The sequence below is a fragment of the Legionella taurinensis genome (genome assembly GCF_900452865.1).
GTDB lineage: Bacteria > Pseudomonadota > Gammaproteobacteria > Legionellales > Legionellaceae > Legionella_C > Legionella_C taurinensis.
This window is the reverse complement of sequence record NZ_UGOZ01000001.1, coordinates 1782027-1838108: the sequence shown is the minus strand read 5'-3', so window position 1 is coordinate 1838108 and position 56082 is coordinate 1782027. Positions and strand designations below refer to the sequence as shown.

Here is a 56082-nt window from a genome sequence, read left to right as displayed (position 1 = left end):
GCCCCGCACGGCTTGAGTTTAGTAATGAAATCGGCATGGGTTTAAGCCTGTTGTTGCTTGGTTTACGTGTGGTTATTGTCGCTTCGTCCCTGCGTGCAGGGGCAAAGGGCGGTTTGTTAACGCCCTGCCTGGCCAATGGTGCTTTATTGGGCGTGGTCTTCGGCGGGGCATTTAATTTAATGGGGCTGGAAAACAGCTTCAATGCTTATGCCATTGTCGGAGCGGCTGCTTTTTTGGCGGCGGGTCAGAACATGCCGATCACTGCCATTGTCCTGCTGTTTGAATTGACCCAGGCCCGGTTTGATCTTTTAATGCCGATGTTGACTGCGGTAGCTGGCGCTGTGGCCATGGTGCAATTGATTGCCCCGCGAAGTGAAAAATAACCGGAAGCGGCACGTTGATCCGGTCAGGAGGGTTTGTAAGGCTGTTTGACTTCGTCCCCGTCCGCATTTTTCACATCATTAAGCCGGGCTTTAAAGTCTGTGCTTAAGATAGGCGTTGAATCGTTCGCCGGAGCGGTTCGCTTTTGCTGTTCTGCCGTGAGTCCCGTTAAGGTTTGTACTGGTCTGGCATGGAAAAAATGGCTGCCGTTTTCCGTTTGGTAATGCCCGACCCATTGCATTTGCGTTGGGGGAACCAGGTATTCAAACTCGTCGGGTTTGGAGGCAATCCCAGCAATGTATTTACCGCGCAAATCAGACAGGACAATACCGGTTCCGCCGCCTGCATTAAACAGCTCCGTGTTCATCGCATTAAACATCTCGTCATCCGAGGGGGCGAAGGCGGTACTGAAAAAACCCATTTCCACCGTGACATCCCCGCCGCGTTCAACTGATGTGGTTCAATTGATTTGGACATACCAGTTAAGAGATAATTTGCTTAATTGGAGGTCACAATGTCTACAAGAAGAAAATATACAAAGGAATTTAAACTGGATGCGGTTAGCTTAGTAACTGAACAAGGATACGCATGTTTAGACGCTGCCAGGAGCTTGGGAATTAATTCGAATATTTTGAGTCGCTGGATTCGAGAGGCAGCAGAGAATAATGAAAATGCTTTTCGTGGAAATGGTAAATTGACGGAAGAGCAACTTGAGATTCGCCAGTTACGAGAAGAAGTCAGAAGGCTGACAATGGAGAAAGAAATACTAAAAAAAGCCACGGTCTTCTTTGCGAAAGAAGCGAAATAAAATATTCGTTTATCGCCCAACACAAGAAGACCTGGCCGGTTGGCATGATGTGCCACCTCATGGGCGTTACTCCTTCTGGATACTATAGTTATCAAAAGCGGAAACAAACAAACCCGAACAATGAACCAGAACATCAAGAGCTATTGGAGTGGGTTAAAAAAATCTCGGAATCCAGCAAGTTCTCGTATGGAAATCGCAGGATAAGGAAAGCACTGAATGCTCTTGGTTATCCGGTTGGTCGAAGAAAAACCCGTAGTTTGATGCGTGAGGCTGGTATTTTTGTTCGATATAAAAAGAAATACAAAGTGACAACAAACAGCAATCACAAGCAACCTGTTTTTGATAATGTGTTAAACAGGAGGTTTCAGGTCAATGAGCCCAATCGTGCCTATGTGTCCGATATTACTTATATATCAACCCATGAGGGCTGGTTATACCTGACCGTGGTGATTGATTTGTTTTCTCGGAAAGTAGTGGGTTGGAACATGAGTTCGAGAATGAAGACTGATACGGTTTGTGATGCATTAACAATGGCCATTTGGCAGAGAAATCCAAGTTCAGGCCTTATTGTGCATTCCGACAGAGGCTCACAATATGCCAGTAAACAATATCGTGACCTTCTCAATCAATATGGTCTAGTGGGCAGCATGAGCAAAAAAGGTGACTGCTGGGACAATAGCGTTGCTGAAAGTTTTTTCGGTCGCTTGAAAGACGAGCGAGTACATTGGCGTAATTATCAAACCCGGAAGGAGGCAAAGCAGGATATCCTCGATTACATTACTATCTTTTATAACAATCAAAGATTACATTCGTCTTTGGATTATCAAAGCCCAAATCAATTTGAAAACCACTATTGGGGGCTATTGAAAAAAGTGGCTTAACTGGAGTGTACAAATTTGGTTGACCACGTCAAGGAATTAAGTTATCCAGGTTGAGCATTATTCACTCGAACATCATTATTATTATCATCTTTTATAACCTTGGCTGCCGCGCTAATTGAACCCGCTGAATAAAAAAATGTACCTGGTGCAACAGAAGAGGTTTGGCTAATTGGTTCAATGTCTATAGAAAACTCTTCCTTCTTCTGAAGTACCGCACTCTGGGATAAGTACCCTGTTAACCCTCCCAGTTCTGCTAAATTCTCACGTAAATAGGCGCGATTAGTTGGATCTTTATCTTCAGCATATAAGGAGTAGTAAAAGGCCAGTACATCATTCGCTGATGATTTTTCCAGTAATTTGGAGGCTGCAGTTGGATCAAAATGCGATAAACACCATCGTTCATAAGCTGCCTTACCAAATTTCTCATGAGTTAAGAAATCTTCAATCAAATAATCCCAATGAAATTCCGCCCTAGGGTGCAATCGAAATCCGCAATGATAGTGAAAAAGCAGGGATTCGTAACCTATATCGACCTTAATATTCCCATTGGTTTTAAAGTAGCTTGAAAAACTATGTCTAAATGCCAGTTCATGCAAGGCGGTTCCAACATTTCTGTATTCTCGGTTGGGAGAGGTATTATGCAACTGACTAATAATGAAATATTTTTTAAAGGTCGGTGCACCCAAGCTCTCTTCCTCAAGGTGCAGATAACCCAGTTGCATTCCTTCACTATCGATAAGTTTAAAATTATGTCCATATCCATATTTATTTACAACGGAAAACTCTACAGGATTGCCCTCTTTATCGAGTATTTTTGTAGTTAATTTCATTTCATCAGCTCCGTATTAATACTGGGTTGTAAGACTTAGAACCTATCCAAAACAGAGGGGAATTTGAGTTATTAATTTGCCACTTTATTTAATAATCACTCAAAAATACAGAAAAATTTAGGCATACGCCATTTCCAAAATGGAATAGGCTTGCGAATATCAAAGAACGACGAATCGTAAAAGGCTCTGTTGCAATTAAATATAAAAGGTACAAAAACCCTAAATCGAGGCATAGCTTAGGCATACAAATGGTACTCAAATTCGTGTGTGGTTCTAAGTACAGAGTGAATAAAATGCGAAAAAAACAAGAAAACTTTCTGTTCTCAGCTGTTTCTTTAGCATGGAGGCATATGCACAATATGGTTATGGCGGAGAAATTTTTATTTCAGAATCAATCAATTAAAACCATCAATATAGACCAGGCTGCACTTTTCCTCGGCGCCCACAAAGAAACCATCCGCCCTTGGCCGTCTCAGGAAAAATTCCCGCTGTAAAAATTGGCCGAGGATGGCGATTTATCGAACAGGATCTTGTTGTGTATATGCGATCTGAGTATTCTAACCGTGTTACATCGCAAGGCGCTATAAATAGGAGTAAACAATGGCGCTTTACAGAAGGAACGAGGTTTGGTGGATCAGCATTACCCACGATGGACAAAGAATACAGAGAAGCACTGGGACTGCCAATAAGTTAGCGGCTCAGGAGTATCACGATAAATTCAAGGCCGAGTTATGGAGTTTGGCAAAACTTCAGAGCAAGGCTGTCTACTCGTGGCGAGATGCAGTTCTTAGATGGCTTAAGGAAAACGGTCATAAACGCAGTATTAATGACGATAAAACCCATTTGCGTTGGTTGGATGGTTATTTAAAAAATTACCAATTGCATGAAATTAACCGTGACCTGCTCGAATCAATAGCTGATAAAAAGCAAGAAACCGGTGTTACAGCAACAACCGTTAATCGTATGCTGGAAGTCATTAGAGCAATACTGAGAAAGGCACAAATGGAGTGGGAATGGCTTGATAAGATTCCTGCGATTCGCATGCGGCACGTAGAAAATAAACGAATTCGTTGGATAACTGTTTCACAAGCAGCACGATTGCTTAAAGAGCTACCTTCGCATCTCCGAGATATGGCTGCATTCAGTCTGGCAACAGGCTTAAGGGCTGCGAATGTTAAGGGGCTGCAATGGCAGGAGGTGGACATGCAAAAGAGACACGCATGGGTTCACCCTGATGAAGCAAAAACAAAAAAAGCAATTCCTGTCCCTTTAAATGATAACGCCATCGCAGTATTGAAAAGTAGAATAGGGAGTCATCCAAAATATGTCTTTACCTATAATGATCAACCTATTCAACAATGCAATACTAAAGCATGGCGAAATGCGCTTAAACGAGCCGGGATTGAAAATTTTCGTTGGCATGATTTAAGGCACACATGGGCGAGCTGGCATGTCCAAAATGGAACAAGCTTGCAAGAGCTTCAGTTGTTAGGTGGATGGTCCAGTTTTGAGATGGTGTTGCGTTATGCGCATTTATCAAGTGACCACCTGAAAGCTGCGGCAAGTACGATTAACACATTGGGATTAGTAAATGGGTGACTGGAAACGTGAAAGGGTAAAAAAAGTGTTACAAATTTGCTACATCACCTTTTTTACGCCACTCGAAATTTCACGTAAGTCCTTGATTTATATGGCGCGCCCGGAAGGATTCGAACCTCCGACCCCCTGGTTCGTAGCCAGATACTCTATCCAACTGAGCTACGGGCGCGTCGTTCTGTCTGGCGGAGAGAGAGGGATTCGAACCCTCGATGGGATTTCTCCCATACTCCCTTAGCAGGGGAGCGCCTTCGACCACTCGGCCATCTCTCCGTCCAATGAAGCGGCAGTATAGCAGGTATTTGTTTATCGTCAACACTGATTTTAAATAAAAATAATTTTTAACAAAATTTCCAAATGGTTAGGATTACTGCTATCTTTTACAATTAAAAAAATGGCTGACTTAATCAGCATGACATGCATCAGGAGGCGTGATGGAGCAACGATCAAATTTGCAGGGCAGGGCGGTCTATGTTGTTGATGGCAATCGAACTCCTTTCTTAAAAGCAAAGGATGTCGGGCCTTTTACCGGTTCGGATTTAGCGGTGGCGGCAGGGATTCCTCTGCTGAATCGTCAGCCATTTACTCCAGCTGAATTGGATGAGGTTATTATTGGTTCGGCCATGCCTGGGCCTGATGAAGCCAATATTGCTCGCGTTGTAGCCCTGCGTTTAGGCTGTGGCGATAAAGTCCCTGCGTTTACCGTCATGCGTAATTGTGCCTCCGGCATGCAGGCACTGGACAATGCGGCCATTCAAATTGCTTCCGGTCGCAGTGATCTGGTTTTGGCCGGTGGTACCGATGCCATGAGTCATGCGCCATTATTATTTAATGAGAAAATGGCGTCCTGGTTAGGTCGCTGGTTTTCTGCTAAAAGCACCGGGCAGCGTCTGGGTCTGATGACGCAGTTTCGTCCCTCCTTTCTGGCGCCGGTTATCGCCTTGTTGCGTGGCCTCACCGACCCCATCGTGGGGTTGAACATGGGACAGACAGCAGAAAAAGTGGCTTACCGTTTTGGTATTACCCGTGAGCAGATGGATGAATTTGCTGTACAAAGTCACCTGCGTCTGGCTAAAGCCTATGAAGACGGTCGTATGACTGAAGTCATGCCCATCATTGATAAGAAAGGGAAAATGTATCCTCAGGATGATGGCATACGTACGGATTCAACGGTTGAAAAGCTTGCCAAACTCAAACCCTTCTTTGACAAAAAATTTGGCATGGTTACCGCCGGCAACAGTTCCCAGATTACTGATGGGGCTTGTTTATTGTTACTGGCCAGTGCGGATGCTGTGAAAAAATACAAACTGCCCGTGATTGGCCGCATCGTCGATTCTCAATGGGCGGCTCTTGATCCTTCACAAATGGGGTTAGGGCCTGTTCATGCTGCCACGCCGATTCTGCAACGGCAAAAACTCAAACCGGCAGAGCTCGATTGCTGGGAAATTAACGAAGCCTTTGCTGCACAGGTCCTGGGCTGTCTGGCTGCCTGGAATGATGACGACTATTGCAAAACCCAACTCGGCCTGCAGCATGCTCTGGGTGCTCCTTCGCTGGATCAATTAAACAAGGATGGCGGCGCTATTGCGGCTGGGCATCCCATTGGTGCCAGCGGGGCTCGTATTGTATTGCATGTTTTAAAGTCTCTTGAACAGACAAAAGGAACCCGCGGCATGGCAGCGATTTGTATCGGCGGCGGCCAGGGTGGGGCAATGTATCTCGAACGTGTGACTGAGGTGAGCGAATAATGAATAACTACAAACATTGGGACATGGAGAAAGACGCCGACAACATTATCTGGCTGGCTATCAACCGCAGCGATACCTCGGCTAATACCATAAACGATGAAGTATTAAATGAATTAAACAGCCTGTTGCAGGAAATTGCCAAAGACAGCAGTGCGGCCGGTGTCGTGATTTATTCCAGCAAACCCAAAGGCTTCATTGCCGGCGCCGATGTCAATGCGTTTTCCAAATTCAATACCGCTGAAGAGGCCGTGGATTTCTTAAGAAAAGGGCAGTCTGTTTTTGCACGCCTTGAAGCCTTGACGATTCCAACCGTGGCCATGATTGATGGATTCTGCATGGGTGGCGGCATGGAACTGGCTTTAGCCTGTGATTACCGTATCGCCACGGATGACAAAGACACCCGCCTGGGGCTGCCGGAAGTGATGTTGGGTATTCATCCCGGTTGGGGCGGCACTGTGCGGTTGCCGCGCCTCATCGGTGGGTTTGATGCCATTTCCAAAGTGATTCTGACCGGCGCGCCGCTGGCGGCACAGAAGGCAAAAAAACTGGGCATGGTGGATGAGGTGGTTCCTGGGCGGCAATTAAAGCGTGCCGCGGTTTACTACATTAAAAATAAACCGGCCAAACACAAGCCCCGATTTTTCCAGACGCTGTCCAATTGGGCGTGGGTGCGCATGCTGTTGTCCCCTTTAATGCGTTATCAATTAGCCAAAAAAGTAAAAAAGCAGCATTACCCCGCACCCTATGCGATCATTGATTTATGGGAAAAAGAGGGCGGTCACGGTGAGCGCGCCTACTTAAAAGAAGTGGATTCAGTAGAGCAATTGGTAAGCAAAAGCGACACGGCGAAAAATCTTATTCGTGTGTTTTCCTTACGCGAGCGCATGAAGGCGTTTGCCAAGGATTCCAATTTTAAAGCGCAGCACGTCCATGTCATTGGCGCAGGCGTTATGGGCGGCGACATTGCCGCCTGGTGTGCCCTGCGTGGTTTAAAAGTGACGTTGCAGGATAAATCCTATCAACAGATTGCCCCTGCCATTGGTCGGGCACACACCCTGTATAAGAAAAAGCTCAAGCAACCACGCCTGATTCAGGCGGCTCTCGATCGTTTGATTCCCGATCCGGATGGTCATGGCATTGCCAGGGCAGATGTGATTATCGAAGCGGTATTTGAAAACCTGGAAGTGAAGCAGTCCATTTTCAAACAGTTGGAAGAAAAAGCGAAAAAGACGGCCATCATCGCGACCAATACCTCCAGTATTCCTCTGGATGAAATCAGCCAGGTGATGAAGCACCCCGAGCGCTTGATTGGCATTCACTTCTTCAACCCCGTGGCTAAAATGGAACTGGTGGAAGTGGTCAGCAGTGCTAAAAGCTCCAAAACCGTGGTGCAGGACGCCTGTGCCTTTGTGGGACAAATCGGCCGTTTGCCTTTACCGGTTAAATCAAGTCCCGGCTTCCTGATTAACCGCGTATTGATGCCCTACCTGATGGAATGCGTGCAATTGATTGAAGAAGGGTACAGCGGCGCGGTGATTGATAACGCGGCCGAGGAATTTGGCATGTTCATGGGACCGGTTGAATTGGCAGACACTGTGGGAATGGATGTGTGTCTGGCCGTGGCTGAAAACCTGACCGGCCATTTTGGCGGGACGGTACCGCAGCGTCTTCGTGACATGGTGAAAGAGGGCAAGCTCGGGCGTAAGACCGGTGAAGGCTTCTACCGTTATAAAAACGGTAAGCCGATTAAGCCAAAAGTGAAATCCGACAAATCCGGTAAGGACATTGCGAATCGTCTGATTCTGCGCATGGTCAATGAATCCGCATCCTGTCTGCGTGAAGGGGTGGTGGCTGACAGCGACCTGCTGGATGGCGGAATGATTTTCGCCACCGGTTTTGCGCCTTTCCGTGGCGGTCCCATGAATTATGCGAAGCAATTTGGCCATGACAAACTCAATGAATTGTTTGCCAAACTCGAGTCCAAATACGGTTCGCGTTTCAAGGCAAACAGCGATTTGTAATTCATTCGCGTCACGTGTTTTAATAATGGCAGAGAGTATCTGCCATTATTCTTTATTAGGGTTATTACCATGGTGCGACTATTCCTAATTATTGGTTTTTCGTTATTCCTAAGCCCCGCTTTTTCAACAACCTTTGTGATTCCCGCCTCAGGCGACTTAGTAGGCGACATTCAATACACCACCCCGGAACCGGGTGAAACCTTAAGCGATGTCGGCATTCGTTATGATGTTGGCTATTTCGAAATGGTCAGAGCCAATCCTCAGGTTGACCCCCTTAGGCCCTTGCCTTTGCGTACCCGCCTTGTCATTCCTTCGCAGTATTTGCTGCCGCCAGGACCCCGCGAGGGCATTGTGATTAACCTGGCGGAATACCGCCTTTACTATTATCCGCCCGGAGACAATGTAGTAGTCACCATGCCGGTAGGTATTGGCCGCGAGGGTTGGCATACGCCAGTGGGAAGAACTAGGGTCACTGTCAAGGAGCGTGATCCGGTGTGGCATCCAACAGCCAACGTCAGGGCAGAGGCGGCAAAAAATGGAACCCCCATTCCCAATGAATTTCCTGGCGGCGATGGCAACCCACTGGGCCGCCATGTACTAAGATTGGGCTGGGCTACCTACCTGATTCACGGAACCAATCGCCGCGACGGCGTTGGTTCTCGCGTCAGCGCAGGATGTATTCGCATGATGCCGGAAGACATTGAGCAATTATTCGACATGGTTGCTGTGGGCACACCGGTCACGGTCATGAATGAACCATTAAAGCTCGGTTTAATGAATGGGCAATTGTATTTGCAGGTGCATCCTGCCTTAACGGACGAAAAGAAAGTCAATCTTCATGCGTTTTTAGAGGATAAACTGAGCGGCTACGCACTTAAAAAATCACTGAACCAGCAGGTTGTCGGCACTGAACTGCGCTCGCCAAGCGGCGTCCCCGTCAAAATTACCGCTTAAGCAGGCGGCGTTGGCAAAAATGGTAAGCGGTGTGGCAAAGCACCGCTAAAATGACGCTGCCTAAAAGGTCAACGGGATAGTGCCAGCCGAGCAGCACACAGGATGCAATAAGCAGCAGATTGAGGGGCAGTAGTAGAAGGCATACCACCCACAGCCGCCGGCACAGGTAGACACTGAACCAGGCCCACACGGCATGAAACGACGGAAAGGCAACCATTCCGCCATACAGGGTCGACGGGATTTGGTGGTTTTGAATTTCCATGAATTTAATGCCGGTGGCATGCTGCTCTGCAAAGAAATAAGGGCTTGATACCATGCTTGCCGGCGCCACAGTAGGAAAAAAATAATAAAAGCTGAATCCTAAAATAAAACTGCACAGCAGCAGGAAAAAATGCTCATTGACCACATCAAACTGACGGGAAAAAATAATAATCAGCGGCAGGCAGCTCAGTTGGTAATCGATGCTGGCATAAGCGTAGACCAGCAGTTGTTTAAAGGATGGGTATTGGGCTGTCCAGGCGACAATGTCAGCCATATCAATGTTAAACAGGGCTTCAAAGGCAATCAGGTAGTGATCGATGGGAGGAAAGGGCGTGTATTGGGCCGCATTGGTCATTGTTGCCAATGCCGCCATGACAATAAAAAATAACACCGTTTTGCGGGCGATGAGGTAACTGATGTGTTCGTTAGAAAACAATAAGCGGCAACCCAGCATCATCAATAACAAGGTCACTCCCATGCCAAAACTGCCATTGGGGAAATAGTTATTACCATGAAAATGCAGAAAAAAATGATTCACCAACAGCGAGGAAAACGACAGCAACAACGCGAGTGCAAGCAAGGGAAAAAGGCAGCTCTCATCATCAATCAGGGGACTATTCGCTTTCAAGCAATTGCTCTTTTTGTTTGATGGCGTGATAAATTTCTTCACGATGCACGTTGACCGAACGTGGTGCTTTGATGCCGAATTTAATATTGCCATCTTCGAGTGTTTTAAAAACAACCACTTCAATCGCTTCGCCCTTGACTATAACGGTAAAGGGTTTTTCAAACGAGACGTTAATGATTTCCATAAGTAATTTTTTGCTTTTTTGTTGTTATATCCTATGAATGGGCTAAATGCAATTTGGCTCTTCAAGATTCTATGACCAATCAAACAAAGAGCATGCCTCTTAAATGGCATGCCAGGATGTTTGGGTCAAGCTTAAGGGGTGATCTCTGATTTAGGATTAAGGGAATCAGGCTCTTTCTTGCTTGCTTCTGAATCAAAAATAGAAAATTGGGTAACGGAGGTTGACACGGGCTTATTGAGAGCGCTTTGGTGTTGCAATTGTTTCAAACGCGCTTCACAGGCGGGTATAAATTGATTTTGATAAAATGCAATTATTTTAGGATTGCAATGATCACCGTTCCCTGTCCAAAGGAGTTGCACTGCATTAGAAAGAAATTGGGCTGGCTCATCAACGCCCTCCGATTGACATTCCTCAAGGCCTTTTAGCGAAGAAAAATCATTATCAAATACAACATCAGCAATGAACAGGACAATGCCATGGAGGAAAAAGCCTTGCGTAATAACTCGGTTTTTTTCTATATCGTCACTGTGGTTTCCTGCAATATACAAAGTGCCCTTTTGATAAAGCGTCATGTCCTTGCTCGTTCCAAGGCTTAAGCGTTCAACGGTATCACTTGTGGGATCGATTGCAATTGTTAACTGATCGGTTTTGGTGAAATGATGCGCAATTTTAATTAAGATTGCTGATTCCACACGATCCAGCATCTTCAAGAACGTTTGTTCCATTGATTTAGAATCAATGGCCGCTTTTACACAACCCGTTGAAATGTTTTTCGCGAGCTCTATTGCAATGTTTTTACTCATACCTATTCCTTGGTTCTGCATTGTTTAATTCTAAAAAACGCTGTTAAATCAAGACCGTTGACAGCGATAACATAGCCGTATCACTTGACGAATGCAAGTAAATTTTAAATGCAGAGAGTTAATGAATTTTGCATGAACAATCGTTTTAAGTCATTTTATTTTAATGTTCAATGGATGCCAGGCAACTCATTGAGCGACCTGGCTCCTGACTGTTTATTGCAAGGTCATCATGGTGGCCGATTGACTGGGTTCGATGACTGGTGTTGTGTTCCTGAGTTTTTGGAGGGACTCCAGGGTGATATTGGCACGCTCGAACGTGGCCGCGATCAGCTTCACATTAAACGGGCATAAATCACTGGAAGTATGTTGCTTACCATGTTGTTTGAAAAATCCGCCTGTGGCAATCGATGAGGAGGATTGTTTGCCGTCATCCTGTTTAATTAATTCAAAATAGTATTTCCCAAGGCGAATACGTTTATGCGAGCTGCCATGACCAATTTCTTCTATTTGGCCGCCTAAGTGTTCAATTAATTTATATGCCTTTTTAGCATTAATGGGTGATTCCTTGTTTAGAATACGCTCTAACAACGTTAAGCGCTTAGCGTTTAGATTTTTTAATCGCTGCTCCATGTGGGAATCCACTTGAAATTCCGGGCTAAAAAATGACAGGTTTTCTTTGTGGTTTACTATCTTCCTTGGTGGCTTTTCCTCCCGTTTGCGTTCAATCTCAGCTCGTCGCTGCTTGTTACGTTCAGATTTTTCCTGTAAATAAGCCTGGGATTTTTTATCGACTTCTTCCGATTCTTCTTTGTTCTTCTTAATCATCGACTCTAATCGTTGATTATAATTTGTCCATATCTGTTTTTCGGTTTCAGCGATCCTTTGTTTAAGCGCGATTAATTGCTTCTCCATTGTTTTTTGCTTGCGATAGGAGTCTGATTCGAGATCATCGATGTCATCAATCTTCCTGATTTTCTGCGGACACGCTTCAGGCCATTCTGTCTTTAGTGAGTCAATCTGGCTTTGAATGGTTTCTAATTCATGCGTGAGTTCAGTCAACAGGTGGTGTTCTTCAATGGTCATCTCAAAATCAATTTTGTCGATTTGAGAAACTAACGCTTCGGTCTGCTTGTTCAGTTGAGTGAGTGATGAAGTAATCTGAATCCAGATTTTAGGATAATAAACTTCCGCCTTCTTTCTAGCATCGACCTCCGCTTTTGATTTCAAAGCCGCTTTTTCCGAGCTTTCCCATGAATCAATTAACTGTTGTAAAAAATTAAGCGAGGGTTGAACAGCGAAGAATAATTTAACGTTCTCTTCGATGACGGTGCACGGATCCTGATTGGGCCTGGCGTTTTCTTTTACACGCTCGACGATGCTTGATAAATCGCGCAACGCTTTTGGCAATTCCACCATCGTCGTGTCGTCGAATCCGTCAATTCCGTTCATCTCAGACACTTGTTCGTCAATCATGGAGTCCAGTTTCTGTTTTGATGGGAGAGGGCCTTTCGCTTTACCAGGCATTAAGTCGCCGCTTACGCGCTGGATAAATGCCTTTAAACTTTTAATGGCGGGTTCCCAGTTTATTGTCACAACGCTTTTAAATTCTCTGCGCTCCCATTTTTGCATGGAGTAGGTGTTTTGGCTTGTGGATACTTTGATGAGACGCTGCAGTGTGGCATAAGAGGATGGAAGATGCGGTTTAATGAGGCCTTGAAATTCTTTGAGAAGATCATGGTCATTAAACGCAGCCTGGACTTTGTCGCGAGTAGGAATTTTTTTTGATGTAAGAATCGCTTTGAACTGGGCGCAATACGGTAAATTCTGCTCAATTAAAAGATTGACTAAAGAAAAGGCCTGATCTTCGTTATCATTTGCCGAGGCTTCCCATAGTCTATGGTAAAAAGCCAGCCTTTCGTTAACAACAAGCATTAATTGGTTAATCGTGTGTTTGATCTCTTTATCGACCGGGATTTCAAAGATTTCTTCCAGGTAGGACTTAACGTCCTCTTCACTAACCTTATTATTTTCAATGTCCTTAAGATAAAACAAATGATTGCGAAGGTAGTCATGTCGTGCATAAATTTGCTGACGAAGCTGTTCTAATTGAGGCGATGGAGTTGGCATAATTAAGTTCAATTGTTTATTTAAAGGCCATAATCTACCATTTGAATATTAACTAAACCTTAAGTAAATTCCGTTTAGAGGGAGGCTACTTTGTGCCGGACAATTTTTTAAAAAACAGTCTCATCTAAGGCAAACAGAATCCAATTTGATAATTTAGCAAACAATTTTATATTGATTCTGTGATTGGTGAGCAAATCTCTGAGATGATCTAAGCCCAATCGAAAAAAGCTATTTTTTGGTCTTTTTTGGTTGCGTAATTTTTTAAGAGGAATAGGCTTGATAGATGCTTTCCACTCGCCAATTCGATGTGCCCAAACAAAGCCCAAGGCGAGTAAAACCAAGAGCTTTTCGATGCGCTTAGGCTCAATGACTCGTGTATCTTCAAATCGCCATCCCTTTGTTTTTAAAGAGGCAAAAAGCGTTTCTATTTCCCAACGGCGCAAATAGCAAGCAATTGCATTTTTGGGTGGTTGATTTGTGATAACAATCATCAAGTCTTCCCGAGAATTTTTGCTTCCGGTCAAATAAAGTGAGTGCCCAAAAACATGGACTTTCATACCAAATACTTGGTGCTGATAAGGGGCTAAGTGGCTGAATAACTGTGCCGAAGCTTTAAATTTCTTTTTGCCAATACACACGTCTACGTTCCCCTTAATCCGTAAATAAAAGGGAATATTCTCTGCTACAAGCCAAGCTATGAGTGCTTTGTTAGGAAATTCTCGATCACCGAGTATGCCTTGTATTGATTCTTTACCAAACGTATTAATAAATCGAGATAATAATTCTATCTGCTCTTTACCCGTCGTGCCTCCTGCTTTTTTTAGCAGTCGCCAAAATATGGGTATGGCTATTCCTTCATAACAAATAGACAACATAAACACATTGATTTTGGCTTTACCCCAATACCAATTTGTCCTGTCTATGGCTAAATAAACCTTGTGAGCTTTATTAAAAAACAGAGAGTATATCCAGCGAGCAATCCAGGTAAAATCTACCTCAAACTTTGAAAAAAAACGGTATACTCTTTTGTAGCGGGAATCAATGCTCGCTCTATCACCATCCATTGCAACCGCAATTTCACTTAAATTAACACTTCTCACCATAAACAAGGCTAATAACATTTGGGCAAAACAGTCAATGCGTGACTTGTGCCAATTCAATCTCTGGCTTAAAATTCCACTCAACTCGCTGATATATTTCATATTTACATCCTTTTTTAGACGAAATGATTATATGAAATACATTTAAAATCAGCGAGTTATTTATAATATCTCATCTCTTTAAGCGTTTTTGTCCGGCACAGAGGGGAGGCTAGCCTGATTGTCTGCCCTCTGAACAGGAGAGATAGCGGGTTAGGCCTAACGTCCATAGATTATTTTTAAACTGCATGAGCAAACAAGGCTTGATCGGTTACCACACCTTCGATTGCTATAAGGTTCTAAATCAGTTACAATCGAGCGTTTTTTTAACCTTGCCTTACTTTATTTTAAGTTAAAGAAGGCTATTATCCATAAGGAAAATTCATGAGACATTATGAAATTGTATTCCTTGTTCACCCCGATCAAAGTGAACAGGTTCCTGCGATGGTCGAGCGCTATGAAGGTATCATTACCAAGCATGGCGGGGCTATTCATCGTAAAGAAGACTGGGGCCGCAGACAGCTGGCTTACCCTATCAAAGAAGTTCATAAAGCCCATTATATTCTGATGAACATCGAATGTAATCAAACTGCCCTTGATGAATTAAAAAACGCATTCAAATTCAACGATGCGATTTTGCGTGAATTAATTATCAGTCAGAAACATGCGATTACCACGGAATCCATGTTAATGAAAAAAGAAAAAGACAACCGAGCAGCTTAAGGGGATTTATTTATGACAGCTTATTCACGTCGCAAAAAAATGTGTCGTTTCAGCGGTGAAGATTCGTTTGAAATCGACTACAAAGATCTGAACATGTTAAAGAACTACATTACCGAAACTGGTAAAATTGTTCCAAGCCGTATAACTGGCACTCAAACCCGTTTTCAGCGTCAATTGGCCATTGCCATTAAACGCGCTCGTTTCCTGGGTTTACTGCCATACTGCGATAGCCATCGGTAAAAATGAAACACACGGGCGGACTTTTACAAAAACAGGGCCATTTCTTATTGCAAAATGAGAAATATGCCTGGTTTTTGACGGCCGTATTGGCGGTAATTCCGTTTACCGCCTGGGTGTCCTTGTCTGTTATGGCCCTGGTCACCCTGCGTAAAGGCTGGGCTTCTGGTTGCCAATGCTTGATCATCGGGCTGACAGTCTCTCTCTGCATGGCAGAGATGACTACTTCAAGCCCTTATCTGCTGTCAACCATTGCCCTGACCTACCTGACCTGCTACATGGGGGCCTGCTTGCTGCGCGCAACCGCCAGTTGGCAGAAGGTGGCTGTTTTTATCATCAGTCTGGCGACAGTGGTTATCCTTCTGGTTCATAGCCTGGCTTCCGAGTTTATCCTTGCCCAATATAAAATGGTTCAGGAAATGCTCAAAGCCCTTGATCAGGGAAATGTCATTGCCAGCCTGCTTGAGCATCAACCGCCTGAAAACCAGGTCAGTCTCGCAAATTATCTGTTAGGCATTAAGGCCATCAGTGTCTTGTTATCAGCGGTTTTTTCGCTGTTAGTGGCACGCGCCGTACAATCCATGCTCTTTTACCCTGGCGGTTTCAAAAGGGAAGTCATGGCGTTTCGTGCCAACAGTGCCGCGGTTGTTTTGCTATTGGTATGCCTTTATGGGGTCTATCAGCATAACCCCGTGTTATTAAGTTGTTTACCGTTATTTTTTGTCTATCTGATGGCGGCTGGGATTAGTCTAATTCTCAGTCTACTGGCTCAAAAACGTCGTCTCGCGTTCTGGGTGTTATTACTGATGCCCATCGTTGTGGTGCCGTACATTATGCTGCCGGTGTATGTGTTGTTTGGATCAATCGATAGTTTATTTAATTTGAGAGCGCGCCGCTTGTTTTTAGCGGGCGAAAATCAGAACAAGGGGTAAGAGATGCAAGTTATTTTGTTAGAAAACGTTAGAAATTTAGGCAAACTTGGCGACAAAGTGAATGTTGCTAATGGTTTTGGCAGAAATTTTCTGATTCCACAAAGCAAGGCCGTATTCGCTACTGCAGAAAACATTAAATTGTTTGAAGAACGTCGTGCCGAGCTTGAGAAGAAAGCACAACAGGCTCAGGCTGTTGCCGAACAACGTGCAGCCAAGTTGAACGACATCACCCTGGTTATCTCAGCCATGGCCAGTGACGAAGGCAAGCTGTACGGTTCGGTTGGCGTGAATGAAATCCGGGATGCTCTGGTGGAGCGATCCATTGAAGTCAGCCGACGCGAAATCGTCATGCCAGAGGGTCCTATCCATTCTGTGGGTGATTTCACTGTTGAAGTTCATGTTCACAGCGATGTGATTGCGATGCTTCAAATTCAGGTGGTTGCTTCCAAATAAGGATGCCTCGTGTAAAAAAGCCTGCTTCAGCAGGCTTTTTTATTTCACTTGCTCAAGCCTGACAATATCATAGGCAGGTTCTTCATAGGGATGCGCTTGTTTCAATGCCCTAATCGCGTCCGGCAAACGACCCTCTTCACACAGCATTTCCACTTTGACTTCGGTGACATAGGTCAGCTCCAATCGCTCACCCAGCGTAGGGTTTGCGCCTTGCAGCGGACGAAATTGCCCCTGTCCCAGGGTTTGCCAACAGGTCTGATCATAATTTCCGAGCTTGCCGGCCCCTGCGTCAAACAACGCCTGCTTGACCTCTTGCAGATGACTTTCCGGCACATAGAACGACAATTTAAATTCGGGCATTACGCTTTCCATTTAATGTTACACCCCAGGCTTGGTTTTTGTGTGTCACTCACTTTTTGATTCGCCAGCACGCAATCAAGGGCTAAACGAATGGATTCACCTGTCACCGGGATGGGATTCCCTGGCCTGGAGTCATCAAATTGGCCACGATAAATCAGCGACAGCTGATTGTCATAGACAAAAAAATCGGGCGTGCAGGCTGCTTGATACGCCCTGGCTACTTCCTGGGTTTCATCAAAAAGATAGGGGAAGGGGTATTGTTCTGTTATTGCCGTACGCTTCATGTTGTCGGGCGAATCATCAGGATAATTGACAACATCATTGGAGTTAATGGCATAAAAGCGTATGTCTTTGGGCAGGTAATCATTGGCGAGTCGTGTTAATTCCCGGTTGATGTGTTTCACATAAGGGCAATGATTGCAGATAAACATAATCACCGTGGCTTTGGCTTTGTTGTCCTGCTTGAGATTGATCGTTTTACCGGATACCACGTCAGTCAACGAAAAAACAGGGGCCTGGGTTCCCAGTGGGGACATGGTAGAAGGTGTTTTAGCCATAAAATCTCCAGAATTAAAAAACAAGTATTTTCAGGATTGCAATCAGAGCAAATAATGAATTCAGTATCGCCCAGATTAACGCCGCTTTTTTACTGGATGCATTGTAGAACGCATAACAGGCCACTGCACTACCGCCGCTGAAAAAAACCCATTGATTTTCATAAGCAAGCCCTATCGACAGCAGCGCGATGCCGGTTATCCCGATGAGAATAAATAAATTGGTTAACTGGCCGCTTAAGGAGTAAAAAAACAATAATTGCACACAAAGCAGGATGGGAATGGCTAATTGCAGAGCAGGGCCAATGCCGAGAAGGACCGCGCCATGTCCGGCAATTAATATCAATTCCAGGGCGATAAAATAAACCAGTTTGAAATGCAGGGCAGTGAATAACAAGAGCGTCGAGCCAGCGACAAAATACAATTGCGCCGGCATTTTAATCAATCCAAGAAGCGAAACAATGCTGCCTAGAACGCCAAGCAGCGCGAATAATTTATTGTGGGTACTGAGAGGTACCTTACCATCGTAAGTAAATTCCTTTTGCGGCGGCATCATTAATGACCTGTCGTTGTGATTTATTAGTAGATACCCAGTAATTTCCCATATTACTCAAAGCAAATTTAACTCGGGGATATTGGCAAACATCCAGGACATCGCGGCAATTCACTTTGGCTGTGTTGTCATTTTCAGTGTAGAAGCATTGAAAATGCATTTCGCGAATGTCCGAGGCAAAGGCGGCCCAATTCGCTGGTTCAAGTTTGGCAGTCAGCGGAGGACTCATAAACACTTCACGCGTTTCAATGCGCTGGAGTTCGATGGTTCTGTCGCTGCGATTCTGGATGAGGTAAAAGGCTTGATCACCGGTTTCATTCACAATCAGGTGGTAATTACTGTAACCAAAGCCGCTGACTTCGCAACCATGGGGAAATGCTTCGGCATGCGACACGGTGTTCATTAATAAACAGGTTGCCAACACAGTAAACGTACAACGGTAAACAGACATACTCACCTCAATCCTCACATTGAAAACGCATTATATTAATCAGTCTTTAGGCAAATGTGAATGATTCTATGATTCTTTATGCGCAGACATGCGGGAAATGATCATGGGAGAGTAGGTCCTGTACACGCTTAAAGACAGGTACATGATGACATAACCCAGTGAAACTGCCAGATAAACGGGATTAATCTGAGGGTAGTTCCACAAGATCAGTGCCGAACTGATGCCGTAAATCAACGAAAAACTGTGCATCATGATTTTAAGGGTTCTGGATTCCGTCAGGTAATCAAGTCGTGACGGGTAAACGTATTTAATCGGAACGAAAACCAGAATGCACAGGAGGGTGAGAATCAGGGCATTGGTGGACATGGACGTGTTGAAAATAAACATGTAAAACACGGCAATGTTCCAATAACAGGGAAACCCTTTGAAGAAATGATCAGGCGTTTTCGCATCGGACTGACAAAATTGATAGGATGAGGCGATTGTAATGGCCACAATAATGAACAATTTGACATCCGCAGACAGCATGTCCGGTTTAACGAACAGGAAAAAACAGGGCGTGATGACGTAATTGAGGTAATCAACAATATTGTCCAGCAGCGCCCCATCAATATTCGGCAATACGGTTTTTACTCTGACCAGCCGTGCCAGCGTGCCATCGAGGGCGTCAATAACAACCGTTATAGCCATGAACCACAGAGCCTGTACATAATCATGCTGGTAAATTTTGGCCAGCGTTAAAAGTCCAAAGCAGGCTGCGCTGGCGGTAAACGCATGGACGGCCCAGGCAACCAGGTAATGAGCGGGGTGGTAGCCTAGAGTTCTATTTGTCATTAAAATTATCCCAATGTGGAGTAAAGTAAATTCATGCAGACGCACAGTGTACGTATCCGCCTATCGTTCTGAAAATAGTAACAACAATCAAATCCTCTAGGCAACCACTGAAAGTAATACACGAATTGATTATTTTGCTAGAATGGACACATTATGAATAAAAATATAAAAACTGAATTAAATATTATCCATTGCGGGTGTCAACTTCTGGCGGTGCCGCTTTAAACTGTTGCACTCGCGCAGAGATAGTCTAAACTCTTTTAAATTAATAAGAATCCCACACCGCCATGAGCATTCAGACAATCAATCCGGCTACCGAAGAAAAACTTGCTGCATACCCTCTGCTTTCCAGTAAAGACGTGGATCTTCTCCTTGAACGGGCAGACAAAGCCTTCCTCGGCTGGCGCGAAACCGCCTTTGAATTCAGACGCCAGCACATGCTTGCCTTAAGCGATTTACTTCGCCGAAAAAAAAAGGAACTCGCCCTGTTAATCGCCCGTGAGATGGGTAAACCTATTGCTCAGGGTGAGGCGGAAATAGAAAAATGCGCCTGGCTTGGTGAACATTATGCCGAAAAGGCAGACGAGTATTTAAAGCCGCAAACCATACAGACCGAATTGCAGAAATCCACGGTGTATTACCAACCGCTGGGCATTGTTTTTGCGATCATGCCCTGGAATTTCCCTTTCTGGCAGGTTTATCGTTGCGCGATACCGGCCATCATGGCAGGGAATGCCGTGATTTTAAAACACGCGCCGGTGACCACGGGGTGCGGTTTCGCGATTGAAAAATTGTTCATTGAGGCGGGTTTCCCTCCCCACCTGTTTCAACAGGCGGTTGTTGATAATGAGGGAGCGGCTGCGATCATTGCTCATAAGAAAATAGCCTCCCTGAGCTTTACCGGAAGCGAGAAAGCGGGCCGTGTAGTCGCGGCCAATGCGGCGTCGCATTTGAAAAAATCTGTACTCGAATTGGGTGGAAGCGATCCCTACCTTGTGCTTGATGATGCGGACCTCGATTTGGCGGCGGATTGCATCATTAAATCTCGTTTAAGTAATTGCGGTCAGGTTTGCATTGCAGCCAAACGCATTATCGCCGTGGCTTCCGTTCATGATGAACTGGTGGCCAAAATTCAACAACGCCTGCAACACTACGCCATGGGTGAGCCTGGCAACCCTGAAACCACGTTGGGTCCGATGGCGCGTGAGGATCTGCGTGATACGCTGCATCAACAGGTTCTTGAGAGTGTGAAGCAGGGCGCACGTCTGGTGGAAGGCGGCGTATTGCCTGCCGGCCCAGGATTTTATTATCCGCCCACCTTGCTGGTGAATGTCAAACCCGGCATGACGGCCTTTGAGGAGGAGTTATTTGGTCCGGTTATCGCAGTCATTCAGGTGGACAGTGAAGAAGAAGGCATTCGTCTGGCCAACCAAAGCCCGTATGGGTTGGCAGGCGCTGTGTTTACCCGTGACATTGTGCGCGGCGAAGACATTGCCAAAAACCGCATCGAAGCCGGCAGTTGTTTTGTCAATGCCCTGGTAGCTTCCGATCCGAGATTACCGTTTGGCGGCATAAAACACTCAGGCTATGGGCGGGAGCTTTCACGTGAGGGTATTTTGGAATTTGTTAATATTAAAACCGTAGCAATCAAGTGATGTCCCGATGAAGCAATACATTTACATTTCAGCCGCAAGGCAAAGCATGGCCTGTTATGAGCAGGATGCGCTTTGGAAAACCTACCCGGTGTCCACCGGAAAAAATGGCCTGGGTGAGGGCATGGGCAGTGAGTGCACGCCCCGCGGCTGGCACCGTATTCATTCCCGCATTGGATTGGATGCTGCCGAAAACAGTGTGTTTGTAGGTCGAGAATGGACGGGTGAAATTTACGATGCCTCCCTCGCCGCGCGCTACCCGGGGCGAGACTGGATATTAACCCGGATTCTGCAGCTGGATGGTATGGAGCCAGGGCGCAATCAGGGCGGTGACGTCGACAGCCTAAAACGCTACATTTATATCCACGGCACACCCGACTCAACGCCTCTGGGTACCCCCGGCTCCCGGGGATGTATTCGCATGCGCAATAAGGATATGATCGAAGTAGCGGACTGGGTTGCCGTGGGTACCCCGGTCTTTATTGAATAATAGTTTAATAAATTTGCACTATTGCCGTGTAAGTTGCGAAACACCAGTATATAATGCGCGGCAGCTAATTTTTTGTGCCTAATTGAGGTGATTGAATGTCTTACAAATTCGAAGAAGGTAAAGATTTAATCATTTATGCCATCGTTGATAAACTGAAACGTAAAATGGAACCCGAGCAAGCCCAATTGTGCTCCGAGTTCGTGCGGCAGTTTTACAGCACAGTTGCCATGGAAGACCTGTGCGAATGGGATATTGAAGATCTTTATGGGGCAGCGATTAATTTCTGGTCTCTCATCCAGACCCGCGCACCCAATGAAACCAAAATACGTATTTATAACCCCGATTTTGAAAGACACGGCTGGCAAACAACCCACACGGTGGTCGAGGTACTGACCACCGACATGCCTTTTCTGGTTGATTCCTTGCGAATGGTCGTCAACCGCATGGGCTTTGAAGCACATCTGGTCATCCACATGGGTGGCCTTACCGTTAAACGGAATGACAAGAATCAGGTGGTGCAGGTATTGCCCCGCAGCACCAATCCTGCAATGGATAAGAAGAAAGGCATTTTTGTCGAAGCACCGATTTTCATGGAAATTGACCGGCAAACGGATCCGGCAATACTTGAGGAACTGCATCGCAATTTTGACCGCGTTCTTGAAGACAATCGCGCCGTGGTTGAAGATTGGCCGGCGATGCGTGAGCGGGTACGACGAGCCATTGCTGAACTTGACGATGCCCCAGAAGTTCTTGATCCCGCGGAAGCGGAAGAAACCAAGGCATTCCTGGAATGGATTGAAGACCATCATTTCACCTTCCTCGGCATTCGCGATTACGAACTGATTGAAAAAGGGCATGAAACAATTCTACAGCCTCTGCCGGAAACCGGACTGGGGGTGTTGCGGCCAAGCCTTAGCAAATCCACCGCCCGAAGCATTTCGGCCATGACCCCTGAAGCGCGTGAACTCACCCTGTCTTCCCGAGCCCTGGTCATGTTCAAAACCAATACCGAAGCCACAGTTCATCGCCAGGCCTACACGGACTATATCGGCGTTAAACGCTTTAATAAAAAGGGCCAGGTGATAGGGGAGATGCGAATTATCGGCCTGTACACCTCGGCCGCTTACAACACCAATCCCAAACACATCCCGTTCCTGCGCCATAAAGTCGCTAAAGTAATGAACAATTCGACACTGGTGCCGCGAAGCCATGCCGGTAAAGTGTTGTTGAATATTCTTGAAACCCTGCCCCGCGACGATTTAATCCAGGCCTCTGAAGACGAGTTGCTGGAAATTGCCATGGGCATCTATTACATGCAGGAGCGCCGCCGTATTCGTATGTTTGCGCGCGTGGATGTGTATCGACGCTTTATTTCCTGTCTGGTTTATGTTCCCAAAGAGCGTTTCAACACTGAATTGCGGCAGGCCATGCAGCATATCCTTGAGAAAAGCTTTAATGCGGAAGAAATCACCTTTTCCACCTGGTTCTCAGAATCGGTGCTGGCGCGTATTCATTTCATCATCCGAACCAATCCTCAGGATGAAACGCAATGGGATTTCAAAGAAATTGAGCAGAAACTGATTGAGGTTGGCCGCTCATGGAATGACGAATTGCAGCATTTCCTGGTGGAAACCTTCGGCGAAGAACAGGCCAATCACCTGTTTGCCCGATACCGTGGTGCATTTCCGGTTTCTTATTGTGACACTTTCTCGCCGCGAACCGCAGTCTATGACATCAAGCATGTGGAAGCCTTGTCGGAAGAAAACCCGCTGGTGATGAATTTTTATCGTCCCATGGATGAAGTGGCTGACAGTTTCCGCCTTAAGATTTATCAGCACAGCACCACCATTCCACTGTCGGATGTCCTGCCCATCGTTGAACGACTCGGCATGCGGGCAATCAGTGAACGGCCGTATGTGTTGAAATTTGAAGACGGCAGCATCACCTGGATTAATGATTTTGCTCTGCAATACATCCGCGGCGCCTGTTTCGATATCGATGGCATCAAGGACTTGTTCCAGAATGCCTTTGCCAGCGTCTGGTTTGGTCATGCTGAGAACGATGGCTTTAACCAGCTGGTACTGGCGGCCGGTCTCAATTGGCGTCAGGTGGCGGTTTTGCGTACTTACGCAAAGTACTTTAAACAAATCGGCTTGACGTTCAGTCAGGAATACATTGAGTTGGCTTTGCATAATAATGCGGCAATTGCTAAAAAACTGGTTGAGTTGTTTGAAACCCGCTTTAATCCCGAGCCCAACACTCATCGCGAAGACCAGTTTACTAGTCAGATCGATCAGATTTTTACCGCTTTAGATAATGTTAGCAACCTGGATGAGGATAAAATCATCCGTCAGTACGTGCATGCGATTTCTGCCACGTTGAGGACCAATTATTATCAGGTGGATGCCAAAGGAAATCCCAAGAAAAACATTTCCATCAAACTCAACAGCAAGGCGATTCCGGGTGTGCCAAAACCCTATCCCATGTTTGAAATTTTCATTTACTCGCCCCGCTTTGAGGGTGTGCATCTGCGCGGCGGTAAAGTCGCCCGCGGGGGCTTGCGCTGGTCTGACCGAAAAGAAGATTTCAGAACCGAAATCTTAGGCCTCATGAAAGCCCAGCAGGTTAAAAACGCGGTCATCGTGCCAAGCGGTGCAAAAGGCGGTTTTGTGCCCAAACACCTGCCTTTAAACGGCAGCCGTGAAGACATTCAGGCGGAAGGGATTGCCTGCTATCAGGAATTTATCCGCGGCCTGCTTGATATCACCGATAACTACAAGGGCTCCGTGGTTGAAAAACCGGCCAATGTCCTGTGTTATGACGAAGACGATCCTTACCTCGTGGTGGCCGCCGATAAGGGAACCGCGTCGTTCTCTGATATTGCTAACGCCATTTCTTTAGAGTACGGCTTCTGGCTCGGAGACGCCTTTGCATCGGGCGGTTCCGTGGGCTATGACCATAAAAAAATGGGTATTACTGCCCGCGGTGCCTGGGAATCCGTCAAACGTCATTTTTACGAGTCCGGCATGGACATCAATAATGACTTTACCGTGGTGGGTATTGGCGACATGGCCGGGGATGTGTTCGGTAACGGCATGTTGCTGTCTCGGCATATCAAATTGCTGGGTGCGTTTAACCACCTCCATATTTTCATTGATCCGGATCCCGATCCTGAACTCAGCTTCAAAGAACGTGAGCGCCTGTTTAATCTGCCGCGTTCAAACTGGAGCGATTACGACAAGAAGTTAATTTCCAAAGGCGGCGGCGTGTTTAACCGCAGCGCCAAATCCATTCCGGTCAGCAAGGAGATGAAGCAGGTTTTCGGCATCAAACAGACTCAGATTGAACCGAATGAACTGATTCGCATTATCCTTCGCGCCAAGGTGGATCTGTTGTGGAGTGCGGGGATTGGAACCTTCGTCAAAGCGCAAAGCGAAACCCACGCAGACGTTGGCGATCGGACCAATGACGCGACCCGCATCAATGCCAAGCAGTTGCGATGTAAAATGGTGGGCGAGGGAGGTAACCTCGGATTAACCCAGTTGGCCCGCGTGGAATACGCGATGGAAGGGGGGTTAATTTACACTGACTTCATTGACAATTCAGGTGGTGTAAACTGTTCTGACAAAGAAGTTAACATCAAAATTCTGTTAAACAGCATTGTCGCTGCCGGTGATTTAACTCCCAAACAACGCAATGAGCTGCTGGCTGAAATGACGGATGAAGTCGCCGCGCTGGTATTGAGGGATAATTTTGCCCAACCACGGGCCATCAGCTATACCGCCGCTCAGGCGTTAAAATCGGTTGAATTGCACATGCGCTACATCAATGAATTGGAGCGCACTGGAAAAATCGACAGGTCTCTCGAATTCCTGCCAGACGACAAGATGTTTGCTGAACGTAAACTGATCGGTAAAGGGCTTGTGCCGCCATCCATCGCTGTTTTATTGTGCTACAGTAAAACCATTCTTAAAGAACAGATACTGGCGACCAATGTCCCTGAAGACGCGTATTTGAAAACATTCCTGGTCAGCTATTTTCCAAAGCCGCTTCAGGAGCGCTTCAGCACCCAGATGCAGGAGCATCCTCTGCGCCGCGAAATTATCGCGACCCGATTAAGCAACATCATCGTCAATGAGATGGGCTTCACGTTCATTTACCGCATGCAGGATGAAACCGGCGCGCCGGTTTCAGCGATTGTCCGTGCCTATATGATTGCGAGAACGGTGCTTAACATTGACGGTGTGTTGAAAAAAATCAGCGCCCTGGAATCCTTTGTCAATGCGTCCCGTCAGATTGATATTGTCATGCTGTATGTACGGTTAATGCGTCGGGTAACCCGTTGGTTCTTGCGCAGTCAGCGTATGCGCCTGAACATTGGCAAAGCCGTGAAACTCTACGGTCCGGGAGTGGAGGAATTGAAAAAGGCCATCCCCACGATTTACAGTGAAGGAAACCTTGCCCAATACAAAGAGCAATATCAACATTACATTGATTTGGGTATTGATGAGGAATTTGCTCATGAGCTGACCATCACTCGCGCCTTATTCTCCGCCATGGACATCATTGAAGTGGCGCAGAAAATGGAGTTGAGTGTCACGCAGGTGGCGCAGGCTTACTTTGCTATCGGTGAATTCCTTGATTTAGGCTGGATCCGTTCACAGGTTATTGTTCATCCCACTGAAAATAACTGGGAGTCTTTATCCCGTGAAGCCTTGCGGGATGATTTGGATTGGCAGCAACGGCAATTGACAGTGGGTATTATCAGCCTGGATGAAAAGAAAAAAGATTCAATGAAATCATTCGCTCATTGGGCTGAAAACCATACCACCCTGATTGAACGCTGGCGGCATATTCTGGCTGATCTGCGTTCAAGCCAGTCTCTGAACTACACCATGTTTTTTGTGGCCATCAGAGAATTGCTTGATTTAACCCAGACGACCTTGCAGATGTCCGAGAAGGAAGTCACAGCCTAAAACAAAGCGGCTACTTCGGTAGCCGTGAATCATGACAAGGAGTTGAAAATTGAACAATGGTAAATCCGTAATGGCCTATTCGTCCGGTTCCAAATTTTTTCACTGGGCTGTGGCGTTGATTTTAATTCTCATGCTGGCGGGAAGTTTTTTTCTGGATGATGTACCGGAGCAATGGCAAGGCATGGCCTACATGATGCACAAGTCATTCGGGATTACCATTCTGGCCTTGATGATTTTACGAATCATCTGGATAATTCGCACCGGCAAACCGGCTTTGCCCGCGTCAGTGCCGGCTTGGCAGGTCTTTGCTGCTCGCTTTGTGCAATATGCCCTGTATGTGTTTGTTATTCTCATGCCCATTGTGGGCTGGGTGATGTCAGTGGCTGCCGGCAGGCCGCCGCGTTTGTTTGGCTTGGTTACGTTAACGTTGCCCGGTATTCCTAAAGATGAATCGCTGGCTCATTTTCTGGCGGAAGTGCATGAGGTTATCGCCTGGATTATTATTGCGCTGCTGGTTCTGCACGTGGCCGGTGCATTGAAACATTACTTTGTTGACAAAGATGGCGTTGTGCAACGCATGTTGCCTGGGCGCCGGAATGTGGATACGCCTCACCTGTGATCGAAAGGCATAAGCCGGGTTTCGACCTTCAAAGGCGGAATCCGGCTTAATGCCTCTTTGGGTTTTCCAAGGCATCAAGCAAAGTCAGGGGTTCACTCTGGTTTTCGACAGTCACCACCTGAGCATGCTCAAACTGAATGCTCACCGCGATTAAGTAGCAATCGCTGCCTTTGGGACAACAATCGACCAGCTCACCTATTTCTTGCTGGGTTCCCTCATTAAAAAGACGACTGCCAGGTACCAGAGGCTTGTCGCTGAAGACGGTGAACACCTTAAGCCCATGCTTCAATTTGGCTTTATAGTGTGTGCGGGCGATGATTTCCTGCCCTTTGTAGCACCCCTTGTCAAAACTGATGTAACCCTGTTTGTGCAAATCAAGGCGATGCGCGAGAAACAGACCGCGGGTTTCAGGATAGATGGTCACATGACGGTTTAAAAGCTGCAAATAATGCCAGCCGAGCGTACCGCGGTGCTGTGACGCAGGGAAGCCCTCAAGGTAATGGCTTATTCTGTCCTGACGGATAAGTGCCAGAAACAGATTATTGCCGAGGGAATAACAACAGTAATCATCAGCGGCGGCGGCATGACCTGATTCGTCGGGCAAGGTGAGCCGCGGCAGTGTCTGGCTGCTGTTGTTGATTAAAAAACCAACTGCATGCCAATCCGTCTTAACCTGCAGGCTTACGCGCGACAGCATGGCCGTCTTGGCCAGACTGTTTTTAGTGTCATCAATCAAATCCTTTTGTAACACGAGGTGATAACCCTGCCAATCAATCACGTCAAGCAAGGCCATGATGCGCCCTTTCAGGTTGCATAAGGCACCCCGCTGCACGGTGGAAGGAGTGACCAGGCGCACATCACAGGTCACCTGACCCTGCAGAAAATCAGCCGCTTTGGCGCCTTCCACGGCAAGGACTGCTAAATCGGGCAGATGAAAAACATAATTTTCAGCGGCATCAAAATGAACTTCATCCGCAAGAGGATGTCGGGTTTCGTAAGTACGGTTTGCGATAGTGTAAGCGCTATGATTCATAGGATGACCTGAAATTGCCTTATGATTGCGATAGTTTGCAAGTTTAGTGTAACATTCACCGCTTTTACAACTGAATAACCATGATGGACGCAGCCAGAAAAGCAAAACTGACATGGCAATGCCGACGCGGGATGTTGGAACTGGATCTTCTCCTGAACCAATTTCTTAACCGCCAGCTGGACCAGCTGAATGAGGAGCAACTTGCTCAATTTGAAATCTTGCTGCAGCAGCCCGATCCAGTCCTTTACAGCTGGTTAATGGGCAGCGCACCAGCCAATAGGGACGTGGAAGACATTGTCAGACGAATTCAATTACAGGATTACCTTAAATAAATCCACCCATTATCTGTACTTGCTGGTGTTGCTCAATGCAGCCGCCTCCTGGCTGCTGATTCATTCGGGGTTGCCATGGGCTGTGTGCTTGCCATTGATAATCATTCTCCTGATAGTACTCGCTCTGGGAATCAGGACACCTTATCCGGCCGGTCATTACCGGGAATTCATTCATCAGGGCGGTACCTGGCACTTGCTCAGTCCTCATGCCACGGAAACAGTGGCCCGGCATCGCCTGCTGCTGCATGCAGGCCTGTTCATGCTGATTAAATTTTTTTCTGAGGACAGCCAAAAGGTACTGGTCATTTTTTGTGATCAGCTTCGTCCAGAGGATTTCAGGCATTTGAAAATCATTGAAAAAGTGAAATAGCATTAAAGAATGCGCCAAATTTGTCGATATATTATCCAATATGGTTGGATATTGATATCATGGGCCTATCATCAGGGGAAACGGATTATCAATTAATTCATAGTGCACTTAATGGCAATGAAAAGGCCATTAACCAACTGATATCCCGCTATTACCAAAAAATTACCCTGCAAATCAGGCTGCAGGTGCACGACGCTGCAGCGGTCAATGATCTGGTACAGGATGTCTGCATTAAATTATTTCGCCATATCCGGCAATTTGACTGCCGATCAAGTTTCACCACCTGGCTCTATCGCATCATTCAAAACACCGTTAAAAACTATTACCGAAGCCGGCAATTAATGGCTGAGCGTGAGGCGGCCGTTGAGTGCCTGCCGTCCGATACGGTGGCCAACCCAGAGGCCCTGTTAATTGAATTTCAATTAGGGAAACGCCTGGATGTCCTGTTTGGCCGGTTGCCTTTGGGCATGCAGCAGTGCTTTCTCCTGCACGTGTTTGGCGGTTTAAGTTATGATGAAGTGGCCGCTTACCTCAAATGTCCGCTGGGTACGGTTCGCTCCCGCATTTGCCGCACCCGCGAGATGCTTTGGACAGGTATTAATAAACCAAATGACAAGAGAAAGCATTAAAAAGCTGTGTTAGAATGGCTGCATCCATGATTAATCCATGACTCCTCCATGCTCGAAAGTGATCGACTCATCAGCGCCACGCCCGCTGATTCCGAAGAAGCGATTGACCGCGCCATCCGCCCTTTAAGCCTTAAGGAATACATTGGCCAGGACGTCGTGCGCTCGCAGATGCAGATTTTTATTGACGCGGCTAAAAACCGTCGCGATGCCCTGGATCATGTCCTGATTTTTGGGCCTCCCGGGCTTGGTAAAACCACACTGGCCAATATTATTTCCCATGAACTGGGGGTGAATCTGCGCCAGACCTCAGGTCCCGTATTGGATAAAGCAGGCGATTTGGCCGCTATCCTCACCAACCTTGAAGAAAATGATGTGCTGTTTATTGATGAGATTCATCGCTTAAGCCCTCTGATTGAGGAAATCCTTTACCCTGCCATGGAAGACTACAAGCTGGATATCATGATTGGCGAGGGACCGGCCGCGCGCTCCATTAAGCTGGAATTGCCGCCATTTACGTTAGTCGGGGCCACGACCCGCGCCGGCCTTTTAACCTCACCCCTGCGTGATCGATTTGGTATTGTGCAACGCTTGGAATTTTATCCTGTCGATGCCTTAACCCACATTGTTTCCCGTTCCGCGCGGCTGCTCAAGGTTCAAACAGACGAAGAGGGCGCGCGTGAAATCGCCATGCGCTCACGGGGTACCCCACGGATTGCCAACCGGCTGTTGCGTCGTGTGCGCGATTATGCCGAAGTCAAAGGCAATGGCAGGATTAACCGCGATGTGGCGCATCAGGCTTTGCAAATGCTTGATGTCGATAAACTCGGTTTTGATGTTATGGATAGAAAATTACTGCTGACGGTCATCGAGCGTTTTGGCGGCGGCCCGGTGGGTTTAGACAGCATTGCCGCAGCGATTGGCGAAGAAAAAGGGACAATTGAAGATGTTCTTGAACCTTTTCTTATCCAGCAAGGCTATCTCATGCGAACGCCTCGCGGTAGAATAGCGACCAATGTGGCCTATCACCATTTTGGCCTGCAACCGGTTGAGCATGAGTTATAAAAATGAGTTATCAAAGCAGCTTTCGCGTTTATGCTGAAGACACGGACATGATGGGCATTGTTTATCATGCCAATTTTCTTTGTTTTTTTGAACGGGCGCGAACCGAAATGTTGCGTGAAAAAAATTGGTCGTTAACCCGCATGGCGGCAGAGCATGACCGGCATTTTGTCATCAGCGACGTCAGGATGCAGTTTCTGCATCCGGCAAAGCTTGATGATTTGCTTTTAGTCAGCAGCGACATTGTTAAACGAAGTTCGTGCAGTGTTTTATTTGAACAAAGCCTGCGAAATCAGCATAATACTCTGCTTTGCGAGGCGCAGGTCAAGGTTGTCTGTGTCGACAGTGCAATGAAAATACAGCGTATACCGCCCCATTACAATTAAGAAGAAGTAGACAAGTAGGAGGAATCAACGTGGGTAGCCATGCCAGTGTCTTAGGTTATTTTTTACAAGCCGGTTTGGTAGTTAAAACCGTGATGCTGATTTTACTTTCTGCCTCCATCGTCTCCTGGACATTAATTATCCAGAGAGCATGGTTTTTTAATCGCAAAAAACAGCAGTGCGATCAGTTCACCCGCCGTTTCTGGGATAGCGGCGATTTGAGCAAATTGTATGCTGATATCGATAGCCATGCGGATGACAAACAGGGGATAGCCGCTATTTTCCATGCGGGATTTAAAGAATACGTGCGTGCAAGAAAGCAGGGTGCGGTTGTGCTTGAACCCATCCAGAGGGTGATGCAAATCAGCCATGCCAAGGAAGCGATGCGGCTTGAAAAACACCTGCCGTTTTTTGCCTCCGTCGGCTCTATTTCTCCCTACATCGGCCTGTTTGGCACAGTATGGGGAATCATGACGTCTTTCCAGGCTTTAGGCCAGGCGCAGCAGGCAACCATTGCCATGGTCGCACCCGGTATTTCTGAGGCGCTGGTGGCTACGGCGTTGGGATTGTTTACCGCGATTCCTGCGGTTATTGCCTATAACCGCTACAGCACCCGTGCCGGCAATCTGCTTGAGCAATACGAACTGTTTCAGGATGAACTGGTGTCATTGATTGAACAACAAAGCGCTGTGCCCGTGAGAGGATAAACGATGTTAAGAAAAAAAACCAAATCGTCTCAACCGATCGCGGAAATCAATGTGGTGCCCTACATTGACGTCATGCTGGTTTTGCTGGTTATTTTTATGATTACAGCCCCGATGCTCACGCAGGGGGTTACGGTGGATTTGCCCAAGGCTGCAAGTCAGTCACTGAAACCCACGGAGCGTGAACCCATCATCGTGTCGGTGAATTTGCGCGGCGATTATTTTTTAAACATCAACACGGCGCCGGATTTGCCCATGGAGCCCAAAGCACTCATGGTCAGGGTGGCTGCGGAGCTTGAATTGGCTAAACAGAATAACCAGCCTGTTAATGTCCTGGTGAAAGGCGATCAGGGTGTGCCTTATGGCAAAGTCGTGGGCGCCATGTCCTTGCTGAAACAGGCAGGGGCTGAACAGGTGGGTTTATTAACCGATTCGTCTGAGGCCATTTCGGAGAACCAAGCATGAGGATTGAACAGAGTTACCGCAAAGCGTTTTATGCGGCTCTGACGCTGCATTTATTGTTAGCCCTGTTATTGTTGACGGAGTCGTCCAGCAAACGTCCCGTTCTGGTGAATGAGGCAAAAAATACCCCCGGTGAGATGACCCCGATAGAAGCCAATGCCCCACAAAAAGAAATCGTTAAAGCCGTCAGCGTGAACAACCAGGAAGTCATGGAGACGGTGAATCGTATAAAAGAGCAGCGGGCTCAGCAAATCAGAGCCGAGCAGGCCCGCCAGAAAGCGTTAGCGCAACAGGCCGAACAGGCAAAGCGCGCACGTCTGCAGGAACAGCAGCGTCTTGCCAAATTAAAGGAAGAGGCGGATAAACTCGCCATTGCCAGAAAGAAACAGATGGAAGAAGAGCAAAAACGCTTGAAACAATTGGCTTTGCAAAAGGATCAGGAAGCCAAACGTCTGGAAGAGCTTAAAAAGAAACAGAAAGAACTTCAGAAACAACAACAGGAAGAGGCCGCCAAACTGGCCCAGTTGCAAAAGAAAAAGGATGAGGAAAAAGCGAAAGCCGACAAATTAAAGGCCGATCAGGCGGCAGCTGAAGCGCGGAAAAAGGAAGAGGCCGTGAAAGTGGCGGCACAGAAAGCCGCCGCAGAAAAAGCGGCCGCCGAAAAGGCAGCGGCTGAGAAGGCGGCTGCAGACGCCGCCCAGGCCGCGGCCAATCGAGCACGCCTTGCCGGGGAAGTGGATAAATACAAAGCGCTGATTATCAATGCCATCGGTCGTCAATGGATCCTGCCCGATAATGTCGATCGCGGATTGTCCAGTCAATTCAGAATTCGCTTAGCGCCCGATGGCGCGGTTCTTGAAGTGAGTTTAATCCGCAGCAGCGGCGATCCAATTCTCGATCGCTCTGCACAAACCGCGATTTATAAAGCATCGCCGCTGCCGGTACCGACTGATCCGGCAACGTTTGATATATTTCGCGATATCAGTTTAACCGTACGACCAGAAAACGTGAGGGGATAACCGTGTTAAAACGTCTGTTAATGCTATTTTTCGCTGCCTGTTCGGGTGGTGTCTTCGCACTCGATCTTGAGTTAACCCAAGGGATAAACTCGGCTTTACCCATTGCTATTAATTCCTTTGGCTATGACAGTGCCGGCTCTGAGCTGACCACGATCATTAACCATGATTTGCAGTTGTCTGGCCAGTTTAAAATCATTCCTACACCGCCGGGACTGCCTGACGGTGCACAAGGGGTGAGCATTCTTCGCGGCGCCGGTGCTGACAGCGTATTGACCGGACGGGTCAGCAAACTGGGTTTTAACCGCTATGATGTCAGTTTTGATTTGATTGACGCGGTAGCCAATGGACGTCTGTTAACCAAAAGTTTTCAGGTGGGCAGCAACGACATCCGGGCTTTGGCGCACCATATCAGCGATTTGGTCTATGAAAAATTGACCGGTGAGCGCGGTGTGTTCTCTACCCGCATTGCTTATGTGCTGGTGCAACGCAACAGTGGACGTCCCCGTTATTCTCTGGAGGTGGCGGATGCCGATGGGTTTAATCCCCAGAGTCTGCTGGTTTCCCCTGAGCCCATTATGTCGCCTTCCTGGTCGCCGGATGGACGGCAAATTGCTTATGTGTCGTTTGAAAAGAAAAAGGCGCAGATATTTATTGTTTCTGTTGAAACGGGTAAGCGGCGTCTGGTGACTGATTTCACCGGTATTAACGGGGCGCCTGCCTGGTCGCCTGACGGCAATCAGTTGGCCGTTGTGCTTTCAAAAAGCGGCAGTGCTAAAATTTACACTGTCGACTTGTCCTCTGGCCGTTTAAAACAGCTGACCTTTGGGGATGCCATTGATACCGAACCTCGTTTTGCTCCGGATGGACGCAGCCTGCTGTTTACCTCGGGACGCGGCGGTTCGCCTCAGGTTTATCGCCTGTCACTGGCCGATGGCAATGTGTCACGTGTCACGTATGACGGCAGCTACAATGCGCGTGCTTCCTATACCCCGGATCAACGGCACATTGTCATGCTGCATAAAGAACAGGACAGCCGTTTCAATATCGGCGTCCAGGACGAAAATGGCCGTGTCACGCAGGTGACTTTCGCCACCCTGGATGAATCCCCCTCCATTTCCCCAAATGGGCGGTTGATTCTTTACGCCACGCGTCATAATGACAAGGGTGTATTAGGTATCGTTTCTCTCGATGGCCGTATTCACATGCGTTTACCGGCACGTGAAGGCGATGTGCAGGAGCCAGCCTGGTCACCGTTTTTAGGCTAATAAACCATCAGAAGGGAGTTGCAGTGAAAAAAGGAGTTGTTCGTTTCGTTGCCATGGCTGCGTTGGCGGCTGCCGGCACAGCTTACAGTTGGAATGCGACCGGACACCGTCTGGTCGCTCAGATTGCTTACCATCACCTGAAAAAGGAAGCCCGTTCCCAGTATGTCCGTTACAACCATGGACTGGACAGCGTGTTTAAATCGCAATCGCTGGTGAATGCCGCACCCTGGATGGATGGGCTGCGTTACATGAATGATCTGTGGCTGCAACCCATGCATTACATTGATATTCCTTATTCTGTCGATGGCACTGAACTGATTCAACCCGATGAAATTAATGCGGTTTACGCCATTGAAAAGGCGAAAAGGGTACTTAAAGATCCCAAGGCCAGCTTTTTTAACAAAGGGTTCAGTTTAAGAATTCTTTTGCATGTGGTGGGCGACATCCATCAACCCTTGCACGCCATCAGCCAATTCAGCGTTCAGCATCCGCAGGGGGATATGGGAGGGAATCTGGTTATTCTGGGGGAAAATTCCATAGGCCCTAACCTGCATTCGTATTGGGATAACGGCGGGGGTTTTCTCAAAACAGCCAAATTAAGCAATAAACAACTGAATGCCAAGGCGTGGAAGATTGAACAACGTTGGCCTTGTCATGTGAATAACATGACACTTGATGCCAAGGCCTGGAGCCAGGAGTCTTATCAATTGGCTATTGCCAAGGCGTATCAAATCAAACATGGCGAAAAGCCCAGCAATGAATATCAGGACATGGTGAAGGAAACGGCTGAGCAACGAATCGCTCTGGCCGGCTGTCGTTTGGCCGCCTTGCTTAATGATCTCATGTAAATATTGTTGGCTGATGGGGGCTATACCCTGTATAGCCCATGTTTTCTGATGTGATAAAAATTAAAAATTAACTATTTGCCCGTCTTTGAGTACAAGGTAAGCCTGTCCATTTTTTAATTCAATCGTATCGTCAGGGAAAGCCGTTTCAATGACAGACGAATCAATCTGATGACCTAACCATTCAACACGACCTACTCGAGCTTTATGAAAATCACCGTACGTGCTGTCAAAATGCAAGGTATAGATCTGCCTGTATTCCGGGGGCAATTTTTCGCTGATGCGTTTTAAAACCTCGTCGACTGTGTAATAGTGTGAGTTAAGGTAAATAGTGGTATCGCCAATGTCAGCCTGTTCGTTGGGAATGAAGACGGCAACGGCTTCTTGTTGTAGGGTACTGACCAGTTCTTTTGAGATAGTGAATATCTCATCTTCGGCAATGGATTGGTAAGGTGAAGTGGTAAACAATTTACTGTTTTCCGCGGCCAAATGGCCGTCAGATTCCGCTCGATACATGCACAGAATATCCTCACCCTGACTTTGCTCAAGATGATGAGATTGCATGATATCAACCATGGTGGTTTCTAATTGACGCTGCTTTTCACTTAACAGGTTTTTGTAGGCTTCGGCTGGGGCAACTTCGCCAACATTATTAGCCGCATAAAAAGTGACGGTCGAGACATCGGAGGCAGCAAGGGGCTGACTCAGTAAGGTGAGTCCAATAAACAGGCTGGTTAATTTGATCATATTTTCATTCACGGTATTAACTGCACGAGATTGTAACAGGATGATTCTTAAATACAATGATTTATCCCTGACAAGGTTGGCCAAATAATTGCAACATGATAAAAAGGCCGACTTGTCGCTGAGCCAGCCCAAATCTTATGCAGAAGCAGATGATTAAAAATTAACAATGTGTCCATCGTTGTAGACCAAAAACGCGTTGCCATGCTTCATCGCCATTTTTTCTCCAGGAAAGGCGTTTTGAATAACCATCGGGTCGATATGATTGCCCAACCATTCAATGCTGGCAATGGTTGCCTGGTCAAACCCTCCGTATTTACTGTCAAAATGAAGGGTAAATGCCTGAGAGTAATCGGCTGGGAGCCGTTCATTAATCAGTTTAAGGGTTTGCGCCAGATTGTAATAATGAGAATTAAGATAGACGGTGGTATCAGCGGTTTTGGCCTGCTCATCGGGAATAAAAACGGCTACGCTTTCCTGTTGCAAGGCGTTCGCCATCTCTTGAGAGAGAGAAAATACTGTGTCATCGGACAGCGTTTGATAAGGCGATGTTGTAAAAATCTTGCCATTATCCGCGGTTAAACGGCCGCTGTCCGCCATTTGATAAAGGCCGATGCTGTCTTCGCACTGGCTCTGCTCCAGGTGATGGGTTTGCATGATGTCGATGATGGTGTTTTTCAATTGCCCCTGCGCTTCGCTCAGTAACCGTTGATAGGCTTGCTCCGGTTGGATTATGCCCGTGTTATTAGAAGCAAAAAATGAAACCGATGACCACGCAGCCGCTGAAATCACCTTGCAAGCTAAAGAAAATCCGAGGAAAAAACGCATTGATTTAGTCATGATAGTACTCGTTGTTAAGCTTGCAACAGTGTAGCCATGCCTGCAGTTTGCGCAAGAATGCACATTTTTGTAATATAGTTACAAAAAATATACCGAGACCTGCTGATGAAACCCAGTCGACGACAAAATAATTGCCATTATGGTTGTGCTGTGGAAGCAGCGCTTGATGTCATTGGCAATAAATGGAAAGGGGTAATCCTTTTTCATTTGCTTTCGGGCACTAAACGATTTAATGAGCTCAGGCGTTTGATACCCAGCATTACGCAACGCATGTTAACCCTGCAATTGCGCGAACTGGAAAAAGACGACGTGATTCATCGCGAAGTTTATGCTCAAGTCCCCCCCCAAAGTTGAATATTCGCTAACGGAATACGGCGCTCAATTGGAGCCTCTATTGCTTGCTTTACGAGACTGGGGCAGCCGTTACATGGCGGGGAGGACTAAGTCTACTCAAAAAGCAACGCCATAGAGAAGTGGTTTTCATACCGCCCATCAATGCGAACGGCGTTTTTATGAATACCTTCGAGGACAAAGCCAACGTGCTGATAAAGGGCGATGGCGGCTTTGTTGTGTTCCCGCACGGTGAGCTCAATGCGTGTTAATCCTTTTTCACGTGCTCGTCTCAGGGCTTCAGTCAGCAGAGCCTTACCCACCCCCATGCCACGATACCCCTTTCGAACCCCAATGCCCAGAGACCCACTATGAGCAAAGACAGGGCGATCAAGTGCTGAAATGTCACACCAGCCGATGACTTCATTTTCATGCAGAGCAATCAGGTGCGGCCAGTTCCCCTCCCTGTTTTGTTTGACAAAATCGCGGGTCATTTCAAGCGGTGGGCCTTTAAGAAAAGCCAGGTAGTGCTGCTCGCGCGCCACGCTATCGAGAGCGGACCAGTAACTGTCAATGTATTCGTCATCAATAGGGGTAATGATAAAGTTCAACATGATGATTAATTCAGTAATTCCAACAGGGCGGTGATAAAATAATAGAGTAAAATAAAAACAAACAACGCGATAGAGACAAGAGGCAGTAATAGGGTAAAAACCCGAATCATTGTCGCGGTGAAGGCATTGCTGCTTTGATTGGCTGAACCCCAGAATGCTTTTAATAACCAGATGTAAAATCCGACAGCATACACCATCAAAGGCAACAGCCAGAGGTTTTCGAGTGTCAATCCGCCTGTGAACAGGGCTGTGAGTATAAAAACATAAAAGACGATATAGGCAAGACCACTTTCCAGGAGGTAATCCCCTCCCTGACTAAAGAAAAGTTGCCCAAACGTTAACTGACCATTCCAGCCTTTTTTTAGATAATTAAGCATGTCTGTTCCATTTAAGGGTCTTTGTTATAACTATAGACCTGGGGCAGCAAAAGCAAGATACGAAGCCGTCCCAGCTAGGCCATACGGCTCAAAAATTCCTGCAGATGTGGTCGGCTGGTTTCACTGATTAAATAATCCTTTAGTTTTGACAAGGCCTGATCGTAATCCTGTTGACTAAAAACACCGCGCATGAGTTCAAAACGAAGAAAAACACAATACGTATTAAGGACATCGGTTTCACAGTAGTCACGAATGGCTTTTAAATTGCCGGCTAAATATTCGTCAAAAACCCGTGCTCCACTCATACCCATTTTCCCTGGGAAATTCAACATGGAAGCTATCTCATCCAATGGCGCAAACGCTTTATTCTGATAGGCCGCTAAAATGTCCATTAAATCAATGTGTCGATAATGAAAGCGGTTTAGATAATTATTCCACCGAAACTGCTGCTGATTATCACCCGTTTCCCAATACGTTGGGGCACTGACGCCATGCAACAGGGCGCGGTAATGAAGCACCGGCAAGTCAAAGCCGCAGCCATTCCAGCTGACTAAGGTCGGGGAGTATTTATCGACGCCGGAAAAAAAACGGGTGATGAGTTCTTTTTCATCCGACTGTTCGTCACCCAAAGACCAGGTTTTGATTTGGTTGCCCTGGTTGATGACCAGGGAAATGGCAATGATTTTTTGCAGATAATGGGGTAAAAAATCATGCCCCACCTTGGCACGTCGTAAAGCAAACATGGCTTTTGCGGTGTCTTCGTCCGAAAGGCCCTGCAAATCGTACAGTTTGCGGCCGGCTTCAAGATCGGGAATGGTTTCAATATCAAACACCAGAATACTCATGCGCTAACCTACGGTAATCAAAGAAATAATGGGAAATGCAGAGGGTTGCCCTGCTAGTATTCTTTAACACGCAGGAAATTGCAACTGGTTCAGTCCGTGAAGTGATGCCCTCAATGGCAACGCGTTGAATCCCGGGTGGTGATGCCCGTAATCGCGCAATTTATCATTTGATCAGGTACTTGCTACGCAAATGGATGCCCGCCTGCGCGGGCAGGACAGGGAAGGGGGGCATGGTGAGGGTTCATTAGCAACTCATGCCAAGGAAATTTAATGATAAATATTTAAATTGTTCCGTCTTTTTGTTACTAATAGCCGTTTAATTGAACTCAGTAGCCAGAATAATGAAATTAAAGCTGTTTACCCTCTCTTTGGTGTTGGTTTTGGCCGGATGCGCAACCCGTCAGCCTTCGGATGTGAATAACGTTTGCAATATTTTTAAACAGTATCCCGGTTGGTACCGTGCCAGTAAAGACGTTGAACGACGTTGGCGGGTTCCAGTGCCGGTGCAAATGGCCATTATTCATCAAGAGTCCAAATTCGATGCCAAAGCCACGCCGCCCCGCGGTAAATTGTTATGGGTAATTCCCTGGAAGCGTCCTTCCAGTGCCTATGGCTACACCCAGGCTCTGCGTTCAACCTGGGCTTTGTACAAAAAATCGCAGGACGGCGGTAATTTCTGGGCATCCAGAGACAGTTTCACCGATGGGGTGGATTTCATCGGGTGGTATGCTAATCAGGCCAATCGCCGCGCCCATATTCCGCGTTATGATGCTTATAATCTTTACCTGGCTTACCATGAAGGAGTAGGCGGATACCAGCGTAAAACCTACCTTAAAAAGCCCTGGTTGATTCAGGTGGCTCGAAAGGTGAAGACCCGCGCCCAGATTTATCAGGCGCAATTGAGTCGTTGTTCGGTTCCTGCGTCGCGCTTTTGGTCTAAATAATGACCAGAACTAATGACTTTGCTGCCATCTCAAGGTAGGATAGAAGGTTAATTCGATTAGGAGTTAATGAATGCGTTTAATGCTGCTGGGTGGTCCGGGTGCTGGGAAAGGCACACAGGCCCTTAAATTAATCAATTACTTCGGCATCCCTCAAATATCCACCGGGGACATGTTGCGTTCTGCCATTGCCGCAGGAACTGAACTGGGTAAAAATGCCAAAGCAATCATGGACGCCGGCAAACTGGTTTCGGACGAAATCATTATCGCGCTCGTGAAGGAGCGCCTGCAACAAAGTGATTGCCGGAAAGGATTTCTGTTTGACGGGTTTCCTCGCACCATCCCTCAGGCTGATGCCTTGAAAACGGCCGGTATCAAACTGGATCACGTCATTGAAATCGCCGTACCCGACAGCGAAATCATTAATCGAATCAGCGGCAGGCGGGTTCATGTGGCCTCAGGCCGGGTTTATCATGTGACATTCAATCCCCCGCTTAAAGCAGGGCTGGATGATGCAACCGGTGAGCCGTTAATCCAGCGTGCGGATGATTCCGAAGCCACGATTCAAAAACGTCTCGATGTATACCACCAGCAAACCGAGCCTCTGATTGATTATTACCAGAGTTGGGCCAATACACGGGATCCACTGGCTCCACGATTCCATCGGGTGAGCGGGCTTGGAAGTGTCGACACTATTTTTACCAATATCCTCTCTGCCATTAATGCCAAGGAACTATCATGCTGAAGGACATAGTCAGTGGGGAACAACTGGAAACTCTGGTGACTTCTGACGACATCGTCTTCATTGATTTTTGGGCCGAGTGGTGTGCACCCTGCAAAGAATTTGGCAAAGTCTATGCCCGGGTCGCTGAACAGTACCCGGCCATTCAATTCACCCAGATCAATGTGGAGTCCGCTCCAGCCCTGGCTGAAGCATTTCAGATTCGCTCCATTCCCCACCTGATTGTCTTTAAGCAAGGCATTATCATTTATTCGGAATCGGGAAACATGCCTGAATCCGCTTTAAAAGAATTGACTGAGCAGGCATTAACGGTCGACATGACCGAAATTCGCACAAAAATGGAAGAAGAACGGCAGTCAAAATAGACTTATTTCTGCTTGAGCCGAGAAAGGGTCGAGGCGTCAATGCCTTCCACTTCATAAATTTTGACTGGATCGTCAAAACCCTTAACCTGGACGCTGGAGTGGCTTTTAATGATCAGGTTATTTCCAGCATCCTGAAGCGTGTGTTCGGAAATCAGGATTTGACCGCCTGAGGTCAGCGACTGGATGCGGGATGATAAATTGACCGCACAACCAATGGCGGTGTATTGCTGCCGCTTGTCTGAGCCAATGTTGCCGATAACCGCTATCCCGGTATTGATACCGATTCCCATCGACAGTTCAGGCAAATGATTTTTGCGGGTGTATTCGTTAACGTCTTTCAGTGCCTCCTGCATTTCAATGGCACAGGCTGCGGCTGACAAGGCATGGTTTTCCATGTCCTGCGGGGCGCCAAAAATCACCATGATGGCATCACCGATAAACGCATTGATGGTCCCCTGGTATTTTTCAATGACGCAGGCCATGCGGCAGAAATAATGATTGAGCAAATCCACCAGCGTTTCAGGCGGTAACGTTCGTGAGATCGAGGTAAAATCCCGCAAATCACTGAAAAGGACACTTAGTTGCCGCTTTTCACCCCCCAGTTGCAGAGGTTTGGGCGAAGCCAGCAATTGTTTAACCACTTCATCAGACATGTAGGAGTTGAACATTTTCAACAGCAGTTCATTCCGCAGTTCAAGCTGATTTTTAGCCTCGTTTAAAGCAGTATTGGTTTCACGCAATGATTTTCTTAATTTAGTGACCGTCAACAGGGCCAATTCATCTTCTGCCTGGCGCGCTAATTCACAAAGCAGCTTCAATTCGCCTTCTTTCAATTGTCGAGGCAACTTGTCGGCCACGCACAGCGTACCAACCTTCAATCCTGCCGCATTGCTTAAGGGCACGCCGGCATAGAAACGAATGGGGTTGTCCTCGCCAAACACCGCGTATTTATCGGCAAAGCGTGAATCCATCAGGATATCAGGAATAACCAGCGGTTCATTTTGCTGGATGGTATAATGGCAAATGGATTCACTGCGTGCAGACTGATTAATGAAAATGCCGCAGCGTGCTTTAAACCATTGGCGATGAGCATCAATTAAGGCGATGTAGCCGATGGGCACTCCTAAAAATCCTACGGCCAGATTGACAATGCGATCGAACCGCTCTTCTGGCGGGGTATCCAGAATCTGTAATTCATACAAGGCAGCAAGCCGTTCTTCTTCCAGTTCAACGGGATTTATCATAGGTCCTCACGGGTGCAGGAATCCTCATTAAAAGGACGCGTTGTTTCGCATTATCAAACCCTATCATTATTATATATAGACATATTTCTTAAGCCTGGCGAGAGGAGTAGGACAATAATCGTCAGAAAATGCTTGACCCTGACGTTGCGTCATACCACAACCTTGGTAGCAAGGAGGATAAACGATGAAACATTGGCATGCCAAAGCATTCAGTAAACTGGCGAAAGTCTCGGTGCGCACCCTGCACCATTACGACAGGCTAGGACTGTTAAAACCCAGTTTACGGCAGAGTAATAATTATCGTGTGTACTCCGAGAAGGATTTACTCACGCTGCAGCAGATTATTGCGCTTAAATTTTTTGGTTTTGAACTGGCCCAAATCAAGCCGCTACTGACCAGAGAGGACACTGTTTTCGAAAGTCTGATCATGCAGGCAGAGCTTTTACAAAAAAAAGCACAGGCCCTGCTGGAAGCCAGGGCGATTATAACGCGCATTACTTCGAGTTGCAGCGATAAGGAATCCATTCCATGGCAACAAATAATAGAACTTATTGAGGTATTTCATATGACACAACAACTCGAAGACGCCTGGGTTAATGACATTTTCACGGCGGAGGAGTTACGGCAATACGCTGAATTTGAAGCAAAAATGAAAGCAGGGTCGACGCCGGAGCAACGCGCTGCATTTGAGCAAGGCTGGTTTACTCTGGTCGACGAAGTGAAAAGCAACCTTCATCACAGCCCTGATTCAGCGGTTGGCATTGCACTTGGGAAGAAGTGGATGGATTGGGTGAATAACCTCTACGGTAAGCAATATGCTCATCTGCGCACCAAAAAATTTGAAAAAGGGTTTGGTGAAGGCAAGGGGCTTTTAGAGCATGGTTTAACCCCTGAGCTCATTGCCTGGATGGAGAAAGCAGTGGATGCCTACTGGCGTCAGCGCCTTCATCAGGTTTTATCCCAGGCAGGCCAGGCGCCTTCATCCCAGGTGCTGCGGCTCTGGAATGAATTAATGGAGGAAATGTATGGTGATGAGGAGAAGCGAAAGGCCGACATTCCTGCACTAGCATTGCAGGAGCAGGGCTTGAGTCACGAAGCAAAAGCCTGGCTTAAAAAAACGTTTAATCAATAAGCACCTGCGGATTACGGCCTCAGCAAGCCGTAATCCGCACTAGAGAAATGAATCAAGACTCGGCGTGAATGACCTTCTCTTCCAGGTATTGGCGTAACGCATCCCTTTCCCGAGTTGTAAATTGTAAGCCCAGCTTGCTGCGCCGCCATAAAATGTCATCACAGGCTTCGGCCCATTCCTGCTCAACTAAATAGTCCACTTCCGCCTGATAAAGTCCATGGCCAAAATGGACGCCTAAATCGGCGGTTTTGTTCAAGCGCCCAAGAATCAATTCGGCGCGCGTGCCATAGGTGCTTAAAAGTCGCTCACGAAGGCTGTCTTCAAGCCAGTGGTATTTTTCTCTGGCATGGATCACGTACGTTTTATAGTCCCAATCGCCGCTTTGCCCCCCAGGCAGGACAGTTTTATGCGACAGGGTGGGGGGAAGGGATGGGAAAATGGCCCTTAATTTATCCACGGTTTCTCTGGCCAGCTGTCGATAAGTGGTTATTTTGCCGCCATAAATAGCTACCGCTGGCGCGGGATGAGTGGAATAATGATAGGCATAATCACGACTCAAGGCCTGAGGTTTTTCCTCGTCCGATGACAACAGGGGTCGAACACCGCTCCAGGTGGTTAGGATGTCTTCTTTTTTAACCGACGGCCGGAAGTACAATCGCGTCAGGTCAAGCAGGTAATTGATTTCTTCGGGTGAAATGCTGAAATGGTCCAGATTATTTTTAAAGACAATGTCTGTCGTGCCAATCATGGTATTGCCGTGGTAGGGGATAACAAACACAATGCGTTTGTCCTTGTTCTGTAAGAGGTAGGCGTGATTGCCTTCATAAAGCTTGTGCACGACAAGATGGCTCCCTTTGACCAGCGACATTTTATACCGGTTGGCGATGTTTAAGCGTTGATTCACCTGTTCAACCCAGGGGCCTGCGGCATTGATGACCGCCCGCGCTTTAAAAATCACCTCACGTCGGCTTTGCAGTTTCACATGGAGGTGCCATAACTCGTCTTCCACCTCCGCCCTCATCAATTCAGTGCGGGGCAGTACCATGGCGCCATGTTCGCGGGCCTGTAAGGCATTGCTGATGGTTAGGCGCGCATCATCCGTGGCACAGTCGTAGAAAACAAAGCCTTTGTGGTATTCCGTGGTCAAGGGTGAAAAATAAGGCTCATTGATGGCTTGGGAGCGACGGATTAAACGGCTTCGCGGCAAACGGTTTTTTCGGCTCAGGTGATCATAGAGAAATAACCCGGTACGCAATAACCAGGTTGGACGCATGCTTTGTTGATACGGTAAGACAAAGGGCAGCGGGTAAACTAAATGGGGCGCGATTTTAAGCAGGGTTTGTCGTTCATCGAGGGCTTTTTTGACAAGTGAAAAATCATACTGCTCAAGGTAACGCAGGCCGCCGTGAATCAATTTGCTGCTGCTGGAAGACGTTTTGGAGGCCAAATCATCCTTTTCAATCAAAAGCACCGATAGACCCCGCAGGGCGGCATCGGCTGCAATGCCGCAGCCGTTAATGCCGCCGCCAATAATGGCCACATCAAAAAACTCATCCATGTTCAGGTCTCCGCAAAAAGCGTATAAAATCTCTTTCTAATTATCACGATAGGGAAGCAGAAAGCAATGAATTATATTCTGGCCATTGATCAGGGAACGAGCAGCACACGTGCCATGCTTTATAATGAGCGATTTGAACTGGTTGCAACCAGCCAATACACCATTACCCAGCACTATCCAGAACCAGGATGGGTTGAACACGATCCGGAAGAAATCTGGCAAAAAACCTTAACTGCCCTTCGTGATGTGGCGGGGCAGGCCGAGGGCGGAAAAATAATTGCCTGCGGCATTACCAATCAGCGTGAAACCACGTTGCTTTGGGATAAAGAAACTGGAAAGTGCCTGTCGCGGGCCATCGTTTGGCAGGACAGACGAACCCAGGCTTTCTGTGAATCCTTATCCGAGTACCAGGAGATGATTCGCGAAAAAACCGGTTTGTTAGTGGATGCTTATTTTTCTGCAACCAAGTTGCATTGGCTGCTCCGGCACACGAACAACGTGGACGCTCTGCTGGCGCAGAAGCGTTTGGCCTTTGGCACCATTGATTCTTTTTTAATCTGGCGTCTGACTAAAGGCAAATCGCATCTCACCGACATCACCAATGCCTCCCGCACCATGCTTTTTAATATTCATGACAAGCAATGGGACGCGGATCTGCTTAAACTGTTTGCTATACCCGATGCATTGCTACCGGAGGTGAAAGCCTGCGATGCCTATTATGGGGACATCGATGCGTCTCATCTGGGTTTTACGGTTCCCATTCATGGCGTCGCCGGCGATCAACAGGCCGCATTGATTGGCCAGCGCTGTTTCACTGAAGGCATGACCAAGGCCACGTTCGGTACAGGAGGGTTTTTGTTAATGAACACAGGCGAACAGGCCGTCCTGTCCAATCATCATCTGCTGACGACCATTGCCTATACAATCCAGGGTCAGACCATGTATGGCATCGAAGGCAGCATTTATCAGGCCGGTACCACGGTCAAATGGTTACGTGATGAGATGAAACTGCTGGTCAATGCGGCTGAAACCGAAGAGTTGGCAAGAAGCCTGCCCAGTAATGAGGGTGTTTATTTAGTCTCGGCGTTTAACGGCATGGGTGCTCCTTATTGGCTGTCGACGCCCGGCGCGGCCATTTTTGGCTTGTCTCGAAATACCACGCGAGCCCATTTTGCCCGGGCAGCGCTTGAAGGGGTGTGTTATCAGACCCGGGAAGTGCTGACCTGCATGGAGGAAGACAGCGGCCTGCGTATTTCGCCATTACGAGTGGATGGGGGGATGACGGTCAATCAATGGTTTCTGCAGTTTTTAGCCTCGCAATGCCAGGCGACGGTGCAACGGCCCCATGATATCGAAACCACAGCCCAAGGTGCGGCACTGCTGGCTGCCTTAGGGGTTGGCCAGATTGGATCGCTGTCCATGCTGGAAGCCAATTGGCATGCCGAGTTGGAATTTTCACCTGGCAATCAACGAGAGACAGTCGAGCGTGATTTTCAGGGCTGGCTGCATGCCATGCGGATGATTAGGACAGTGTGAAAAAAGAGATTGAGCTGGGGATAGATACTCGTCTGCGCGGCCCTGATGGCCATCCGTACCCTCAACTGTGATCCCGCGGCCTGATTGCCATCCCCGCGCCCTCCCTGTCTCCCCCGCGCAGGCGGGGGAGACAGGATCTACCACTGGAGCAGGGATGTCCGAAGGATAAAGGGCTTGCCCTTAGGGGACTTGCCGTTGTTTTTCGCCGGTGTATAGCTGGCGGGGTCGGCCAATTTTCGATTTGCTGGCAACCATTTCCATCCAGTGCGACATCCAGCCGACGGTTCTTGCCAGGGCGAAGATAACCGTGTACATGTTGGTTGGAATGCCAATGGCGCTTAAGGTGATGCCGGAATAGAAATCCACGTTCGGGTAGAGTTTCTTTTCGACGAAGTAATCGTCTTCCAGAGCAATGCGCTCAAGTTCCATCGCCAGTTTGAAGATGGGTGCATCATGGGCACCGACGGCTTCAAGGACCTTATGGCAGGTTTCCCGCATGACTTTGGCGCGTGGATCGTAACTTCGGTAAACACGATGACCAAATCCCATCAGTCGGAAAGGATCGTCTTTGTCTTTGGCGCGTTTGATGTAATGGTTGATGTTTTTGATATCACCGATTTCTTTGAGCATGTTGAGGCACGCTTCATTGGCGCCGCCATGGGCAGGACCCCATAGTGCGCCGATACCGGCGGAAATGCAGGCAAAGGGGTTGGCTCCAGTTGAACCGGCCAGGCGGACGGTGGACGTGGAGGCATTTTGCTCATGATCGGCATGCAGGATAAAAATCTTGTCCATGGCATCCACGATCGTGGGATCGGGCACATACTCCTCAGACGGCACCCCAAACATCATGTGCAGGAAATTCTCAGCATAAGACATTTTATTTTGAGGGTACATGTAGGGTTGTCCCACAGAATACTTGTAGCTCATCGCCGCCAGGGTAGGCATCTTGGCAATCAGACGAATGGCTGAAATGTAGCGGTCATGCTGATTGGTTAAATCCATGGATTCATGGTAAAAAGCGGACAGGGCACCGACAATGCCGACCATGATCGCCATGGGATGGGCATCCCGACGGAACCCGTCTAAGAACCGGTACATCTGCTGATGAACCATGGTGTGATTATTAATGAGGCTGACAAAGCTCTTTTTTTCGTCTGCTGTGGGCAATTCACCGTTCATCAACAAGTAGCTGACATCCAGGAAGTCCTTTTTCTCAGCCAATTGCTCAATGGGGTAGCCGCGGTACAGTAAGACGCCTTCGTCGCCGTCAATGTAAGTAATTTTTGACTCGCAGGATGCTGTAGAAACAAACCCAGGGTCATAGGTAAACGCCCCCACTGATCCCAATTTCTGTATATCGATTACATCCTTTCCGAGAGTTGGCGTGTAGACCGGTAACTCAACGGGAGGATGTCCGTCAAGAATCAGTTGTGCGGTTTTTGTTGTCATTATGTCTCCTTGGTGCTTGGCTTCTGGAGCCTCACGCTTACATCAGTTGCGAAACTATATTAAAACGCACCTTCACAGTCAATTTATCATTGCATTAAATCTTTACAGAAAGAGTGGAATATGAGGTCGCCAGGACCTTTTTGACAAGTCACCCTCTTTTAATCATATCATCACGGGCCATTTTTGCCTGTTGTAAGAATAAAAATAGTAAAAAATTCATCCTTAATCACGGTCCTGTCCGCCTGCTGGATTCAAATAAAGGCTGGCTTATGGTATCCTTACACGTTAAATTGAGTGACGTAGTAGACCGGCCAGAAGGAAAGTTTATCTTCCTATGGTCATTTATTCGATGATTGCATAAGGACGCCTCCAAGCCATGGTTTATTTAGCCAAAGAAGTCATACCAGTCAATATTGAAGATGAACTGAAACAATCCTACCTGGATTACGCCATGAGCGTTATTGTCGGGCGAGCGCTGCCTGATGTTCGCGACGGCTTGAAACCGGTTCACCGCCGCGTATTGTATGCCATGAGCGAACTGGGCAACGATTGGAACAAACCTTATAAAAAATCCGCCCGTGTGGTCGGGGACGTTATCGGTAAATACCATCCCCACGGCGATACGGCGGTGTACGACACCATCGTCCGTATGGCACAACCGTTCTCCATGCGTTACATGCTCATTGATGGACAGGGTAACTTCGGCTCGGTAGACGGCGATTCTGCAGCCGCCATGCGATACACGGAAGTCCGGATGTCCAAGGTAGCCCATGCGCTGCTCGCAGATCTCGATAAAGAAACCGTCGATTTCAGCCCTAACTACGACGAATCCGAATTTGCGCCCGTGGTTTTACCCTCCCGCGTGCCTAATCTTTTAGTCAATGGGTCCTCAGGGATTGCTGTGGGGATGGCCACCAATATTCCGCCTCATAATCTCACGGAGGTCATCAATGCCTGCATCGCGCTGATTGAAGATCCGGAGTTAAGCATCGATGACCTGATGAATCATATTCCAGGCCCTGATTTCCCAACGGCCGCCATCATTAACGGCAAGGCGGGGATTGTTCAGGCTTACCGGACTGGCCGTGGACGAATTCTGATTCGCGCCCGTACCGAAATCGAAACGGAACCCCAGACTGGACGCCAGGCCATTATTATTAATGAGTTGCCTTATCAGGTGAATAAAGCGCGGCTTGTTGAAAAAATAGCCGACCTGGTACGCGAAAAGAAATTGGAAGGCATCTCAGGCCTTAGGGACGAGTCCGATAAATCCGGGATGCGCGTGGTCATCGAACTGAAGCGGGGTGAGGTTCCTGAAGTCATTCTCAATAACCTGTATGCCCACACGCAGATGCAGAATGTGTTTGGTATTAACATGGTAGCCCTGGTGGATGGCCAACCCAGAACCCTCAATCTCAAGCAGGTTCTCGACTATTTTATCAAGCATCGCCGCGAAGTAGTGACCCGCCGCACCATTTTCGAATTAAAGAAAGCCCGCAACCGGGCCCACATCCTTGAAGGATTGGGCATTGCGCTGGCCAATATTGACGAAATGATCGATTTGATCAAAAAATCACCCACGCCACAGGATGCCAAAGAGCGGCTGATGGAAAGGACCTGGAGTCCCGGTCTGGTGAAAGCCATGCTTGACAGCACCGGCAGCGACGCGTGTCGACCCGATGATCTGGCGCCTGAATTTGGCCTCATGCCTGACGGTTATCGCCTTTCTGTCAATCAGGCCCAGGCTATCCTTGAGCTGCGCCTGCATCGTCTGACCGCGCTTGAACAGGATAAAATCATTGATGAATTCAAGCAACTGCTTCAGGAAATCAAGGAACTGCTTAACATCCTTGCTTCGCCTGAGCGCTTAATGGAAGTCATTCGTGAGGAGTTTGTCGAAATAAGAAGCCAGTTTGGCGATGAGCGGCGTACTGAAATTACCGCCTCTCAGGAGGACATCACGCTTGAAGACTTAATTACAGAAGAAGACGTGGTGGTGACTCTGTCGCACCAGGGTTATGTCAAATACCAACCCATCTCCGCCTATCAGGCGCAACGCCGCGGCGGCAAGGGTAAATCCGCGACGAATGTTAAAGACGAGGATTTCATTGATCGCTTAATCATTGCCAGTACCCACGATACACTGCTGTGTTTTTCCAACCATGGCAAACTGTACTGGTTGAAAGCTTATCAATTACCTCTCGCAAGCCGTATTTCCCGAGGCAAACCCATTGTGAACATTCTGCCTTTGGCCGAAGATGAAGCCATCAATGCCATGTTGCCGGTTCGGGAGTACCAGGAAGGGTATTTTGTGTTTATGGCCACCCGCCACGGTACGGTCAAAAAAGTGCCGCTTGAAGCCTTCAGCCGCCCGCGATCCACAGGGATTATTGCTGTCGATCTGGACAATGACGATCGCCTGGTCGGTGTGGACATTACCGATGGCAGTAAAGACATCATGTTGTTCACTGATGCGGGTAAAGTCATTCGCTTTGATGAAAAACTGGTAAGACCCATGGGCCGGACTGCCAGAGGCGTCCGCGGCATCCGCCTCGCACCAGACCAGTCTGTCATTTCCTTAGTGGTGGCCAAGCCCGAGGGCACCATTCTTACAGCAACAGAAAAAGGCTATGGTAAACGGACGGATGTCAGTGAATACCGCATTTCAGGCCGTGGTGGCCAGGGCGTTATTTCCATTCAGGTCAATGAGCGCAATGGCAAAGTGGTGCGTGCCCTGCAGGTGGATGAAGGCGATGAAGTCATGCTGATTACGGATCAGGGAACCCTGGTTCGCTTCCGCGTCAAGGAATTATCGATTATCGGTCGTAACACCCAGGGCGTTCGCCTGATTAACGTTAGTTCGGGTGAGCATGTCGTGGGCATGCAGCGCATCGAAGAAATCAGCGAAGACGGCGAACAGGATGAAGAAGGTTTAGAGCAGGGTAATGAGGTAGAAGAAGACAGCAATGACTAGAGGTTATAATTTTGGCGCCGGCCCCGCGATGTTGCCGGAGCCCTTATTGGTTGAGGCGCAGAACGAATTCCTGGATTGGCAGGGTACCGGAATGTCCGTGATGGAAGCCGGTCACCGCACTCAGGAGTTTGATACCCTGATGAAGCGTGCTGAAAGTAATTTGCGTCAACTCATCGGCATTCCTGATAATTACCATGTGCTTTTTATGGGAGGAGCCGCCCGTACGCAGTTTGCAGTCATTCCCATGAATTTTTTAGGCAAAAAGCAGTTTGGCGGGTACTTAGTGACCGGTATCTGGTCAGAATTTGCTTTTGACGAGGCAAAAAAACTCAAAGCGGCCTACTGTGTCACCTCGGGTAAATCAGAAGGATTTACCACTATTCCGTCAGCCGATCAGTGGGAAATTAAAAAAGACAGCACCTACATTTATTACACCCCCAACGAGACCGTCAACGGCATCCGATTGCCAGACCCCCCAAAAACCCATGGTATTCCGCTGATCGCAGACATGACTTCCTGCCTGCTGAGCGAGCCCATTCATGTGGCCGATTATGATTTGATCTTTGCCGGCGCTCAAAAAAACATTGCCAATTCGGGCCTGACACTGGTAATTCTGAGTGATCGCCTGCTGGAATCGATTAACGACCCGGCATTACCCACGATGCTTGATTACCGTACCTATTCCGAAAGCCATTCCCTCTATGCCACACCACCGACATTTAACTGTTACATGGCGGATAAAATGTTCCAGTGGATACTGGATGAAGGCGGGGTTGAGGTGTTGTATCAGCGCAATTTGGAAAAAGCGAAGCGGCTATACAGCTACATTGATTCGTCTGACTTTTATCAGTGCAAAATTGACCCCCCTTACCGATCCATTGTCAACGTCTGCTTTTCATTAGCTCACAGTGCGTTGGAGGAGTTGTTCCTGACTCAGGCAAAAACCCGCGGCCTTCTGGCTTTAAAAGGCCATCGCTTTGTCGGAGGATTGCGCGCCAGTATGTATAATTCCATGCCCATGGCGGGGGTTGATGCCCTGATTCAATTCATGAGTGATTTTGCTAAGGAACATCCTTTATGAGTGCTTTACATTTCATCAGTAAGCCGGTGACTGCCCTGACGGGGGACATTACCGTTCCTGGCGATAAATCCATTTCCCATCGTGCAATTATTCTGGGCGCGATTGCTCAGGGTACGACCACCGTCAGCGGGTTTCTGGAGGGGCATGACTGCATGGCCACACTGAAAGCGTTTCAGGCCATGGGTGTGCGTATCGAAGGGCCTGTCTCGCGACGGGTGGTCATTCATGGGGTTGGGAAACACGGCTTGAAAAAACCGGAAAAACCCATTGATTGCGGGAACTCGGGAACCAGCATGCGCCTTCTGGCAGGTATTCTGGCTGCTCAGCCGTTTGATTCTGAACTCGATGGTGATGATAGTTTAAGAAAACGCCCGATGGAGCGCGTCAGCCGGCCCCTGCTGCAAATGGGTGCGGATTTAGTGACAACGGAAGGAAAACCGCCGGTGTATATTCGTGGCGGTCAACCACTGCGCGGCATTCACTATGAAATGCCTGAAGCCAGTGCCCAGGTGAAATCCTGCCTTCTGCTGGCGGGACTGTACGCCGAAGGGGAAACGACAGTGGTCGAGACGGGACATACCCGTGATCATACCGAGCGCATGTTGACTACGTTTTCCTATCCCATTCAAAAACTTGAAAGCGGCATTACCGTCAATTCAGAGAGTGAGTGCATTGGTTGTGATATCATTGTTCCCGGTGATATTTCTTCCGCAGCCTTTTTTATTGTGGCCGCGTCCATTATCCCAGGCTCCGATTTGATTATCCGTAATGTGGGCATTAATCCTACACGCACAGGAATTATCCAAATATTAGACATGATGGGTGCTAATATTACTATGACAAATAAACGCTTGTGCGGTGAGGAACCCGTTGCTGATTTGCATGTAAAATACGCGCCTCTGGAGGGAATAGATATTCCCACAGCCCTTGTGCCTCTGGCCATTGATGAGTTTCCCGTTATTTTTATTGCTGCAGCCTGTGCCAATGGTCAGACCAGACTTCACGGCGCCAAAGAGTTACGGGTGAAAGAAAGCGATCGCATTGGTTCCATGGTGGAGGGCTTGCAGCGTTTAGGCGTGGATGCTCAGGGTTTTGAAGACGGGGTCTTCATAAAAGGTGGAAAAATTTCAGGTGGTGAAGTGGAAAGTTTTAATGATCATCGTATTGCCATGGCATTTGCCATTGCAGGTGCTGTCGCTGACGGACCAGTCAAGGTAAGGCATTGCGACAACGTGGCAACCTCGTTTCCGGATTTTGTTAAAACCTCCAGAGCCATCGCCATGTCGATTGAGGAATACGTTGATGAAGTGCAATAAAATGGTTCCAGTAATCACCATTGATGGGCCGAGCGGTACAGGTAAAGGCACGATTTGTCACATGCTGGCCGATCATTTGGACTGGCATGTGCTCGACAGCGGCGCCATTTATCGGGTGCTTGCTTATGCCTTGAGAAAAAACCGGATTGATTTTAATCAGATTCAGGATATAGTAAAGTTGGCACACGCTCTGGATGTCCGCTTTGAGACTGACCCTCATCAACAGAGCAGGGTTATTCTCGATGGCGAGGATGTCTATGATCAGTTGCGTTCTGAACAGTGTGGTCAGGATGCTTCCGTCATTGCCGCGATTCCTGAAGTAAGGCAAGCGCTTTTGCAGCGACAACGCGCGTTTGCCCAGCCGCCAGGGTTGGTTACAGATGGTCGGGATATGGGCACTGTGATTTTTCCGGACGCTGTTTTGAAGATTTATCTGGATGCATCAGCAGAAGAAAGAGCAGCCAGGCGATATTTTCAGTTGAAAGAAAAGGGAATTGATGTTAGCCTCGCGCAGGTTGTTGATGAATTGGCTAAACGCGATGCGCGGGATACACAGCGTTCGCATGCGCCCCTCAAACCGGCAGCGGATGCAGTGAGGATTGATACAACTGGATTAACGATTGTACAAGTGTTCGATAATGTTTTAAAATTAATCGGACACCATTCGTTTTTTCGCTAAAAGCGAACAAGGGGGGAAGTTGAGTGGACCTCATACTTCCATTTTTTTACTAAAGAGTTTATTAAACATGTCTGAAAGTTTCAAAGAATTATTTGAGCAAAGTATCGTTGGTGCTCAATTTTATCCTGGTGCAATAATCACTGCAAAAGTAATCGATATCGATGACGATTTCGTCACCCTTAACGCGGGTCTGAAATCAGAAGGGATTGTCGCTGTCGAAGAATTCCAGGACAAGAATGGCGAGTTGGAAGTCCATGTCGGTGACATGGTGGAAGTGGCTTTGGATTCAGTCGAAGACGGCTATGGCGAAACCCTGCTGTCCCGTGAAAAAGCCAAACGTCAGGAAGCCTGGCGCAAACTGTCCAAGTGCCATGAAAACAACGATACAGTAACCGGCTTGATTTCTGGCAAGGTTAAAGGTGGTTTCACTGTTGAAATCGGTACAATCCGTGCATTCCTGCCAGGTTCTTTGGTTGATGTCAGACCTGTACGTGATCCATCCTACCTCGAAGGCAAAGAGCTTGAGTTTAAAGTAATCAAAATGGATCTGAAGCGAAACAACATCGTTGTTTCCCGACGTGCTGTTGTCGAAGAAGAAAGCAGTGCGGATCGTCAGGCCCTGCTGGAATCGCTGCATGACGGCCAGGTCTTGAACGGTATTGTCAAAAACCTCACTGATTACGGTGCGTTCATTGACCTCGGCGGTATTGACGGTCTGCTGCATATCACCGATATCTCCTGGAAACGCGTCAAGCACCCAAGTGAAGTGCTGTCTGTCGGCCAGGATGTCAAAGTGAAAGTATTGAGCTTTGACAGCGAACGTAACCGCGTGTCTTTAGGCATGAAGCAACTGGGGAATGATCCCTGGGTTGATCTGGTTGAGCGTTATCCTGTCGGTAAGAAGTTGCAGGGTAAAGTGACCAACATCACTGATTACGGCTGCTTCGTTGAAATCGAAGAGGGCGTTGAAGGCCTGGTTCACATGTCTGAAATGGATTGGACCAACAAAAACGTTCACCCCAGCAAAGTGGTTTCCATGGGTGATGTGGTCGATGTCATGGTTCTTGAGATTGATGAAGAACGACGTCGTATTTCCCTGGGCATGAAGCAATGTGTCGGCAATCCCTGGCATCAATTTGCTCAAACCCACAGCAAGGGTCAAAAAGTTACCGGTAAAATCCGATCAATCACTGATTTTGGTATTTTCATCGGTCTGGACGGCGAAATCGACGGTCTGGTTCACTTGTCTGACATTTCCTGGAATACACCCGGTGAAGAAGCAGTCAAGCAATTCAAGAAAGGTCAGGAGCTCGAAGCCGTTATTCTTGCGATTGATGCTGAGCGTGAGCGCATTTCCTTAGGTCTTAAGCAACTGGAAGGTGATAACTTCACAAGCTACGTTGAAGAGAATACCAAAGGCGCTATTGTCAAAGGTAAAGTCGTTGCCGTTGATCCAAAAACAGTCACTGTTGAATTAATGCAGGATGTAATTGGAACCATTCGTGTCAATGAATTATCTGAAGACAAAGTCGATGATGCGACCACCTTCTTTAAAGAAGGCGATGATGTTGAAGCGAAAATTGTCAATGTTGACAAAAAGAATCGCACCATCTCCCTGTCTATTAAAGCAAAAGACGCACAAGACCAGGCTGAAGCAATCAAGAAATACTCACGTAGCGGCGAAATGGCCTCCACGACTCTGGGTGATCTCTTGAAAGAGAAAATGGCCAGCAAAGATGTTGAATAAACATCGGTAAGTAAAAAAAGCGTAGTTTACTACGCTTTTTTTTTGTGGTTCACTTAGAGCACTTCATTTAAATACCCTGGCTGGATTAATCAACATTGATGTGTGTTCAGGATTCAGCATAAAAGCGTATGTAAAAGCGTATAAGGATAAATGCAATGCGTCTTTTGATGATATTGTTTTATTTGGTGTTGATTTTGGTCGGTGTGAGCTTTGCGGCTTTAAATGCCAGTTCTGTCGAAGTGAACTTTTACGTGACCACGGTGACAATG

General features: G+C 47.5%; 59 protein-coding genes and 2 tRNA genes (2 of these 61 running past the window's edge). 38 read left to right on the top strand and 23 right to left on the bottom strand.

Going from position 1 to position 56082, the window contains the following annotated elements; translation table 11 throughout:
- Positions 1–383: the 3' end of a chloride channel protein gene (locus DYE45_RS08595; RefSeq protein ID WP_115300763.1), read on the top strand. Its footprint begins 895 nt before the window's first position; 383 of the gene's 1278 nt are visible here — the last part of the coding sequence; the start codon falls outside the window, past its left edge; it ends in the stop codon at positions 381–383.
- 23 nt (positions 384–406) lie between these two features.
- Here the strand turns inward: DYE45_RS08595 and DYE45_RS08590 are convergent, their stop codons facing one another.
- Positions 407–808 carry a hypothetical protein gene (locus DYE45_RS08590; protein WP_133138217.1) on the bottom strand — a complete coding sequence of 134 codons (402 nt, stop codon included), beginning with the start codon at positions 806–808 and terminating at the stop codon, positions 407–409.
- Positions 809–895: 87 nt separating this feature from the next.
- Between DYE45_RS08590 and DYE45_RS08585 the strand changes: the two genes are divergently transcribed.
- Positions 896–2070 (top strand): IS3 family transposase gene (locus tag DYE45_RS08585; RefSeq protein WP_108349036.1). Its coding sequence is split into 2 segments (ribosomal slippage): positions 896–1148 and positions 1148–2070, totalling 1176 coding nucleotides; the frame shifts between segments, so codons are not numbered across the junction.
- Between the two features lie 41 nt (positions 2071–2111).
- On the opposite strand, the gene DYE45_RS08580 is transcribed toward DYE45_RS08585, so the two are convergent.
- Entirely contained in the window at positions 2112–2900 is a 789-nt protein-coding gene (locus DYE45_RS08580; protein ID WP_115300761.1) for a hypothetical protein, read from the bottom strand.
- Positions 2901–3193: 293 nt separating this feature from the next.
- On the opposite strand from DYE45_RS08580, the gene DYE45_RS14905 reads away from it, so the two are divergent.
- Together DYE45_RS14905 and DYE45_RS08570 are read left to right on the top strand one after the other, a co-directional pair.
- Positions 3194–3394 carry a hypothetical protein gene (locus DYE45_RS14905; protein WP_242602741.1) on the top strand — a complete coding sequence of 67 codons (201 nt, stop codon included), beginning with the start codon at positions 3194–3196 and terminating at the stop codon, positions 3392–3394.
- Positions 3395–3500: 106 nt separating this feature from the next.
- The gene (locus DYE45_RS08570) at positions 3501–4499 is read left to right on the top strand and encodes a tyrosine-type recombinase/integrase (RefSeq protein WP_115300760.1); all 999 of its coding nucleotides are present in this window, start codon (positions 3501–3503) and stop codon (positions 4497–4499) included.
- A 92-nt stretch (positions 4500–4591) separates the two neighbouring features.
- On the opposite strand, the gene DYE45_RS08565 is transcribed toward DYE45_RS08570, so the two are convergent.
- A tRNA-Arg gene (locus DYE45_RS08565) sits at positions 4592–4668 on the bottom strand.
- Between the two features lie 11 nt (positions 4669–4679).
- Positions 4680–4769 (bottom strand) — tRNA-Ser (locus DYE45_RS08560).
- Positions 4770–4930: 161 nt separating this feature from the next.
- On the opposite strand from DYE45_RS08560, the gene DYE45_RS08555 reads away from it, so the two are divergent.
- The 3 genes from DYE45_RS08555 to DYE45_RS08545 all read left to right on the top strand — a co-directional run bounded on the left by DYE45_RS08555 (position 4931) and on the right by DYE45_RS08545 (position 9219).
- Entirely contained in the window at positions 4931–6244 is a 1314-nt protein-coding gene (locus tag DYE45_RS08555; RefSeq protein ID WP_108293926.1) for an acetyl-CoA C-acetyltransferase, read from the top strand.
- The gene (locus tag DYE45_RS08550; RefSeq protein WP_108293924.1) at positions 6244–8265 is read left to right on the top strand and encodes a 3-hydroxyacyl-CoA dehydrogenase NAD-binding domain-containing protein; all 2022 of its coding nucleotides are present in this window, start codon (positions 6244–6246) and stop codon (positions 8263–8265) included. Before DYE45_RS08555 ends, DYE45_RS08550 begins: the two co-directional genes overlap by 1 nt.
- A 69-nt stretch (positions 8266–8334) precedes the next feature.
- Positions 8335–9219: a L,D-transpeptidase family protein gene (locus tag DYE45_RS08545; protein WP_108293922.1), complete on the top strand. Its 885-nt coding sequence runs from the start codon at positions 8335–8337 to the stop codon at positions 9217–9219.
- On the opposite strand, the gene DYE45_RS08540 is transcribed toward DYE45_RS08545, so the two are convergent.
- The 5 genes from DYE45_RS08540 to DYE45_RS08520 form a co-directional block, all read right to left on the bottom strand.
- Positions 9209–10108 (bottom strand): phosphatase PAP2 family protein, encoded by a 900-nt coding sequence (locus tag DYE45_RS08540; protein WP_160160705.1) that lies wholly within the window; start codon positions 10106–10108, stop codon positions 9209–9211. The genes DYE45_RS08545 and DYE45_RS08540 overlap by 11 nt on opposite strands.
- The gene (locus DYE45_RS08535; RefSeq protein ID WP_108293918.1) at positions 10095–10292 is read right to left on the bottom strand and encodes a carbon storage regulator; all 198 of its coding nucleotides are present in this window, start codon (positions 10290–10292) and stop codon (positions 10095–10097) included. Before DYE45_RS08535 ends, DYE45_RS08540 begins: the two co-directional genes overlap by 14 nt.
- Before the next feature lie 131 nt (positions 10293–10423).
- The gene (locus tag DYE45_RS08530) at positions 10424–11095 is read right to left on the bottom strand and encodes a hypothetical protein (protein WP_108293916.1); all 672 of its coding nucleotides are present in this window, start codon (positions 11093–11095) and stop codon (positions 10424–10426) included.
- Positions 11096–11308: 213 nt separating this feature from the next.
- Positions 11309–13222 (bottom strand): coiled-coil domain-containing protein, encoded by a 1914-nt coding sequence (locus DYE45_RS08525; RefSeq protein WP_115300759.1) that lies wholly within the window; start codon positions 13220–13222, stop codon positions 11309–11311.
- A gap of 107 nt (positions 13223–13329) precedes the next feature.
- Entirely contained in the window at positions 13330–14424 is a 1095-nt protein-coding gene (locus DYE45_RS08520) for an IS4 family transposase (protein ID WP_115300758.1), read from the bottom strand.
- 321 nt (positions 14425–14745) lie between these two features.
- Between DYE45_RS08520 and rpsF the strand changes: the two genes are divergently transcribed.
- From rpsF to rplI, 4 genes are read left to right on the top strand one after another with little or no spacing between them, the layout of a single operon-like run.
- Positions 14746–15084, top strand: coding sequence for a 30S ribosomal protein S6 (gene rpsF / locus DYE45_RS08515; protein WP_058530739.1), 339 nt, complete (start codon positions 14746–14748; stop codon positions 15082–15084).
- A gap of 12 nt (positions 15085–15096) precedes the next feature.
- Positions 15097–15324 (top strand): 30S ribosomal protein S18, encoded by a 228-nt coding sequence (gene rpsR / locus DYE45_RS08510; protein WP_058526896.1) that lies wholly within the window; start codon positions 15097–15099, stop codon positions 15322–15324.
- Positions 15325–15326: 2 nt separating this feature from the next.
- Positions 15327–16253: a hypothetical protein gene (locus DYE45_RS08505; RefSeq protein ID WP_108293912.1), complete on the top strand. Its 927-nt coding sequence runs from the start codon at positions 15327–15329 to the stop codon at positions 16251–16253.
- 3 nt (positions 16254–16256) lie between these two features.
- Complete coding sequence (gene rplI / locus DYE45_RS08500) at positions 16257–16706, top strand: 50S ribosomal protein L9 (protein ID WP_108293910.1); 450 nt, start codon at positions 16257–16259, stop codon at positions 16704–16706.
- Positions 16707–16745: 39 nt separating this feature from the next.
- On the opposite strand, the gene DYE45_RS08495 is transcribed toward rplI, so the two are convergent.
- The 5 genes from DYE45_RS08495 to pcsA all read right to left on the bottom strand — a co-directional run bounded on the left by DYE45_RS08495 (position 16746) and on the right by pcsA (position 19458).
- Positions 16746–17066, bottom strand: coding sequence for a YqfO family protein (locus tag DYE45_RS08495; RefSeq protein WP_115300757.1), 321 nt, complete (start codon positions 17064–17066; stop codon positions 16746–16748).
- Positions 17066–17623, bottom strand: a complete 558-nt coding sequence (locus DYE45_RS08490; protein ID WP_115300756.1) for a thioredoxin family protein — start codon at positions 17621–17623, stop codon at positions 17066–17068. The genes DYE45_RS08495 and DYE45_RS08490 overlap by 1 nt, the downstream gene beginning before the upstream one ends.
- Before the next feature lie 13 nt (positions 17624–17636).
- Positions 17637–18176, bottom strand: a complete 540-nt coding sequence (locus tag DYE45_RS08485; protein WP_242602715.1) for a hypothetical protein — start codon at positions 18174–18176, stop codon at positions 17637–17639.
- Positions 18139–18624, bottom strand: coding sequence for an enhanced entry protein EnhB (locus DYE45_RS08480; RefSeq protein ID WP_108293904.1), 486 nt, complete (start codon positions 18622–18624; stop codon positions 18139–18141). Before DYE45_RS08480 ends, DYE45_RS08485 begins: the two co-directional genes overlap by 38 nt.
- A gap of 66 nt (positions 18625–18690) precedes the next feature.
- A complete protein-coding gene (pcsA, locus tag DYE45_RS08475) occupies positions 18691–19458 on the bottom strand; it encodes a phosphatidylcholine synthase (protein WP_108293902.1) in 768 nt (255 codons plus the stop codon).
- 287 nt (positions 19459–19745) lie between these two features.
- Here pcsA and DYE45_RS08470 point away from each other — a divergent pair, with 287 nt between their 5' ends.
- The 4 genes from DYE45_RS08470 to DYE45_RS08455 all read left to right on the top strand — a co-directional run bounded on the left by DYE45_RS08470 (position 19746) and on the right by DYE45_RS08455 (position 27195).
- Positions 19746–21113 carry an NAD-dependent succinate-semialdehyde dehydrogenase gene (locus DYE45_RS08470; protein WP_108293900.1) on the top strand — a complete coding sequence of 456 codons (1368 nt, stop codon included), beginning with the start codon at positions 19746–19748 and terminating at the stop codon, positions 21111–21113.
- A gap of 7 nt (positions 21114–21120) precedes the next feature.
- Positions 21121–21600 (top strand): L,D-transpeptidase, encoded by a 480-nt coding sequence (locus tag DYE45_RS08465; protein WP_108293898.1) that lies wholly within the window; start codon positions 21121–21123, stop codon positions 21598–21600.
- 95 nt (positions 21601–21695) lie between these two features.
- Positions 21696–26576, top strand: a complete 4881-nt coding sequence (locus tag DYE45_RS08460; protein ID WP_108293896.1) for an NAD-glutamate dehydrogenase — start codon at positions 21696–21698, stop codon at positions 26574–26576.
- 49 nt (positions 26577–26625) lie between these two features.
- On the top strand, positions 26626–27195 hold the full coding sequence (locus DYE45_RS08455; protein WP_242602716.1) for a cytochrome b: 570 nt from the start codon (positions 26626–26628) through the stop codon (positions 27193–27195).
- Positions 27196–27241: 46 nt separating this feature from the next.
- Here the strand turns inward: DYE45_RS08455 and ygfZ are convergent, their stop codons facing one another.
- On the bottom strand, positions 27242–28228 hold the full coding sequence (gene ygfZ, locus DYE45_RS08450) for a CAF17-like 4Fe-4S cluster assembly/insertion protein YgfZ (protein WP_160160704.1): 987 nt from the start codon (positions 28226–28228) through the stop codon (positions 27242–27244).
- A gap of 80 nt (positions 28229–28308) precedes the next feature.
- Here ygfZ and DYE45_RS08445 point away from each other — a divergent pair, with 80 nt between their 5' ends.
- The 10 genes from DYE45_RS08445 to DYE45_RS08400 are packed head-to-tail and all read left to right on the top strand — an operon-like array spanning position 28309 to position 35299.
- Positions 28309–28560 (top strand): FAD assembly factor SdhE, encoded by a 252-nt coding sequence (locus tag DYE45_RS08445; RefSeq protein WP_108293890.1) that lies wholly within the window; start codon positions 28309–28311, stop codon positions 28558–28560.
- Entirely contained in the window at positions 28523–28930 is a 408-nt protein-coding gene (locus DYE45_RS08440; RefSeq protein ID WP_133138203.1) for a protein YgfX, read from the top strand. The genes DYE45_RS08445 and DYE45_RS08440 overlap by 38 nt, the downstream gene beginning before the upstream one ends.
- 59 nt (positions 28931–28989) lie before the next feature.
- Positions 28990–29559: an RNA polymerase sigma factor gene (locus tag DYE45_RS08435; protein WP_108293886.1), complete on the top strand. Its 570-nt coding sequence runs from the start codon at positions 28990–28992 to the stop codon at positions 29557–29559.
- A gap of 48 nt (positions 29560–29607) precedes the next feature.
- Positions 29608–30621: a Holliday junction branch migration DNA helicase RuvB gene (ruvB, locus tag DYE45_RS08430; RefSeq protein ID WP_115300754.1), complete on the top strand. Its 1014-nt coding sequence runs from the start codon at positions 29608–29610 to the stop codon at positions 30619–30621.
- 2 nt (positions 30622–30623) lie between these two features.
- Positions 30624–31004: a YbgC/FadM family acyl-CoA thioesterase gene (locus DYE45_RS08425; protein ID WP_108293882.1), complete on the top strand. Its 381-nt coding sequence runs from the start codon at positions 30624–30626 to the stop codon at positions 31002–31004.
- Positions 31005–31033: 29 nt separating this feature from the next.
- The gene (gene tolQ / locus DYE45_RS08420) at positions 31034–31708 is read left to right on the top strand and encodes a protein TolQ (RefSeq protein ID WP_108293880.1); all 675 of its coding nucleotides are present in this window, start codon (positions 31034–31036) and stop codon (positions 31706–31708) included.
- A 3-nt stretch (positions 31709–31711) separates the two neighbouring features.
- Entirely contained in the window at positions 31712–32170 is a 459-nt protein-coding gene (tolR, locus tag DYE45_RS08415; protein ID WP_108293878.1) for a protein TolR, read from the top strand.
- Positions 32167–33186, top strand: a complete 1020-nt coding sequence (tolA, locus tag DYE45_RS08410; protein ID WP_115300753.1) for a cell envelope integrity protein TolA — start codon at positions 32167–32169, stop codon at positions 33184–33186. The genes tolR and tolA overlap by 4 nt, the downstream gene beginning before the upstream one ends.
- A 20-nt stretch (positions 33187–33206) precedes the next feature.
- Positions 33207–34451, top strand: coding sequence for a Tol-Pal system beta propeller repeat protein TolB (tolB, locus tag DYE45_RS08405; protein ID WP_165481709.1), 1245 nt, complete (start codon positions 33207–33209; stop codon positions 34449–34451).
- A 23-nt stretch (positions 34452–34474) separates the two neighbouring features.
- Complete coding sequence (locus DYE45_RS08400) at positions 34475–35299, top strand: S1/P1 nuclease (protein WP_120082951.1); 825 nt, start codon at positions 34475–34477, stop codon at positions 35297–35299.
- A 60-nt stretch (positions 35300–35359) separates the two neighbouring features.
- Here DYE45_RS08400 and DYE45_RS08395 read toward each other — a convergent pair whose 3' ends face one another.
- Both DYE45_RS08395 and DYE45_RS08390 read right to left on the bottom strand, forming a co-directional pair.
- Positions 35360–36043: a hypothetical protein gene (locus DYE45_RS08395; protein ID WP_133138204.1), complete on the bottom strand. Its 684-nt coding sequence runs from the start codon at positions 36041–36043 to the stop codon at positions 35360–35362.
- 153 nt (positions 36044–36196) lie between these two features.
- Complete coding sequence (locus DYE45_RS08390) at positions 36197–36880, bottom strand: hypothetical protein (protein WP_133138205.1); 684 nt, start codon at positions 36878–36880, stop codon at positions 36197–36199.
- A 105-nt stretch (positions 36881–36985) separates the two neighbouring features.
- Here DYE45_RS08390 and DYE45_RS08385 point away from each other — a divergent pair, with 105 nt between their 5' ends.
- Both DYE45_RS08385 and DYE45_RS15015 read left to right on the top strand, forming a co-directional pair.
- Positions 36986–37234 carry a winged helix-turn-helix transcriptional regulator gene (locus tag DYE45_RS08385; RefSeq protein WP_370447867.1) on the top strand — a complete coding sequence of 83 codons (249 nt, stop codon included), beginning with the start codon at positions 36986–36988 and terminating at the stop codon, positions 37232–37234.
- Entirely contained in the window at positions 37209–37349 is a 141-nt protein-coding gene (locus DYE45_RS15015) for a winged helix-turn-helix transcriptional regulator (protein ID WP_370447866.1), read from the top strand. Before DYE45_RS08385 ends, DYE45_RS15015 begins: the two co-directional genes overlap by 26 nt.
- Here DYE45_RS15015 and DYE45_RS08380 read toward each other — a convergent pair.
- From DYE45_RS08380 to DYE45_RS08370, 3 genes are all read right to left on the bottom strand, one after another.
- Positions 37327–37824 (bottom strand): GNAT family N-acetyltransferase, encoded by a 498-nt coding sequence (locus tag DYE45_RS08380; RefSeq protein ID WP_242602717.1) that lies wholly within the window; start codon positions 37822–37824, stop codon positions 37327–37329. The genes DYE45_RS15015 and DYE45_RS08380 overlap by 23 nt on opposite strands.
- Before the next feature lie 5 nt (positions 37825–37829).
- Positions 37830–38201 carry a hypothetical protein gene (locus DYE45_RS08375; RefSeq protein ID WP_108293864.1) on the bottom strand — a complete coding sequence of 124 codons (372 nt, stop codon included), beginning with the start codon at positions 38199–38201 and terminating at the stop codon, positions 37830–37832.
- Positions 38202–38275: 74 nt separating this feature from the next.
- A complete protein-coding gene (locus tag DYE45_RS08370; protein WP_108293862.1) occupies positions 38276–39046 on the bottom strand; it encodes a 3'-5' exonuclease in 771 nt (256 codons plus the stop codon).
- Between the two features lie 341 nt (positions 39047–39387).
- Here DYE45_RS08370 and DYE45_RS08365 point away from each other — a divergent pair, with 341 nt between their 5' ends.
- From DYE45_RS08365 to DYE45_RS08355, 3 genes are all read left to right on the top strand, one after another.
- Positions 39388–39990, top strand: coding sequence for a transglycosylase SLT domain-containing protein (locus tag DYE45_RS08365; protein WP_108293860.1), 603 nt, complete (start codon positions 39388–39390; stop codon positions 39988–39990).
- Positions 39991–40060: 70 nt separating this feature from the next.
- A complete protein-coding gene (gene adk, locus DYE45_RS08360; RefSeq protein ID WP_108293858.1) occupies positions 40061–40732 on the top strand; it encodes an adenylate kinase in 672 nt (223 codons plus the stop codon).
- Positions 40726–41094: a thioredoxin family protein gene (locus DYE45_RS08355; protein WP_108293856.1), complete on the top strand. Its 369-nt coding sequence runs from the start codon at positions 40726–40728 to the stop codon at positions 41092–41094. Before adk ends, DYE45_RS08355 begins: the two co-directional genes overlap by 7 nt.
- Before the next feature lie 2 nt (positions 41095–41096).
- Here DYE45_RS08355 and DYE45_RS08350 read toward each other — a convergent pair whose 3' ends face one another.
- A complete protein-coding gene (locus DYE45_RS08350) occupies positions 41097–42338 on the bottom strand; it encodes an adenylate/guanylate cyclase domain-containing protein (RefSeq protein ID WP_108293854.1) in 1242 nt (413 codons plus the stop codon).
- 184 nt (positions 42339–42522) lie between these two features.
- Here DYE45_RS08350 and DYE45_RS08345 point away from each other — a divergent pair, with 184 nt between their 5' ends.
- A complete protein-coding gene (locus DYE45_RS08345; protein WP_115300750.1) occupies positions 42523–43470 on the top strand; it encodes a MerR family transcriptional regulator in 948 nt (315 codons plus the stop codon).
- Between the two features lie 52 nt (positions 43471–43522).
- On the opposite strand, the gene glpD is transcribed toward DYE45_RS08345, so the two are convergent.
- On the bottom strand, positions 43523–45028 hold the full coding sequence (glpD, locus tag DYE45_RS08340; protein WP_115300749.1) for a glycerol-3-phosphate dehydrogenase: 1506 nt from the start codon (positions 45026–45028) through the stop codon (positions 43523–43525).
- Between the two features lie 66 nt (positions 45029–45094).
- Between glpD and glpK the strand changes: the two genes are divergently transcribed.
- Complete coding sequence (gene glpK, locus DYE45_RS08335) at positions 45095–46564, top strand: glycerol kinase GlpK (RefSeq protein ID WP_108293848.1); 1470 nt, start codon at positions 45095–45097, stop codon at positions 46562–46564.
- A gap of 180 nt (positions 46565–46744) precedes the next feature.
- Here the strand turns inward: glpK and gltA are convergent, their stop codons facing one another.
- On the bottom strand, positions 46745–48016 hold the full coding sequence (gene gltA, locus DYE45_RS08330) for a citrate synthase (RefSeq protein WP_108293846.1): 1272 nt from the start codon (positions 48014–48016) through the stop codon (positions 46745–46747).
- Positions 48017–48392: 376 nt separating this feature from the next.
- Here gltA and gyrA point away from each other — a divergent pair, with 376 nt between their 5' ends.
- The 6 genes from gyrA to DYE45_RS08300 all read left to right on the top strand — a co-directional run.
- Positions 48393–50990 carry a DNA gyrase subunit A gene (gene gyrA / locus DYE45_RS08325; RefSeq protein ID WP_108293844.1) on the top strand — a complete coding sequence of 866 codons (2598 nt, stop codon included), beginning with the start codon at positions 48393–48395 and terminating at the stop codon, positions 50988–50990.
- Positions 50983–52071 carry a 3-phosphoserine/phosphohydroxythreonine transaminase gene (gene serC, locus DYE45_RS08320; RefSeq protein WP_108293842.1) on the top strand — a complete coding sequence of 363 codons (1089 nt, stop codon included), beginning with the start codon at positions 50983–50985 and terminating at the stop codon, positions 52069–52071. Before gyrA ends, serC begins: the two co-directional genes overlap by 8 nt.
- Positions 52068–53387 carry a 3-phosphoshikimate 1-carboxyvinyltransferase gene (aroA, locus tag DYE45_RS08315; protein WP_108293840.1) on the top strand — a complete coding sequence of 440 codons (1320 nt, stop codon included), beginning with the start codon at positions 52068–52070 and terminating at the stop codon, positions 53385–53387. Before serC ends, aroA begins: the two co-directional genes overlap by 4 nt.
- Positions 53374–54066, top strand: coding sequence for a (d)CMP kinase (gene cmk / locus DYE45_RS08310; protein WP_108293838.1), 693 nt, complete (start codon positions 53374–53376; stop codon positions 54064–54066). The genes aroA and cmk overlap by 14 nt, the downstream gene beginning before the upstream one ends.
- 67 nt (positions 54067–54133) lie before the next feature.
- Positions 54134–55813, top strand: a complete 1680-nt coding sequence (gene rpsA / locus DYE45_RS08305) for a 30S ribosomal protein S1 (protein WP_108293836.1) — start codon at positions 54134–54136, stop codon at positions 55811–55813.
- A gap of 155 nt (positions 55814–55968) precedes the next feature.
- Positions 55969–56082, top strand: the beginning of a protein-coding gene (locus DYE45_RS08300) for a LapA family protein (protein WP_108293834.1). 177 nt of this gene lie beyond the right edge of the window; 114 of the gene's 291 nt are visible here — the first part of the coding sequence; its start codon is at positions 55969–55971; the stop codon falls past the right edge of the window.

Bases quoted from the DNA above. Each gene is read 5' to 3' on its own strand.
- DYE45_RS08580 (WP_115300761.1), bottom strand. From the start codon at position 2,900: ATGAAATTAACTACAAAAATACTCGATAAAGAGGGCAATCCTGTAGAG.
- DYE45_RS14905 (WP_242602741.1), top strand. From the start codon at position 3,194: ATGCGAAAAAAACAAGAAAACTTTCTGTTCTCAGCTGTTTCTTTAGCA.
- DYE45_RS08570 (WP_115300760.1), top strand. From the start codon at position 3,501: ATGGCGCTTTACAGAAGGAACGAGGTTTGGTGGATCAGCATTACCCAC.
- DYE45_RS08555 (WP_108293926.1), top strand. From the start codon at position 4,931: ATGGAGCAACGATCAAATTTGCAGGGCAGGGCGGTCTATGTTGTTGAT.
- DYE45_RS08550 (WP_108293924.1), top strand. From the start codon at position 6,244: ATGAATAACTACAAACATTGGGACATGGAGAAAGACGCCGACAACATT.
- DYE45_RS08545 (WP_108293922.1), top strand. From the start codon at position 8,335: ATGGTGCGACTATTCCTAATTATTGGTTTTTCGTTATTCCTAAGCCCC.
- DYE45_RS08535 (WP_108293918.1), bottom strand. From the start codon at position 10,292: ATGGAAATCATTAACGTCTCGTTTGAAAAACCCTTTACCGTTATAGTC.
- DYE45_RS08530 (WP_108293916.1), bottom strand. From the start codon at position 11,095: ATGAGTAAAAACATTGCAATAGAGCTCGCGAAAAACATTTCAACGGGT.
- DYE45_RS08525 (WP_115300759.1), bottom strand. From the start codon at position 13,222: ATGCCAACTCCATCGCCTCAATTAGAACAGCTTCGTCAGCAAATTTAT.
- DYE45_RS08520 (WP_115300758.1), bottom strand. From the start codon at position 14,424: ATGAAATATATCAGCGAGTTGAGTGGAATTTTAAGCCAGAGATTGAAT.
- rpsF (WP_058530739.1), top strand. From the start codon at position 14,746: ATGAGACATTATGAAATTGTATTCCTTGTTCACCCCGATCAAAGTGAA.
- rpsR (WP_058526896.1), top strand. From the start codon at position 15,097: ATGACAGCTTATTCACGTCGCAAAAAAATGTGTCGTTTCAGCGGTGAA.
- DYE45_RS08505 (WP_108293912.1), top strand. From the start codon at position 15,327: ATGAAACACACGGGCGGACTTTTACAAAAACAGGGCCATTTCTTATTG.
- rplI (WP_108293910.1), top strand. From the start codon at position 16,257: ATGCAAGTTATTTTGTTAGAAAACGTTAGAAATTTAGGCAAACTTGGC.
- DYE45_RS08495 (WP_115300757.1), bottom strand. From the start codon at position 17,066: ATGCCCGAATTTAAATTGTCGTTCTATGTGCCGGAAAGTCATCTGCAA.
- DYE45_RS08490 (WP_115300756.1), bottom strand. From the start codon at position 17,623: ATGGCTAAAACACCTTCTACCATGTCCCCACTGGGAACCCAGGCCCCT.
- DYE45_RS08485 (WP_242602715.1), bottom strand. From the start codon at position 18,176: ATGATGCCGCCGCAAAAGGAATTTACTTACGATGGTAAGGTACCTCTC.
- DYE45_RS08480 (WP_108293904.1), bottom strand. From the start codon at position 18,624: ATGTCTGTTTACCGTTGTACGTTTACTGTGTTGGCAACCTGTTTATTA.
- pcsA (WP_108293902.1), bottom strand. From the start codon at position 19,458: ATGACAAATAGAACTCTAGGCTACCACCCCGCTCATTACCTGGTTGCC.
- DYE45_RS08470 (WP_108293900.1), top strand. From the start codon at position 19,746: ATGAGCATTCAGACAATCAATCCGGCTACCGAAGAAAAACTTGCTGCA.
- DYE45_RS08465 (WP_108293898.1), top strand. From the start codon at position 21,121: ATGAAGCAATACATTTACATTTCAGCCGCAAGGCAAAGCATGGCCTGT.
- DYE45_RS08460 (WP_108293896.1), top strand. From the start codon at position 21,696: ATGTCTTACAAATTCGAAGAAGGTAAAGATTTAATCATTTATGCCATC.
- ygfZ (WP_160160704.1), bottom strand. From the start codon at position 28,228: ATGAATCATAGCGCTTACACTATCGCAAACCGTACTTACGAAACCCGA.
- DYE45_RS08445 (WP_108293890.1), top strand. From the start codon at position 28,309: ATGATGGACGCAGCCAGAAAAGCAAAACTGACATGGCAATGCCGACGC.
- DYE45_RS08435 (WP_108293886.1), top strand. From the start codon at position 28,990: ATGGGCCTATCATCAGGGGAAACGGATTATCAATTAATTCATAGTGCA.
- ruvB (WP_115300754.1), top strand. From the start codon at position 29,608: ATGCTCGAAAGTGATCGACTCATCAGCGCCACGCCCGCTGATTCCGAA.
- DYE45_RS08425 (WP_108293882.1), top strand. From the start codon at position 30,624: ATGAGTTATCAAAGCAGCTTTCGCGTTTATGCTGAAGACACGGACATG.
- tolR (WP_108293878.1), top strand. From the start codon at position 31,712: ATGTTAAGAAAAAAAACCAAATCGTCTCAACCGATCGCGGAAATCAAT.
- tolA (WP_115300753.1), top strand. From the start codon at position 32,167: ATGAGGATTGAACAGAGTTACCGCAAAGCGTTTTATGCGGCTCTGACG.
- tolB (WP_165481709.1), top strand. From the start codon at position 33,207: ATGCTATTTTTCGCTGCCTGTTCGGGTGGTGTCTTCGCACTCGATCTT.
- DYE45_RS08395 (WP_133138204.1), bottom strand. From the start codon at position 36,043: ATGATCAAATTAACCAGCCTGTTTATTGGACTCACCTTACTGAGTCAG.
- DYE45_RS08390 (WP_133138205.1), bottom strand. From the start codon at position 36,880: ATGACTAAATCAATGCGTTTTTTCCTCGGATTTTCTTTAGCTTGCAAG.
- DYE45_RS08385 (WP_370447867.1), top strand. From the start codon at position 36,986: ATGAAACCCAGTCGACGACAAAATAATTGCCATTATGGTTGTGCTGTG.
- DYE45_RS15015 (WP_370447866.1), top strand. From the start codon at position 37,209: ATGCTCAAGTCCCCCCCCAAAGTTGAATATTCGCTAACGGAATACGGC.
- DYE45_RS08380 (WP_242602717.1), bottom strand. From the start codon at position 37,824: ATGTTGAACTTTATCATTACCCCTATTGATGACGAATACATTGACAGT.
- DYE45_RS08375 (WP_108293864.1), bottom strand. From the start codon at position 38,201: ATGCTTAATTATCTAAAAAAAGGCTGGAATGGTCAGTTAACGTTTGGG.
- DYE45_RS08370 (WP_108293862.1), bottom strand. From the start codon at position 39,046: ATGAGTATTCTGGTGTTTGATATTGAAACCATTCCCGATCTTGAAGCC.
- DYE45_RS08365 (WP_108293860.1), top strand. From the start codon at position 39,388: ATGAAATTAAAGCTGTTTACCCTCTCTTTGGTGTTGGTTTTGGCCGGA.
- adk (WP_108293858.1), top strand. From the start codon at position 40,061: ATGCGTTTAATGCTGCTGGGTGGTCCGGGTGCTGGGAAAGGCACACAG.
- DYE45_RS08355 (WP_108293856.1), top strand. From the start codon at position 40,726: ATGCTGAAGGACATAGTCAGTGGGGAACAACTGGAAACTCTGGTGACT.
- DYE45_RS08350 (WP_108293854.1), bottom strand. From the start codon at position 42,338: ATGATAAATCCCGTTGAACTGGAAGAAGAACGGCTTGCTGCCTTGTAT.
- DYE45_RS08345 (WP_115300750.1), top strand. From the start codon at position 42,523: ATGAAACATTGGCATGCCAAAGCATTCAGTAAACTGGCGAAAGTCTCG.
- glpD (WP_115300749.1), bottom strand. From the start codon at position 45,028: ATGGATGAGTTTTTTGATGTGGCCATTATTGGCGGCGGCATTAACGGC.
- glpK (WP_108293848.1), top strand. From the start codon at position 45,095: ATGAATTATATTCTGGCCATTGATCAGGGAACGAGCAGCACACGTGCC.
- gltA (WP_108293846.1), bottom strand. From the start codon at position 48,016: ATGACAACAAAAACCGCACAACTGATTCTTGACGGACATCCTCCCGTT.
- gyrA (WP_108293844.1), top strand. From the start codon at position 48,393: ATGGTTTATTTAGCCAAAGAAGTCATACCAGTCAATATTGAAGATGAA.
- serC (WP_108293842.1), top strand. From the start codon at position 50,983: ATGACTAGAGGTTATAATTTTGGCGCCGGCCCCGCGATGTTGCCGGAG.
- aroA (WP_108293840.1), top strand. From the start codon at position 52,068: ATGAGTGCTTTACATTTCATCAGTAAGCCGGTGACTGCCCTGACGGGG.
- cmk (WP_108293838.1), top strand. From the start codon at position 53,374: ATGAAGTGCAATAAAATGGTTCCAGTAATCACCATTGATGGGCCGAGC.
- rpsA (WP_108293836.1), top strand. From the start codon at position 54,134: ATGTCTGAAAGTTTCAAAGAATTATTTGAGCAAAGTATCGTTGGTGCT.